This is a genomic window from Nocardia coffeae (genome assembly GCF_019890715.1).
In the GTDB taxonomy this organism is placed as follows: Bacteria; Actinomycetota; Actinomycetes; order Mycobacteriales; family Mycobacteriaceae; genus Nocardia; species Nocardia jiangxiensis.
The window spans coordinates 687,236-740,211 of record NZ_JAINZY010000003.1; the positions used below are offsets into that span (position 1 = coordinate 687,236).

Below are 52,976 nucleotides of genomic sequence, written 5' to 3' on the forward strand. Positions count from 1 at the left end.
CGGGCCGCGCTGAGTCCGGTACGCCCGCAACGAGTTCCGGCCGGACCGCCGGTGCTACAGATTCTCGAAGTATTTGCGCAGATCGGACAGGCGTTGCGCGGCAGCCTGTTTCGCCGCGGGCAGCGCCGCCCGGGACGACACCGGCTCGACGACCTCGAGATAGCACTTGAGCTTGGGCTCGGTGCCCGACGGGCGGACCACGATGCGTTGCGTGGCCGCGTCGAAGATCAGCGCGTCGGTGCGCATCGGGCCGCGCACCTGCGCCATATCGGTGCAGGTGACCGGGGTACCGGCGATGGCGTCCGGCGGATTCTCGCGCAGCCGGTCGAGCACCTGTGCCGCAGCGGCCTGATCGGTCAGTCGCAGCGAGACCTGATCCCCGGCGTGCAGGCCGAATTCGAGGGCGTAATCGTCGAGCAGATCGAGCGGGCTGCGACCGTCGGCACGCAGCCGGGCGACGAGTTCGGCGGCCGCGACCGCGGCGGAGATGCCGTCCTTGTCGCGCACCGCCGCCGGATCCACGCAGTGTCCGATCGCCTCCTCGTACGCGTAGACCAGGCCGTTCCCTGCCCGCGCGAGCCATTTGAAACCGGTGAGCGTCTCGGCGTAGCGCGCGCCGCGGGCCGGGGCCAGCTTGCTCAACAGCCGCGAAGACACGATCGTGGTCGCCACCAGCGCGTCGTCGGGGGCGTCGCGGAGGACGAAATCGCCCAGCAGAACGCCGGTCTCATCACCGCGCAGCATCCGGCGGCCGTCCGGTGCGGGCAGCGCGACGGCGCATCGATCGGCATCGGGATCCAGTGCGATCGCCAGATCGGCATCGATCCGATCGGCCAGCGCGAGCAGTAGATCCGCGGCTCCCGGCTCCTCCGGATTCGGGAAACCGACGGTCGGGAAATCCGGATCCGGCGCGAACTGCTCGACCACCACCTGCACATCGGTGAATCCGGCCGCGTGCAGCGCCGCGACGGCGAGTTCCCCGCCCACACCGTGCATCGGCGTCAGCGCGATCCGGAGTTCGTTGCGCCGCAACGGAATCGGGACGGGTTTCGCGGAGTACGGGGTCGTCCGGCCGGTGTTCGGTGCGTCGGTCGCCGCATCGGATCCGCCGAGCCGGGCGGGCAGGGTGGCGACGCGGTCGAGATAGCGGCGGACGATCTCCTCACCCAGTTCGGCGACCGGGGTGCCGGGCGGGAGGTCCAGCACTTGCGGGTCGGGGGAGGTCGGTTGCGGGTCGGCGCGGGAGATCGGTTCGCGCACGGCTTCGATGTGGCGTTCGATCTCCGTGTCGGCGGGCGGGATGAGCTGGGAGCCGCCGCTGAGATAGACCTTGTAGCCGTTGTCGGTGGCCGGATTGTGCGACGCGGTGATCTGCACTCCGGCCACGGCTCCCAGTTCGCGCACGGCGAAGGCCACGACCGGGGTGGGCAGCGGGCGCGGCAGCGCCAGGACCGAGAATCCGGCCGCGGCGAGGACTTCCGCGGTGGCCGTGGCGAATTCGGCCGATCCGTGCCGGGCGTCGCGCCCGACGATCACCACGCCGCCGCCCAGGCAGCGCTCGCGCAGCCAGTCGGCGAGTCCCGCGGTGGCGCGCTGCACCGTGTCCACGTTCATTCCGTCCGGACCGTCCTGCAGTGGTCCCCGCAGGCCGGCCGTCCCGAATCGCAGCATCAGCACAATCCTTTCCGGCACATCAGGTTTCCGGCATGTCGAATTCCGGTGCGGTCGGACCGCATCGGCGCGGTTCGCGGATTCGCCGACTCAGATGCGCTCGAGCATGCCGCGCAGCAGTTTGCCCAGTCGCGGGGCGGCGGCGCGGCCCTCGGCGAGCACCTCGGCGTGCGAGAGGGGTTCGCCGGTCACCCCGGCGGCCAGATTCGTGACCAGCGAGATGCCCAGCACCCGCGCGCCCAGTGCGCGAGCGGCGATGGCCTCCAGCACCGTGGACATCCCGACCAGATCCGCGCCCAGTGCGCCGAACATGCGGATCTCCGCGGGCGTCTCGTACTGCGGTCCGGTCAGTCCCGCGTAGACGCCCTCGGTCAGGTCCGGATCGACTTCTCTTGCCAGAGCGCGCAATCCGGGATCCCACGCATCGACCAGATCGACGAACGACGCCCCGGTCAGCGGCGTGCGTCCAGTCAGGTTCAGGTGGTCGGAGATCAGCACGGGCTCGCCCACGCGCAGTCCGGGACGGATTCCGCCGGCCGCGTTGGTCAGCAGGATGGTGTCCGCTCCGGACGCGATCGCCGTGCGCACCCCGTGCACCACCTGCGCGGGTTCGTGCCCCTCGTAGAGATGCTGACGGCCCATCATCAGCAGCACCGGCGAATCGTTCACCGTCACCGAATGCACCGTGCCCTGATGGCCCTGGGCGGTGGGCGCGTCGAATCCGGGCAGTTCGGTCATGGGCACCGAGGCCGCCGACGCGCCGATCTCGGCGGCGGCGTCCTGCCAGCCCGACCCGAGTACGACGGCGATGCGGTGGTGCGGAACTCCGGTGCGCTCGGCGATCGCCGCCGCAGCCTGTTCGGCAAGCATGTGCTTCACGATAGTGCGATACGTCACGGCGTGCGGTTTCCGGGTGACCTGCCGTCCCCCTGGGTGCCTGGTAGCGTCGCGCACGCCGGACCCGCGGTGCGCGGGTGGACGTCGTGTCGAAAATGTGGTGGGAACAGAGTTGTGACTGCGCGTGAGCTCGTCGTACTGGGGACGGCCAGCCAGGTGCCGACCCGCCAGCGTAACCACAACGGGTACCTGCTGCGCTGGGACGGCGAGGGGCTGCTGTTCGATCCCGGTGAGGGCACCCAGCGGCAGATGTCGTTCGCGGGCGTGTCGGCCGCCTCGATCACGCGGATCTGCCTGACCCACTTCCACGGCGACCACTGCCTCGGCCTGCCGGGTGTGCTCGCGCGCCTGAACCTGGATCAGGTGACGCATCCGGTCGACATCTGCTTCCCGGCCGCGGGCCGTGAATTCTATTGCCGGTTGCGCGATGTGGTGCCCTATTTCGCGGGTCTGCGCGAACAGCCGGTCGATGCGACGGGCGCGATCCCGTTGCCGGACACGGCGTTCGAATTCGAGGCGATTCGGCTGGACCATCGCGTCGAGACCTTCGGCTACCGGCTGATCGAGCCGGACGGGCGGCGCATCCTGCCCGATCGACTGGCCGAATTCGGAATCTCCGGACCCGATGTCGGCCGTCTGCAGCGCGAGGGTTCGCTGCGGCTGTCCGATGATCGGGTCGTCACCCTGGACGAGGTCTCCACGGTCCGGCGCGGGCAGCGCTTCGCGTTCGTGATGGACACCCGGATGTGTCCCGGCGTGGCGGAATTGGCGCAGGACGCCGACATGCTCGTCATCGAGGCCACCTTCCTGGACACCGATGCGGATCTGGCGCACGAGTACGGTCACCTCACCGCCGCCCAGGCCGCGCAGGTGGCGCAGGCGGCCGGGGTGCGGACCCTGGTGCTGACCCATTTCTCCCAGCGCTACGCCGATCTCGAGGACCATCGGCTCGAGGCGGCGAAGTACTTCGACGGCGAGCTGGTGGTGGCCGAGGATCTGATGCGCGTGCCGGTACCGACTCGCCGGTAACTTGTGCGGCGGCGTCGTTATGCTGCTGCGTATGCCGTATTTGGAACGTGACGGGGACGTGTTCGTGCTCTACCTCGGCAACGAGGGGCAGGCCGACACCGAGAACCGCTTCCATCCCGACTGGATCGACACCTTCCACGGGTTGCTGGACGAGGTCGAGCAGGCCGGGGTCACCACCGAGCAGCCGAACCCGCCGGCCGCGCTGGTCACCGTCTCGACCGGCAAGTTCTACACCAACGGTCTGGACACCGACTGGCTGTTCGGCAACTTCGACCGCAGCGGCTGGTACCTGGACCGGGTGCACAGTCTGTTCAGCCGTCTGCTGACCTTCCCGATGGCCACGGTGGCCGCGGTGAACGGGCACGCCTTCGGCGCGGGCGCGATGCTGGCCACCTCGCACGACTTCCGGGTGATGCGCGCCGATCGCGGATACTGGTGCCTGCCCGAGGTCCATCTGGGCATGCCGTTCACGGTTGCGATGAACGCGCTGGTCACCGAGCGGTTGACCAATCAGGTCGCGGTCGAGGCGATGACCACCGGACGTCGCTACAGCGCGCAGGACGCGATCGCCGCCGGAATCGTCGACGCCGCGGCCGATGCCGACGCGCTGCTGGCGGCCGCCGTGGAACGGGCCGGGGCGCTGGCCGGTAACCGCAAGCCGAATCTGCCGGTCATCAAGCGGGCCCTGCACGGCCGCGCACTGGCCGGGCTCGCCGTGCCGACGACCCAGGAGAACCTGGCTTTCCAGCCCTGATCCGGTTGGTAACGCCCGCGGGTCGCCACCACCGGGCCCGCGGGCTTGTCGGCCAACACTCCGCAACCGCACTGTCGGGTGCGAGACTGAGGCATGGCATATCGCGGCGCCGACCGACAGCCCGAGCCTGCGGATCCGTCGCCCGATCCCGTCCTCGCGGCGGCCGACCCGACGCTCACCGCGTCCGCCGACGCCGGCATCGCCCGTGCCGCCGCGGAGCTGCTCGCGCTGTCCCATTCCATCCACGCCGAACCCGAGCTGGCGTTCGCCGAGTTCCGCAGCGTCGCCAAAACCCTCGAGCCGCTGCGCGAGCGCGGATTCGCCGTCGAGACGGGGGTTGCCGGGCTGGACACCGCGTTCACCGCGACCTACGGCCACGGCCCGCTCGTCGTGGGAATCTGTGCCGAATACGACGCGTTGCCAGAGATGGGCCACGCTTGCGGGCACAACATCATCGCCGCGTCCGCGGTGGGTGCGGCGCTCGGGCTGGCCGAAGTGGCCGATGCGTGCGCGATCACCGTGAAGGTGTTCGGCACACCGGCCGAGGAGAGCGGCGGTGGCAAGGTGCTCATGCTCGAGCGCGGCGTGTTCGACGGCGTGGCGATGGCGATGATGGTCCATCCGGGTCCGTACGACATCGTCGGTGCGCGCTCACTGGCCCTGGCCGATCTGTCCATCACGTACGCCGGCCGGGCCGCACATGCCAGCGCGGCCCCCGAACAGGGCCGCAACGCCGGTGACGCGGTGACCGTCGCGCAGGTTGCGTTGGGGTTGCTGCGTCAACATCTCGCGCCCGGACAGCAACTGCACGGTATAGTCGAATCCGGCGGCGTGGCCCCCAACATCGTGCCCGAGCACGCGGAACTGCTGTACTACCTACGCGCAGCCGACTCCGCATCCCTCGACGATCTGATGCGACGCGCATCGGCTTGTTTCGAGGCGGGAGCGCTGGCTACCGGAACTACCCACGACATCCGGATGCTCGCGCCCACGTACACCGAGCTCACCCCCGATGCGGCAGTACTGTGTGCCTACCGCGAGCAGATCGCCGGTATCGGACGCGTACCGCTGTCGCCGGAACTCGAGGCAGCGCGTCCGCTGGGCAGTACCGACATGGGCAACGTCACCAATGTCATCCCGGGTATCCATCCGGTCATCGGCATCGACGCCGCGGGATCGGTGACGCATCAGCCGGAATTCGCGGCGGCATGCGTCACCGATTCCGCGGATCTGGCGGTGATCGATGGGGCCACGGCGTTGGCGCGTACCGCGATACAGGTCGCGGGCGATCAATTCCATAGGGAACGGTTGTTGGAACACAGCGTTCAGCGACAGGAGGATTTTCGGTGAGCACAGAAGGCCGAGCCGCGGCGGCGGCGGGCCCGGACACGACGGCCTCGGACGAACCCGGTGATCCGGGCGCGGGGCGCGCGATCGTCGACGCGTGGCTCCGCGAGAACGCGGACGACCTCATCGGGTGGCGGCGGCATCTGCACACCAACCCGGAGTTGTCCCGGACCGAATTCGCGACCACCGAATTCGTGGAGTCCTGGCTGGTCAAGTCCGGATTAGAGCCCCGCAAACTGCCCACCGGAACCGGTCTGCTGTGCGATATCGGCCCCGACGGCCCGCGGATCGGCCTGCGCGCGGACATGGACGCGCTGCCGCTGCAGGAGTACACCGGACTGCCCTTCGCCTCGACGGTGCCTGGCGTCTCGCACGCGTGCGGGCACGACGCGCACACCGCGATCCTGCTGGGCGCGGCCTCGGCTCTGGCCGAGGTGCCGGATCTGCCGGTCGGCGTGCGGCTGGTGTTCCAGCACGCCGAGGAGGTCATGCCCGGCGGCGCGATCGATATGGTCGCCGCCGGTGCGATGGAAGGCGTCTCGCGGACGTTCGCGCTGCACTGCGATCCCCGGCTCGAGGCCGGGCGGGTCGGAGTGCGGGTCGGTGCGATCACCTCGGCCGCGGACACCGTGGAACTGGTGTTGGACTCACCCGGCGGGCACACCTCGCGCCCGCATCTGACCAGTGATCTGGTGTACGCGATCGGCACGGTCATCACCGGCCTGCCCGGATTGCTGAGCCGTCGGATCGATCCGCGCACCAGCACCGTGATGGTGTGGGGTGCGGTCTCGGCGGGCAAGGCCCCCAATGCGATTCCGCAGACCGGCATGCTCACCGGAACCGTCCGCACCGGCGATCACGCGACCTGGTCGCTGCTCGAGCCGATGGTGCGGGAGATCGTCGACGGTCTGCTCGCGCCCACGGGTGTGCGGTATCAGCTGAACTACAAGCGCGGCGTCCCGCCGGTGGTCAACGAGGAGCAGGCCACCCGGATGTTCGAGGACGCGATCCGCGCCCTGGGCCCCGACGCGCTGGCCGACACTCCGCAGTCCGGCGGCGGCGAGGATTTCTCCTGGTACCTCGAACAGGTTCCCGGCGCGATGGCCCGCCTGGGCGTGTGGTCCGGCCATGGTGAACAGCTGGACCTGCACCAGCCCACCTTCGACCTGGACGAACGCGCTCTCGCCGTCGGCGTGCGCGTACTCACCAACCTGGTTCTGAACGCGAGTTAGCACGGTTCGCTGCGACGGCCGTATCCCTGGAAAGGGGTGCGGCCGTTCGGCTATCCGGCCCCCGGACCTACGTTTCTGGAGTTGCGGGTGCGCAGGGCGTGCACGTATTCGGCTGGGGCGCCGGCCTTTTCGGCGGCATCGGCGATCACGCCGATGTAGCGGGCCGAGGGCAGGCCGCCCTCGTAGGCGTCCAGGACGTACAGCCAGGCCAGTACGGGTTGCGAGCCGGTGCCCGAACTCGGGGTGACACGCAGCCGGATCTTCTTGTGTATGCCGAAATCCGAACCTTCCCAGCGGTCCAGGCTCGCCTCGTCCTCGTCGGGGACGTCGTACAGCACGACGAACACGCGAGCCCCGGGCTCCTCGACCACCGTCGCCAGCGGTCCCTCCCAACCGATGTCGTCCCCGGCGAAGGTCAGGCGCCAGCCCTCCAACCAGCCGGTTCCGTACACGGGGGAGTGCGGACAGCGCTTGAGCATCTGCTCGGGATCCATATTGGATCCATACGCGGCGTATATCGGCACCAGGCAAGAGTATCGAATGACCGCGCGTACTCGCCCCCATCCCGTCCATCCGATCTCCGGCGCCCGTACCTCCCGCCCCGCGGAAACCGCTCGGACGTGCGGAAAAGCGCTTGTGAGCGAAGCAGTGTGCGATTCGCCGCTTCGCTGGTCGGATGGTTCGGCAATCGCCGGGTGCGCGGTGAACCAGCACGCGGCTCCGGTCGGGTGACGATTGCCCGGCGGGCCGCAAACATGCGGCGGCCGAGCCTGCGTGTCGAGGCACAGATACCCTTTCCACGACCGGAGATCCCGATCGAACAGCACGAAGGCGGAGGTATCCATGACCCGCATTGCAATCATCGGCGGTGGCCCGGCCGGTTACGAGGCCGCGCTGGTGGCCGCCGCGCACGGCGCGGAGGTCACGGTCATCGACTCCGACGGCGTCGGTGGCGCATGCGTGCTGTGGGATTGTGTGCCCTCCAAGACCTTCATCGCCTCCACGGGCGTGCGCACCGATCTGCGCCGCGCGCGGGATCTGGGAATCACCCTGCATCCGGCGCAGGCCCAGGTGCGGCTGTCCGAAGTGAACTCCCGGGTCAAGGCCCTGGCGCAGGCGCAGTCCTCCGATATCCGGACCAAACTGCAGGCCGCCGGGGTGAACATCCTCAACGGCTCCGGTGAGCTGATCGATCAGATTCCGGGCCTGGCCACGCATCTGGTGCGGGCCAGGCTGACCGACGGCGGGGAGCGGGTGCTCGAGGCCGAGGTGGTGCTGATCGCCACCGGCGCCAGCCCGCGCGTACTGCCCGGCGCCGAACCGGACGGTGAGCGGATCCTGAACTGGCGGCAGCTGTACGACCTGCAGGAACTGCCCAAGACCCTGGTGGTCGTCGGATCCGGTGTCACCGGTGCGGAATTCGTGAACGCCTACACCGAGATGGGCGTCAAGGTGAAGCTGGTGTCCAGTCGTGACCGGATGATGCCCGGCGAGGACGCCGACGCCGCACTCGTGCTCGAGGACGCGCTGGCCGAACGCGGTGTGGAACTGGTCAAGCAGGCGCGCGCGGATGCGGTGGAGCGCACCGCCGAGGGAATCGTGGTCAAACTCTCCGACGGCCGCACGGTCACCGGTACGCACGCCCTGATGACGGTCGGTTCGACCCCGAACACCGGCAACCTCGGCCTGGAGCGGATCGGCATCGAACTGGACCGGGGCGGCTATCTGCGGGTGGACCGGGTCTCGCGCACGCCGGTGCCGGGCGTGTACGCCGCGGGCGACTGCACCGGACTGCTCCCGCTGGCGTCGGTGGCGGCCATGCAGGGCCGGATCGCGATGTATCACGCACTCGGTGAGGGAGTGCAGCCGATCCGGCTCAAGACGGTGGCCTCGGCGGTGTTCACCCGTCCCGAGATCGCCACGGTCGGGGTGAGCCAGAACGCGATCGATGACGGTCAGGTTCCGGCGCGCACGGTGATGCTGCCGCTGAACACCAATCCCCGGGCCAAGATGTCCGGGCTGCGACGCGGTTTCGTGAAGATCTTCTGCCGTCCGGCGACCGGTGTGGTGATCGGCGGCGTGGTTGTCGCCCCGATCGCCTCCGAGCTGATCCTGCCGATCGCGATGGCGGTGCAGAACAATCTCACCGTGAACGATCTGGCGCAGACCTTCTCGGTGTACCCGTCGCTGTCGGGTTCGATCACCGAGGCGGCTCGCCAGTTGATGCGTCACGACGACCTCGGATAGCCCCGGCGGCAAGGCTTTCGGCGAGCCCGTCGAGCACACCCGATCAGCCCCCTCGACAATCCGTCGCACGGGAACGAGTGCGTTTGCGGCACTGGGAATTCGGTTCGTGTTGCCGGAAACCTCTTCGTGTGATTCACTTCCCGCAGAGATGTGAGTGGTGGGTCGGTTGGCGGGTTTCGTGTGCGGGGGGATGGTGCCTTTCCCGACCGGAATTCGCGAGCGGCCTCCGGGGTCGCGTCAGCGGTCCGGCATCTGATGAGGGATAACAGGAGTGCGGTGTGCCTTGCGCGACGTGACGGCGGCCGTGCTCGGGAAAGGGACTGCGAGCAGTGAAACATCATCGTAGTAAGCCGAATCGGGTGCAACGCGCGGTGGCAACCTCGTTGCCGTTGGCCACCGCAGCCGCCGTGGCCACCCTTCTGGCCGCACCGGCCGGCGCGGATCCGGTGAGTCCGCCCACGGTTCCGACCACGCCCGCGCAGCCGGGCGACACGCAGGCGGGTAACCCCAGCCCCTCGACGCAGAACCAGGCACCGGCGCAACCGGGGACCAAGCCGGGGCAGCAGTCGAACGACACCAACACTCCGCAGCCCGGAGTGACCAAGCCGCAGCCGGGCGTGACCTCGCCGCAGCCCGGTGTCACCCAGCCCAATTCCGATGGGGGACAACCCGATCAGAGTCTGGCCGGTCCCGTCCAGCCGGGTGTGACCACGCCGCGCGTCGCGCCGCTGCCGGTGCCGGGGCAGAACGCCCAGGAGCAGAACGGTCCGGCGCAGCCGGCCGTGATGCCCGGTCCGAGCGCGACCCAGCCGCAGCCGAACCAGCAGCCGCAGCCCGGCCAGGACACCAACACCATGGATGGGCTGACCGGCAACGGCAACGCCCACCAGGGCACCGTGCAGACCGCGCCGCGCTGGAGTTCGCCGAGCCTGCAGTCCGCCCCGGCCGCACCGGTCGTGCAGATGAACGGTCCGCACACCGAGGTCGGCGCGAATATCGACGGCGGCGGCGTCGCGCCCGGTTACGTGGCCAATACGCACCACTTCAACAACGCCAACGGTTACGTCGGCACGGTCGGCTACCGGACCCCCACGGGGACCGGCGACGCGGGCGTCTCGATCGAGTACGTCGAGGCCAACAAGATCAAGGTCACCACCTACACCCACACCACGGGTATCGATGACCTCAAGGCCCGTACCGGCTTCAACGACGTCAAGAACACGACCTACGTCGACTCCACCCAGGCCAATGCGGCCAAGGCGGCGGTCGAGGGCTGGATCCGGATGCAGCCGGGTGGGGTCGCCGCACTCGACGCGGCCGCGCACGTTGGTAGGCTGCCGGAGGGGAATTACGCCCCGCAGACGGTGAATACCGCCGGTGTCACCACGCAGTGGAGTGGTTCGGTCCAGAACTGATTTTCGGTGCCGGCGGACCGGAGGACGCCGGTGCAGGCTGATTCGACGTGGGGCGGTCGTTGGTAGACCGCCCCACGCGGGTGTCATGGGGAAGGAACGGGTGATGGCCTCCATGGACGATGCGGAACACGACGAATCGGGAGAGTCGGTTCCGCCGGCGCGCGATCGTGGCGAGTCGGGTTTCGGGCCGCCCACGTCCGGATTCGGTCCGCCGGTGGGCGAGTTCGGTCCTCCGGTGGATGCGTTCGGTCCGCCTACCGGTGGCGGGTCGGTGGGATGGCAGCCCGCCGACGGTTCGGATCGTCCGTCCGTGGGGTGGCAGCCCGCCGACGGGTCCGAGCGGCCCAGCCTCGGTTGGCAGCCGGTCGATCAGCCCGCGCCGCCGACGGTGCCCGCGCCGCCGCAGCAGTATCGGGCCCCGGATTCGACCGGTTCTCGAGAGATCGTGCAGCCGCAGCAGTATCGCGCGCCGGATTCGACCGGGTCGCGCGAGATCGTGCAGCCCCAGCAGTATCGTTCGCCCGATTCCACCGGCTCCCAGGAGACGGTGCGGTATTCGGATCAGTCCGGTGGCCGGCAGGGTGGACCGGATACGGGTTCGCGGTGGTCGACCGTGCCGCCCCGGCCCCCCGCCCAGCCCGAGCAGCCGGCCGATCCGCCGAAGTCCCAGTACGGCCAGTCCGGGCAGCCGCGCTCACTGTGGGACGACGACGATCTGGCCAAGAAGCTCGCGGCTCCGCGTGAGCCCAGCGTCGCGGCTCGCGGATCCGGGTCCGGTAAGGGGTCGTCCTCGGGTTCGCTGTGGGACGACGACGATCTGGTTCTGAAGGTGGGCGGTTCCCCGGGCCGCCAGACTTCCGCGCCCACGTCCGACGGGCCGCGCCGCAACCGCGGTGTGCTGATCGGCGGGATCGCCGCGGCGGTCGTCGTGGTGGTGGCGATCGTGGGTGTGATCATCTTCGCGATGCGTGGTCACGGCAGCCCGAATGCCGATCCCACCGCGACGCCGGCCGCGCAGCCCTCGTCCGAGGCAGACGGTGTGGGCTGCCAGGCGTACTCGAACGGGACGACGACCGTCGGTAACGGTCCCGGTGACACCAAGAGCGGGGCCGGGGCGATCCTCGGTTTCGAGCATGCGATCTACACCGATCGCAACGCTCAGAAGGCGTTGAGCTTCGTGATGCCGAACAAGGTCGACGTCGCGCAGCAGGTCATCGATCAGTACCCGGTCGGCACCACGTACTGCCTGCGCATCAACGAGCTGACGACGAACAGCTTCGCCGTGGTGATCACCGAACATCAACCCGGCGGCAAGACGCAGACCTATCAGGAGCTGCTCGATACGCAGAAGGTCGGCGACAAGTTCCTGATCGCCACAGCGCCGCGCTGAGCTGATCTATATCTCACAATCTGAGATATAAATTTCAGATCATGGGTTGTTTGTGCGATGGTGGGTTTATCTTGCCTGCTGTCGGAGGTATTCATGTCGCCTATCACTCCATCGCTGTCGCATCGTCTCGACGGTCTGCAGAGTTCGGCGATTCGTGACCTCTTGAAGCTGACCGAGCGGCCCGACGTCATCGGCCTGGCCGGTGGCCTGCCGGACGAGCAGCTCATGCCGCGCGACCGGATAGCGCTGGCGGCCGAGTCGGCGCTGACCGATCGCTCGCGGTTGCAGTACACCCAGTCGGCGGGCTGGGGACCGCTGCGTGAGGTGCTCGCCGCACGGGAGTCTGCGCGGTTGGGCCGGTCGGTGCCGATCGAGGAGGTGTTCGTCACCCACGGCTCGCAGCAGGCGTTGTCGCTGTTGGGCGAGGTGCTGTTGGATCCCGGTGCGCTGGTCGTTGTCGAGGATCCGGCCTATGTCGGTGCGCTGCAGGTGTTCCGGGCCGCGGGTGCGCGGATCGTGGCGGTTCCGCTGGACCAGGAGGGTATGCGCGTCGACGTGCTGGGCGAACTGCTCGAGCGCGGTGAGCGTCCGGCGGTTGTGCACACGGTCAGCAACTTCCACAATCCGCGCGGGGTGACGATGAGCGTGCGGCGTCGCGCGGAGCTGGCCGCACTCGCCGACCGGTACGGCTTCTGGGTGATCGAGGACGATCCGTACGGTGAGCTGTGGTTCGACGGCCCCTCGCCCGAACCCGTTGCGACCTACTCGCCCAACGTGATTCGCCTGTCCAGTGCGTCGAAGATCCTCGCCCCGTCGCTGCGCGCGGGCTGGATGGTCGCGCCGGACGCGGTCTGTCGTGGTGTGGAGCTGCTCAAGCAGGGGGCGGATCTGTGCGGTTCGGCCCTGACCCAGCAGATCACCGCCGAACTGCTCGCCGACTCGGATTGGCTTGCCGCCCATGTGAACACGGTGCGAAGTAGCTACGGCGAGCGGGCGAAGGCGCTGGTCGGCGCGCTGCGTGAGCGGTTCGGGGATCGTATCGTCAGCACCGACGCGACCGGCGGCATGTTCGTGTGGGCGGCGTTCACGGACGACACCAACACTGCCGAATTGCTCTCGCGCGCAGTCGAACACGGTGTCGCCTACGTCCCGGGATCCGCGTTCGCGGTCGATTCGGACTACCGCGGTGCGATGCGCCTGTGCTTCACCACTTTCGACGCGCCGGTGCTGCGCGAGGCCGTCGACCGGCTCGCGCGAGCTCTCGGCGAGTAGTACGCATCGATCGAATCATTCACTGCTCGAAGAGAATTGGTGTCCGGACCGGACGGCTCGAGCATTGTCGGCCGCTCGGCCGCTCCCATAGTGTCCAATGCGCTCGGGACAGTCGTCGACCGAAGTTCGGGAGGATGTCGAATGATCAGGAAAATGATGGCGGGCGCGGTGCTCGTGGTGGGGCTGGCATCGATGGGGGCGGGCACTGCCTGGGCCGATGATCCGCCGCCGCCCACGACTCCGCTGACCCAGCCCGGAGTTCTTCCGCCGCCGCCGGGCACGCCGCCCGTGCACGGGCCGTGCCAGCCGGGTGTGATCGGCTGCTGAACCCTGTGCCCGGCAGATCCGATCTGCCGGGCACAGTCGTATCTCGATCCGGGATACGAGAACGACCGTCCGCGCTCCGGGTCGTAATGCCCCGTGGTCGGGGCGGTGCACTACTGTGGCCTTCAGCTACCTGCCGGTTACGGGCGGGGTTACGAGCGGTTCGGCATCGGCTGGAGGAGTCGAGGATGACCAAGACATCGCAATCGCAGTCCCTGCCCCCCGGTGACCTGGGGCCCGCTCAGCGCGATGCCGCGTGGGAGCGGTTGGGGCGCGACCATTTCGACGTCGTCGTCATCGGCGGCGGTGTGGTCGGCGCGGGTATCGCGCTGGACGCGGCTACCCGGGGGCTCGAGGTCGCGCTGGTCGAGGCGCGTGATCTGGCTTCGGGGACCTCCAGTCGCTCGTCCAAGATGTTCCACGGCGGGCTGCGGTATCTCGAACAGCTGGACTTCGGTCTGGTGCGCGAGGCGTTGCACGAACGCGAGCTGAGCCTGAAAACCCTTGCGCCGCACCTGGTCAAGCCGCTGCGATTCCTGTATCCGCTGACCCATCGTGTCTGGGAACGGCCGTACGTCGCTTCCGGGCTGGTGCTGTACGACTCCATGGGTGGCGCGAAATCCGTTCCGGGACAACATCATCTGACCCGTTCGGCGGCACTGCGCCTGGCGCCGGGAATTCGGCGGGACGCGCTGATCGGCGGGGTCACCTACTACGACACGGTCGTCGACGACGCCCGGCACACCATGACCGTGGCTCGCACCGCCGCGCACTACGGCGCGGTCATCCGCACCTCCACGCAGGTGGTGGGATTTCTGCGCGAGGCCGATCGGGTGGTCGGGGTGAAGGTGCGCGACAGCGAGGACGGCCGCACCACCCAGGTGCGCGGGCATGTGGTGATCAATGCGACGGGTGTGTGGACCGACGAGATCCAGGCGCTCTCGCGCCAGCGCGGCCGCTTCCATGTGCGCGCCTCGAAGGGGGTGCACATCGTGGTGCCGCGCGATCGGATCACCAGTGACACCGCACTGATTCTGCGGACTCCGACCTCGGTGCTGTTCGTCATCCCGTGGGGTGCGAGCCACTGGATCATCGGCACCACCGACACCGACTGGAATCTCGATCTCGCCCATCCGGCGGCGACCAGGGCCGATATCGCCTATCTGCTCGAGCGGGTGAACGAGGTCCTGGTCACCCCGCTCACCCACGAGGACATCCAGGGCGTCTACGCCGGGCTGCGGCCGCTGCTGGCTGGGGAGAGCGACGAGACCTCCAAGCTCTCGCGCGAACACGCCGTCGCGCGGATCTGTCCGGGGCTGGTGGCCATCGCGGGCGGGAAGTACACCACCTACCGGGTGATGGCGTACGACGCGGTGGAGGCTGCGGCGCAGGACATTCCGCAGCGGGTCTCGCCGTCGATCACCGAGAAGGTGCCGCTGCTGGGTGCGGACGGCTATTTCGCCCTGCTCAACCAGGCCCCGCAGCTGGCGCAGACCTACGATGTGCATCCGTATCGAATCGAGCATCTGCTGAATCGCTACGGCTCGCAGGTCACCGACGTTCTCGATCTCGCCGCCGGCGATCCCGAACTGCTGCAACCGATCACCGAATCTCCGACCTATCTGCGGGTGGAGGCGATCTACGCGGCCACCGCGGAGGGCGCGCTGCACCTGGACGACGTCCTGGCCCGCCGCACCCGGATCTCCATCGAGTACTCCCATCGCGGTGTGGCGTGCGCGCAGGAGGTGGCCGAGTTGGTCGCGCCGGTCCTGGGCTGGAACCCGGAGCGCATCGCGCAGGAGGTCGAGACCTACAACGCCCGGGTGGACGCCGAGATCCGCTCGCAGACCCAGCCCGACGACATCGCGGCCGATGCGTTGCGGGCCGCCGCGCCCGAACCGCGCCCGGAGATCCTCGAGCCGGTCCCGACTGACGGCTGAATTGCCCGCCTGGTGCGGTGTAGGGCCGCGTGATCGGCCGGTATCGATGTGCCGGGGCGGCGGACTTGCCTGCGCGGAATCGGTGGGGAGACGGATCCGAGCGCTCGATGTGGGCGCTGTGGTTCGCTGTCGACGAGCTTCGCGGCAGTCTGCTGAGTCGAGCTGTGCGCTGAGTAGTGTTCGCGCCGAGCGCTATCGGATGTGGTACGGGGAGTGTAGTAACAGGTAGCCCAGAAGCAGCATCACAGCCACCGCGACCAGCGCGTACACCACTTGCAGGGTGACGCGCGCGATGCGCCGGGCGGTTGCTGCGGTCATACGCGACCTGTCTCGTATTTTCCCATCGACTGATGTGTCGTCTGGATCGTACGAGATATTAGCTATTGAGTGGCAAACGCCACTATGTGGTGTACGGGCGCGTCGCGGGGGGAATATCCGAGTCTTCGGCTCACTCCTGGCAGCCGGTGCAGAAGTAGATCCCGCGTTCGCTGTCCGGGCCGTCGCCGATGAGTGTCAGCGTCAGGTCGGTGCCGCAGCGGCGGCACGGTCGGCGATGACGGCGGTAGACGTACGGACGCCAGGGCGGATCGTGTGCGGCGGAGTGCAGGACTCGATGCGCCCGATCGACCAGGGCGGGCAGGTCGGGCACCGAGCCAACCGGGCGTCGTGGGTCGACGCGTTCGATGAAACAGATCTCACTGCGGAAGATATTGCCGATCCCGGCGAGATTGCGCTGGTCGAGCAGGGCCAGGCCGATCGGGCGATCCGGTTCGGCGGCGAGGCGGCGGACCGCCTCGGCCGCATCCCAATTCGGGCCCAGCAGATCCGGGCCCAGCCGGTCCAGGACGGTGTGTTCCTGCTCCCGCCGCAGCGCCTCCACGGTGCCCAGCGCGAAGCCCACGGCTTCGGCCTCGGCGGTGGCGAGGATCAGCCGCGCGGTGAACGCCGGTTTGGTCCAGCGCTGACCCGGTGTGAACACCCGCCACTCACCCTCCATCTTCAGGTGCGTGTGAATGCTGACCGTCGGTGTCCGCACGAACAGATGTTTGCCGTAACTGCCGACCTCCTCGACGGTCTGCCCGGACAGATCCAGCGTCGCATAGCGTGGCACCCGGAAATCGGTGCGCACCAGCATCTTTCCGGCCAACGCCGTACGCAGTCGCGCAGCGGTGCGGAAAACGGTGTCACCCTCGGGCACGATGGCCTCCGGCAGGTGGTCGAGCCGCGCGCAGCGGGACCGGGTGCGTCGGTCCGGGCGGGCTCACGGTCTGCTCCGTAGCCGGAAGCCGCGGGGCGTCGCCGCGAAACCGGCCTCGGTGAGGAAGGTGGCGAAGGTATTGCCGTGCACGGATTCGCCATCCACGCGTTCCACGACCAGTGAGTCGACGTGGCGGTCGCGGACCAGGGCGGCCAGTGCGGCGGCGGCGCGGGTGCGTTGCTGGGGGTCCTCGGTGAAGGTCAGCAGGGTTTTGCCGCCGCGTTCGAGGTAGAGGGTGAGTTCGCCGTCGACGAGGACGACCAGGGCGCCGGCCTTGCGTCCGGGACGATGTCCCGCGCCCTCGGTCGAGCCCTTCGGCCAGGGCAGCGCCGCACCGTAGGGGTTGGCGGGGTCGCAGGCGGCCAGGGCCAGGGCGGTGTCCGAAGTATGGTGCGCGGTTCGGGTTTCGGTGGATCGTTCGGTGTCGAAGGAGCGCAGCCGGTCTACCACGTCGGTCGTGGAGAACTGCGCGCCGCCGAGTGAATCGATGAAATAGCCGCGTCGGCACCGGCCGCGGTCCTCGAATTCGGTGAGTACGCGATACATCAGCGCGAACCCGCCCGGAACCTGTTCGCCCTGAACCGATCCCCGGGTCAGCACCCCGTATCGTTCGAGTAGCAGGTCTGCCGTGGCATGTGCGCGAATCGTATTGTCCGCCAACCGTTCCGGCAGCAACGACCAGCGTCCGGCAACGGTCGGTGGTCCCGTGCGGGACGGCATATTCGCCCGCGGCAGATACGCCCGACCCCGCGGCGTGCGCCGGGGCGCCCGATGCGTGGTGGTGGTGCGCGCGGTCCCCGACAGCAGCGCCCGCACCGGCGCGAACGTGTCACCGGCGACATGCCCGGCCCACACCAGTTCCCACAGCGCTGCCGCAACCGCCGCATCGTCGAGCAGTCCGGTGGCGTCGGAGAGCTGCCGGAAGAAGTACGCCCCGCCGACCGAGGGCAGCACCTGTGCCGGCGTTTCCGGGATGACGGTGGCGCCCAGGGCCATCAGTAGTTGGATCTGGGTTTCGGTGAAGTCGATGTCGTCGGGCGGGGGGAGGGTGAGGGCGGCCTGGTCGGCGGTGTGCAGGGCGATCCAGCCGTCCTTGGCGGTGAGGGAACCGCGGCCGGACCAGATGACCTCGCCGGTGGACATCAGCTCGTCCAACATGGCGGGTGAATAGTCGCGAACCCGGGCGGGGAAGATCAGGGACTCCCAGGCCGAGGCCGGAATCGGTACGCCCGCAAGCTGTTCCACGACCGCGGCCACGCCGTCGACGCCGCGCAGCTGACCGGTGCCCACCTGCTGCCAGGCGGGCAGGAACCGGGCGAACGCGGTGGTCGCGACGGGTTCGATCTCCTTGCGCGCCGCGGCCAGCGAACGCCGCCGCAACCGGCGCAGCACCTGGGTGTCGCACCATTCCGTACCGGCCGAGCCGGGCGTGAATTCACCCTCCACGACCCGCTTTTCGGCGGCGAGCCGATGCAGGGCGGTGGCGGCCACGGCCGGGCCGATGCCGAAGCGGCGAGCCAGCGCCTCGAGCCCGAACGGGCCGTGCGTGCGCGCGTACCGGCCGACCAGATCGCCCAGCGGATCGGCGACCGGTTCGATGAAGGCCGCCGGAACCCCGATCGGCAGTGGCACACCCAGCGCGTCGCGCAGCCGCGCGGCGTCCTCGATCGCCACCCACCACTGCTGCCCGGCAAAGGAAACCGTCAGGGCGCGACGGGCTTCGGCGAGTTCGGCGAACCACGGCTCGGGATCGGCGGTGCACCGCTGCGCCGCCTCGGCCGGGGTGAGCGGGCCCAGCAGACGCAGCAGATCCGCCAGTGCCTCGGCATCGCGGGCGTGCCGCTCGGGGACCAGGCGCTGTAGTTCGCTTTCGGTGAGTTCGAGTATCGCGGCGTCGAGCAACTCGCGCAGTTCCACCCGCCCGAGCAGTTCGGCCAGTAGTCCGGAGTCCAGTGACAGGGCCGCGGCACGCCGTTCGGCCAGCGGGCTGTCGCCCTCGTACATGAACTGGGCGATGTAGTCGAACAGCAGAGCATTCGCGAACGGCGAGGGGGTGGCGGTCTCGACCTCGATCAGTCGCAGCTTGCGGTGGGCGATCCCGGTCTGCAACTCGCGCAGCGAGGTCAGATCGTAGACGTCCTGCAGACATTCGCGCGCGGTCTCCAGCAGCATCGGGAAATCCGGGAACTTGCGCGCCACATCCAGCAGTTGCGCCGCGCGCTGACGTTGCTGCCACAGCGGAGCGCGGCGGCCCGGATCGCGGCGCGGCAGCAGCAGCGCCCGCGCCGCGCACTCCCGGAACCGCGACGCGAACAGTGCCGAGCCGCCGACCTGTTCGGTCACCACGTCATCGATCTCGTCCGGTTCGAAGACGAACAGATCCGCACCCGGCGGGTCGTCGGTGGTGTCGGGCAGGCGCACCACGATCCCGTCGTCCGAGGCCTGCGGTGCGGCGTCCACCCCGAAACGTTCACGCAACCGCGCCCCCACCGCCAGCGCCCACGGCGCGTGCACCGGCAACCCGTATGGCGAATGCAACACCACCCGCCAGTCGCCGAGTTCGTCGCGGAATCGCTCCACCAGCAACGTCCGGTCGGTCGGCAGATGCCCCGTCGCGGATCGCTGATCCCGCAGCAGCGCAACCAGATTGGCAGTCGCGAAATCGTCGAGCCCGGCGGCGTGCACGATGGTTCCGAGGTCGTCGAGATCGGTGACGCCGCTGCTCCTGCGCCGGGACGAGCGGCTTGCCTCGCCGCCTGCCGCCTTGGCGTGCCCGGGATGCGAACCCGCCGATCCGCTGTTGTCCGGTGCTGTCGCGCGCCGCGATGATCGGCCGGACGATATGGATTCGACGGAACCTGTGTTTCCGGACCGGTGCTCAGCGGCAGCGCCATCGGATGGCGACAGCTCCGAGGAACGCGGGTCTGTGGCGGAACCGGACCGTGCGGCAGACCCAGGTGCCTGGGTGGTCGACTCCGGGGACGGGGAATAGATCGGGCCGGGTGATGCCGCCGCGCCGAGTAGTGCGTCGATCCTGGCCGCGGGCGCGCGTTCGATCGCCTGACCGGCCGTGCGCACGAATTCCCCCAGGGCAGTGCCCAGTTCGGCCGGACGACCCAGGGAGTCGCCGTGCCAGAACGGGAGTCGGCCGGGCAGGCCGAAGGCGGGGGTGACCAGGACGCGGTCGTGGGTGATCTCCTCGATGCGCCAGCTGGTCGCGCCGAGGGCGAAGACGTCGCCGACCCGGGACTCGTAGACCATCTCCTCGTCGAGCTCGCCGACCCGAGATGCCTTCTCGCCCACCATGAACACCGGGAACAGGCCGCGGTCCGGAATCGCGCCGCCGGAGGTGACCGCCAGCCGCTGTGCTCCCGGACGTCCGGTCAGCGTGCCCGCATCGCGGTCCCACACCACCCGCGGGCGCAGCTCGGCGAACTCATCGGACGGGTAGCGCCCGGACAGCAGATCCAGCACCGATTCGTAGGCCGAACGTGGCAGTGTCGCATAGCTTCCCGTGCTGCGGACGATGTCGAACCAGGTGTCGGCGTCGATCGGGTCCAGGGCGCAGGCCGCGACGGTCTGCTGGGCCAGAATGTCGAGCGGATGCGCGGGAATCCGCAGGTGTTCGATCTGCCCGGCCGTCATCCGCATCGAGGCGACCGCGCAGTGGATCACGTCGGTGCGATGTTTGGGGAAGATGACGCCGCGGGAGATCTCGCCGACCTGATGTCCGGCGCGCCCGACCCGCTGCAGGCCGCTGGCCACCGAGGGCGGCGCCTCCACCTGCACGACCAGATCGACCGCGCCCATATCGATGCCGAGTTCGAGACTGCTCGTCGCGACCACGCAGCGCAGCCGACCGGTCTTGAGGTCGTCCTCGATGATGGCGCGCTGCTCCTTGCTCACCGACCCGTGATGCGCGCGGGCCAGCAGCGACGCGCTGCCGTGATTGACATCCGAGGTCGCGCCCACCAGGGCGGGAGTGCGCGTGGCGGGCTCCGGTGTTTCGGGTGCGGCCCCGAGGTTCTCGCTATCGGCACCGATTCGTTCGGCATATGTCTCGTTCAACCGGGCGGTGAGTCGTTCGGCCAGCCGTCGCGAATTCGCGAACACGATCGAGGACCGATGTGCCAGAACGAGATCCACGATGGCCGAATCGACGTGCGGCCAGATCGAACCGGCTTGCTCCGAATCGCCGGACGGATCCGGCTCGGTCATATCCGCCACCGGTACCCGCACCGACAGGTCGAAGGTCTTCGGTGCGGGCGGGGCGACGATGGTGATCGGTGCGCGCCCGACCAGGAAACGCCCGATCTCCTCCGGCGGCCGGACGGTGGCGGACAGCCCGATCCGCTGCGCGGGCCGCTCGGTCAGCCCGTCCAGCCGGGCCAGTGAAAGTGCCAGGTGTGCACCGCGTTTGGAGCCCGCGATGGCGTGCACCTCGTCCACGATGACGGTGTGCACCGCACGCAACGTCTCGCGCGCGGCCGAGGTGAGCATCAGGAACAGCGATTCGGGCGTGGTGATCAGAATGTCCGGCGGGGTGCGCTGCAACGATCGCCGCGCGGCCGCGGTGGTGTCGCCCGAGCGAACCCCGACGCTGATCTCCGGCGCGGGCAACCCCAGCCGCTTGGCGGTCTGCGTGACCCCGACCAGCGGTGACCGCAGATTGCGCTCCACGTCCACCGCCAACGCCTTGAGCGGTGAGATGTAGAGCACGCTGGTGCCGCGCGTCTTCTCCGCCTCCGCCGACCGCCCCGCGAGCTGATCGATCGCCCACAGGAATGCCGACAGCGTCTTCCCGGACCCGGTCGGCGCGATGACCAGCGTGTGCTCCCCGGCGGCAATCGCCTGCCACGCACCCAGCTGAGCGGCCGTCGGCGCGGGAAACGCACCGTCGAACCACTCCTGCGTGGGTCGGGAGAACTGGTCCATGCGCATCAGTCTGCACCCCGCCACCGACACGATTCACCGATCGCATGCGGAACGGGTGCGAATGGTTACACCCGGGTTCACCCGAACTCGATGCCCTGCGCCAGGGGTAGTTCGGTGGAGTAGTTGATCGTGTTCGTGGCCCGGCGCATGTACGCCTTCCAGGAGTCCGAGCCCGATTCGCGGCCGCCGCCGGTCTGTTTCTCGCCGCCGAACGCGCCGCCGATCTCCGCGCCGGAGGTGCCGATGTTGACGTTGGCGATGCCGCAGTCGGAGCCGTCGGCGGCGAGGAATCGTTCCGCTTCGCGCTGGTCGCGGGTGAACACCGCGGAGGACAGGCCCTGCGGAACCTGGTTGTGCAGGGCGATCGCGTCGTCGAAATCGTCGTAGGTGAGTACGTACAGGATGGGGGCGAAGGTCTCCTCGCGCACCACCTCGGTCTGTGCGGGCATGCGCACGACGGCGGGGCGCACATAGTAGGACTCCTCGCCGCCGACCATGACACGCTCACCGCCGCACAGCAATTCACCGCCGTCGGCGAGTGCGCGAGCCAGTGCGTCCTGCATCGAGGTATAGGCCCGGCCGTTGATCAGCGGGCCGACCAGCACCCCGTCCTCGAGCGGATCACCCACGCGCAGTTGGTGATACGCGCCGCACAGCCGGTCGGTCAGCGCCTCGGCGACGTCCGCGTGCGCGATCACTCGCCGCAATGTGGTGCACCGTTGTCCCGCAGTGCCCGCTGCGGCGAAAACCACACCGCGCGTCGTCAATTCGAGATCCGCCGAGGGGGTGACGATCGCCGCGTTGTTACCGCCCAGCTCCAGCAGGCAGCGCCCGAACCGGGCCGCCACCCGCGGCCCCACCGTGCGGCCCATCCGCACCGATCCGGTCGCGCTGACCAGTGCGACCCGCTCGTCGTCCACCAGGCGTTCCCCGACATCGGCGGCCCCCTGGATCAGCTGATGGATCTCCGGATCCGCGCCCACGTCGACGGCCGCGCGCCGTACCAGCGCGTGACAGGCCAGTGCCGTCAACGGGGTTGTCTCCGAAGGCTTCCAGACCACGGTGTCACCGCAGACCAGCGCGATCGCGGTGTTCCACGACCAGACCGCCACCGGAAAGTTGAACGCGGACAGCACACCGACCACGCCGAGTGGATGCCAGGTCTCCATGAGCCGGTGGCCGGGACGTTCCGATGACATGGTGCGCCCGTACAGCTGACGCGAGAGTCCGAGCGCGAATTCGCAGACGTCGATCATCTCCTGCACCTCGCCGCGCGCCTCCGCGCCGATCTTGCCCGCCTCCAGGGTGACCAGTTCACCCAGCTCGTGCAGATGCTCGTGCAACAACTCGCCGAGTCGTCGCACCACCGCGGCCCGCTGTGGTGCGGGTACGGTGCGCCAGGTGTGAAATGCGTTGGCGGCCTTCGTAATCGCGGCATCGACCGCCGCATCGTCACTCGGCGCGAGAGTGGTGAGCGTCCCGCCGGTGATCGGGGTGCGCGCCACCAGTGAACCGGGCGCGGGCGGGGTGACGCCCATGCTCAGCAGGAGTCCTTCGGCGCGCGTGGCCGGGTCGCCGACGACGGTTGCGGCACGTGTCATGGGTACCTCCGTAGGGTGCGGGTGTTCCGGCGGCGGCCGCGGTTCCGACCACGAGTCCGAATCACTGCGTTAGCCTTCGCTGATGGCGGATGCACCAGCGAAATCTGTTCTGGACGAGATCGATCGACTATTGATCCGCGAGCTGACCGAGGACGGCCGCGCCACGCTGTCCAACCTTGCGGAGAAGGCGAACCTCTCGGTGTCCGCGGTGCAGTCGAGGGTGCGCCGGCTCGAGGCGCGGGGTGTGATCCAGGGATACACCGCCAAGATCGATCCGGAGGCATTGGGGCAACTGCTGTCGGCATTCGTCGCGATCACTCCTCTCGACCCGTCCCAGCCCGATGACGCCCCGGCCCTGCTGCGGCACGTCCCGGGTATCGAGGCGTGCCATTCGGTGGCGGGCGAGGAGAGCTACGTCCTGCTGGTGCGGGTGGCCTCGCCCCGGCATCTGGAGCAGTTGTTGCAGGAGATCCGCGCGACGGCCAACGTTCGGACACGAAGCACCATCATTCTGCAGACATTCTATGACAGATGATGTCTGATCGTAACTTGTACGGAATTACGTAGAGAAAGCGTAAAAATTTACGTAACCTTGAGGGGTGACCCTAGAAATGGAGCGCCCCGGGGTGGTTGCTGACGCGCCGCTGGTCACCCCCGAAAGGGTGCATGAGATCCTGCGCGCGAACATCCTGGCCGACGGGTTCGACCTGGTCCTGGATCCGGTCCGATCGCACGGCCGTCGACTCGTCGACGCCCGCGACGGCACGTCCTACCTGGACATGTTCGGCTTCTTCGCCTCCTCGGCCCTGGGGATGAACCACCCCGCCCTGGTCGAGGACGAACGTTTCCGGGCCGAACTGCTCACCGCCGCGATGAACAAACCCAGCAACTCCGATATCTACACCGTCGAGATGGCCCGTTTCGTGGACACTTTCGCCCGCGTACTCGGCGATCCCGCACTGCCGCACCTGTTCTTCGTCGACGGCGGTGCGCTCGCGGTGGAGAACGCGCTCAAGGCGGCCTTCGACTGGAAGAGCCGGCACAACGAAATACACGGGCGCGCACCGTATCTCGGTACGCAGGTGCTGCATCTGACCGGAGCGTTCCACGGACGCACGGGCTACACGATGTCGCTGACCAACACCGATCCGATCAAGATCGCCCGCTTCCCGAAATTCGCGTGGCCCCGCATCGACACCCCGTATCTGGCCCACGACGTCGACATCGAGGCCGCCGAGGCGCACGCCCTGGCACAGGCGCGCGCCGCCTTCACCGAGAATCCGCACGACATCGCCTGTTTCCTGGCCGAACCGATCCAGGGCGAGGGTGGCGACCGGCACATGCGGCCCGGGTTCCTACGGGCGATGCAGGCGATGTGCCGCGAATTCGACGCGCTGTTCGTCCTGGACGAGGTGCAGACCGGCGTCGCGGCCACCGGAACCCGTTGGGCGTACGAACAACTCGGCCTGACCCCCGACATCGTCGCCTTCGGTAAGAAGACCCAGGTCTGCGGCATCATGGCGGGCGGTCGCATCGATGAGGTCCCGGACAACGTCTTCGCGCTGAGTTCGCGACTGAACTCCACCTGGGGCGGCAATCTCGCCGACATGGTGCGCGCGCGGCGCATCCTCGAGGTGATCGAGCGCGACGCCCTGGCCGACCGCGCGGCCGGCCTCGGCGCCCATCTGCTCGACCGGCTCGTCGCACTGGCCGAGCGTCATCCGCGAGTGAGCGATCCGCGCGGCCGCGGACTGCTGTGCGCGATCACGCTGACCGCGGCCGATCTGCGCGATGCCGTCGTCACACAACTGCGCGAAGTCGAGCGCGTCCTGCTGCTGGGCACCGGCGAACGCGGCATCCGATTCCGCCCGGCCCTGACCGTCACCGAGGACGAACTGGACAGTGCCGTCGACGCCATCGATCGAGTGCTGAGCTGAATTACGTATGCTGAACGGTTGCCGGACCTACCGACCGTCCGGTGGCGTCCGCGGCGCGGAGATTGTGACTTTTTTCAGTGTTCCCGAGGCGGTTTCTGATCTCTCTCACCGCATTTCATCAGGTGTTTTCAACTGGCGAACAGTCAATAAGGGTACCCATCAGTAGCCCATACTGGAATTCCGTGCGGCACCGGTACTGGCTACACTCCGGGACATGACGAGTGTCCAGCAGCAGCCAACGCCGGGGTCGGCGGGCGCCCCTGATATCCACACCACGGCTGGCAAGCTGGCTGATCTGCGTAATCGACTGGAAGAGGCCAAGCACCCGATGGGTGAGGCCGCCGTGGACAAGGTGCACGCCAAGGGCAAGATGACCGCCCGCGAGCGCATCCTCGCCCTGCTCGACGAGGGCTCGTTCGTCGAGATGGACGCACTGGCCCGGCACCGCAGCGTCAACTTCGGCCTGGAGAACAACCGCCCGCTAGGTGACGGCGTGGTGACCGGCTACGGCACCATCGACGGCCGCGACGTGTGCATCTTCTCCCAGGACGTCACCGTCTTCGGCGGCTCGCTCGGCGAGGTCTACGGCGAGAAGATCGTCAAGGTCATGGACCTGGCGATCAAGACCGGCCGTCCGCTGATCGGCATCAACGACGGCGCGGGCGCGCGCATCCAGGAGGGCGTGGTCTCGCTCGGCCTGTACGGCGAGATCTTCCACCGCAACATCCAGGCGTCGGGCGTCATCCCGCAGATCTCGCTGATCATGGGTGCGGCCGCGGGCGGGCACGTGTACTCCCCGGCCCTGACCGACTTCGTGGTCATGGTCGATCAGACCAGCCAGATGTTCATCACCGGCCCCGACGTGATCAAGACCGTCACCGGTGAAGAGGTCACCATGGAGGAGCTGGGCGGCGCCCACACCCACATGGTGAAGTCGGGTACCGCGCACTACGTCGCCTCGGGCGAGCAGGACGCGCTGGACTACGTCAAGGATCTGCTGAGCTACCTGCCCAGCAACAACCGCGCCGAGGCCCCGCGTTTCGCGGCCACCGACCCGGTCGACGGTGCGATCGAGGATTCGCTGACCGAGGAGGACATCGAGCTCGACACGCTCGTGCCGGACTCCCCGAACCAGCCGTACGACATGCACGAGGTGATCCGTCGCCTGGTCGACGACGACGAATTCCTCGAGGTGCAGGCCGAGCGCGCGCAGAACGTCATCATCGGGTTCGCCCGGATCGACGGCCGCAGCGTCGGTTTCGTGGCGAACCAGCCGACCTTCTTCGCCGGCTGCCTGGACATCGACGCCTCGGAGAAGGCCGCGCGTTTCGTGCGCACCTGCGACGCGTTCAACATTCCGATCATCACCCTGGTCGACGTCCCGGGCTTCCTGCCGGGAACCGATCAGGAGTACAACGGCATCATCCGCCGCGGCGCCAAGCTGCTGTACGCGTACGGCGAGGCCACGGTCGGCAAGATCACCGTCATCACCCGCAAGGCGTACGGCGGCGCGTACGACGTGATGGGCTCCAAGCACATGGGCGCCGACGTCAACCTGGCGTGGCCGACCGCGCAGATCGCGGTCATGGGCGCCTCGGGTGCGGTCGGTTTCGTCTACCGCAAGAAGCTGCAGCAGGCCGCCGCCGAGGGGGCCGATGTGGACGCGCTGCGCCTCGAGCTGCAGAACGAGTACGAGGACACGCTGGTGAACCCGTACGTGGCCGCCGAGCGTGGGTACGTCGACGCGGTCATTCCGCCCTCGCACACCCGCGGTCAAATTGTTTCGGCGCTGCGACTGCTGGAGCGGAAGATGGTTGCTCTGCCGCCGAAAAAGCACGGCAACATTCCGCTCTGATCAGACGATATGTCCAGTGCGGGGCGCACACTTGCTGTGAGACGTCCTACACTCGCCGCGCGAGCGGCTCATCCGAGCAAAGATGGAAGAGAACGGCCCTCACCTAGTCGAGAGCCGCAACGAATACCGTTCGAGGGCTCCGGAGACACTCCGGCCCCCGGACGCCGGGCCTCTCCGGGGCCGGGCAAGGAATACAGGAGGAGCTGGCGCTGTGACGGCTGTGGCTGATGAAGAGGTCCTTCGCGCCGCCGAATTGGCTCTGTCGGTCGACGAGGTCGTCGGCACGGTGGAGCCGGTGGTGGCCGAGTCCGAATCGAATGCGGGACCGGACATCCGGATCCTGAAGGGCTCGCCGACCGACGCGGAGCTGGCTGCTCTGGTGTGCGTATTCGCCGCCGCCGCGGCGAGCGCCGCCTCCGCCGCGCCCGCACAGTCCGGGCCGGTGGACCTGTGGGGCAAGCCGACCATGATGCACCGTGGCGCGATGCCGTTCTCGCCGTACGCCTTCCCCTTCCTGTCGCACCTGCGCGACTGACGTGACGGGATTCGTACTCGGGTCGGCCTCGCCCGCCCGGCTACAGGTGTTGCGCTCGGCGGGCCTGGACCCGATGGTGCGGGTCTCCCACGTCGACGAGGACGCCGTGGCGGCAGCCCTGCCCGCCGGTACCGCCCCCGAGGGCGTGGTCTGCGCTCTCGCGCGGGCCAAGGCCGAGGCGGTGGCTGCCGCGCTGATCGCCGAAGATGCCGATGTCGTCGCCGACTGCGTTGTCGTCGGCTGTGATTCGATGCTGTTGGTCGACGGCGAGTTGCAGGGCAAACCACTGACTCCCGAGGTGGCGCTGCGGCGCTGGGCCGTGATGGCCGGGCGCAGTGCCGATCTGCTGACCGGGCACTGCGTACTGCGGGTGCGCCAGGCGCGGATCGTCGCGGAAGCGGCGGACTGCACCGGCACCACCGTGCATTTCGCCGAGCCGGCGGCCGCCGAACTGGACGCCTACATCGCCACCGGGGAGCCGTTGCAGGTGGCGGGGGCGTTCACCCTGGACGGGCGCGGCGGCTGGTTCGTGCATCGCATCGATGGCGATCCGTCCAGCGTCATCGGAATCGGGCTACCGCTGGTTCGTCGACTGCTGGGTGACGTGGGTGTCGCCGTGACGCAGCTGTGGGTCGACGGGGCGCAGTTGCGGGCCGACGCGGCTCGCTGACTGGACCGCGGTGGCGATCCGCGGCTCGGTCGCACCCGCCGGTGCGTCGGGCATCGCGGCGGGATCGGGCACCAGCGAGTCCTTCACCGCCTCCAGGCGGGCCACACACAGTTCCGGCCCCACGAAGGGGTGCAGTCGCACGTTCACCGTGTCGTGTGCGCCGTTGCGGTCCAGCGCCTCACGCAACAGGCCCATGTGCACTCCGCACACCACCTCCGAATGGGTGCGGGCCAGTTCTCGCAGCGGGCAGCCGGTCATCCGGATCAGCGCCTGCTCGTCGGGTTCGGGACCGGGCTCGCGCTCGGGTGCGAAGCCGAGTTCGGACATCGCGGTGACGATCAGGTTCCGGGCGTCCTCGAGACTCTCGATCGGCTGCTCGAGTGTCTCCAACTTCGCACCCCAGGCGCGTCCGGCGGCCATGGCGGCTTCGGTGCGACGGCGTGGATCACTGCCGAGCTGATCGGCGAGCACCTGGGCGAGATCCTGGTAACCGACCGATCGCTGGACGGCGCTGTACCCGATCCGCGGGCGGCCGCGGCCCCGCGGCGGCTGCTGGAACTGCCGTACCAGCGACTCGCGCGTGAGCACGTCGAGGTGGAATCGGACGGTCGTGACGTGCTGGCCGGTGACTCTGGCCAGTTGCTGGGCATCGAGAGGCTCGCTGGCGCCGCGTAGTATCGCGAGCAGACGCCGTCGCGGCCAAGAATCGGACATAGCTCACCCCTCCTCCCGGGAGACTTTATCGGATGAGGCTGCGACTTATTCGCTCATTCATCCGATTCGCGACTGGGAGACCAGTTGTTGTAAGGCTTCGCGCTTACCATCGGAACGGAACCGCTCGACCACCGTCTATCACGCCTGAAGGACCAACCACCGTGCCCGTCGCCTCGGACCCTCATCCTTCGTTCGGCTCTCACGCACACCCTCGCCGACTGGTAACCACGGAGTGGCTGTCGGCAAACATCGGTGCGCCAGGGCTCAAGATCGTCGAGTCCGACGACGACGTTCTGCTCTACGACATCGGGCACGTGCCAGGTGCCATCAAGATCGACTGGCGCGCCGAGCTTACCGATCCGCTGACCCGAGACGTCGTGGACGGCGTGCGTTTCGCCGAACTGATGCGGGCGAAGGGTATTTTGCGTGAAGATACCGTGGTTGTCTACGGCGACAAGGGCAACGGCACGGCCGCGGCCACGGTGTGGGTCTTCGCCCTGTTCGGCCACGCGGATGTGCGCCTGCTGGACGGCGGGCGCGACGCCTGGATCTCCGAGGCGCGCGACACCACCTTCGAGGTGCCGGTGGCAGGCCTGAACGACTATCCGGTCGTGGAGCGGGACGACAGTCGCGCGCGGGCCTTCCTGGACGATGTGCGCGGACATCTGGGCCGCCCGCTGATCGATGTCCGCACCGCCGAGGAGTACTCCGGCGAACTCGATCGGATTCGCGACCGCCCGGACGAACAGACGCTGCGCGCCGGCCACATCCCCACGGCGGTGAGCATTCCGTGGAACTCGGCCGTCGGCGCGGACGGGCGGTTCCGGTCCCGCGCGGAGCTGGATCAAATCTATGCGGACATCCCGGCCGACGAGGAGACGATCGTCTACTGCCGGATCGGCGAGCGGGCCGCGCACACCTGGTTCGTGCTCACGTTTCTGCTCGGGTCCGCGGATGTGCGAAACTACGACGGCTCGTGGACCGAATGGGGGAATTCCGTCCGCACGCCCATTGTCAAGGGGGCTGCACCGGGGCAGGTCGCATCGGTGCCGGGTACGGCCGTGGCGCCCGGGATCCGATGACCCTCCTACTGTTCGGTAGTACCGCCCGGGTTCGGGTTCTATTGGCAGAGTGCCTACACTCGCCCGAGACGAAAGTATTCAGAGCACAGGAGGCTCAGTGCCCAACCATGCCAACGCGCAGATCACCAAAGTCCTTGTAGCCAACCGGGGCGAGATTGCCGTGCGCGTGATCCGGGCCGCGAAGGATGCCGGTATCGCCAGTGTCGCGGTGTACGCGGAGCCGGATGCGGATGCGCCCTTCGTGAAGCTGGCCGACGAGGCGTTCGCCCTGGGTGGGCAGACTTCGGCCGAGTCGTACCTGGTGTTCGACAAGCTGCTGGACGCGGCGGCCAAGGCCGGCGCCGACGCGGTGCACCCCGGTTACGGATTCCTGTCCGAGAACGCTGATTTCGCGCAGGCGGTGCTGGATGCGGGCCTGATCTGGATCGGTCCGTCGCCGCAGTCGATCCGGGATCTGGGTGACAAGGTCACCGCCCGGCACATCGCCGAGCGGGCGAAGGCGCCGATGGCCGCGGGCACCAAGGACCCGGTCAAGAACGCGAACGAGGTCGTGGAGTTCGCGAAGCAGTACGGCGTTCCGGTCGCGATCAAGGCCGCGTTCGGTGGTGGCGGTCGCGGCATGAAGGTCGCGCACACCATCGAGGAGATTCCGGAGCTGTTCGAGTCCGCGACGCGTGAGGCGACCGCGGCGTTCGGGCGTGGCGAGTGCTTCGTGGAGCAGTACCTGGACAAGGCGCGGCACGTAGAGGCGCAGGTGATCGCCGACAAGCACGGCAACGTCGTGGTCGCCGGCACGCGCGACTGCTCGTTGCAGCGACGGTTCCAGAAGCTGGTCGAGGAGGCCCCCGCGCCGTTCCTGACCGCCGAGGTCCGCGCGAAGATCCACGAGTCCGCCAAGCGGATCTGCAAGGAGGCCGGGTACTACGGCGCCGGCACCGTGGAGTACCTGGTGCAGGGCGAGACGGTGTCCTTCCTCGAGGTGAACACCCGGCTGCAGGTCGAGCACCCGGTGACCGAGGAGACCTCCGGCCTGGATCTGGTGCGTCAGCAGTTCCGGATCGCCGAGGGCTACGAGCTGTCCGTCACCGAGGACCCGACCCCGCGCGGGCACTCGTTCGAGTTCCGGATCAACGGTGAGGACGCGGGCCGCAACTTCCTGCCGGCTCCCGGCCCGGTGACCGTCTACAAGGAGCCCACGGGCCCCGGCGTGCGCGTGGATTCCGGTGTGGTCGAGGGCAGCGTCATCGGTGGTCAGTTCGACTCGATGCTGGCCAAGCTGATCGTGACCGGTGAGAACCGCACCCAGGCTCTGGAGCGGGCGCGGCGGGCGCTGGCCGAGTACGAGATCGAGGGTCTGGCCACGGTCCTGCCGTTCCACCGGCACATCGTGGAGAACCCGGCGTTCATCGGCGACGGCGAGAAGTTCGACGTCTACACCAAGTGGATCGAAACCGATTGGGACAACCCGATCGAGCCCTACACCGGTGGCCAGCCCATCGAGGACGAGGACGAGCCGCGGCAGAAGGTTGTCGTGGAGGTCGGCGGGCGTCGCCTGGAGGTGTCCCTGCCGGGCCAGTTCACCGTCGGTGCGGGTGTCGCAGTCGGTGGTGGCAACGGTGCGGGCCCGGTGCGCAAGAAGCCCAAGCCGCGCAAGCGTGGCGCGGGCGCCGGTGCCGCCGCGTCGGGTGACTCGGTCACCGCGCCGATGCAGGGCACCGTGGTCAAGGTCGCGGTCACCGAGGGGCAGACCGTCGAGGCGGGCGATCTGATCGTGGTGCTCGAGGCCATGAAGATGGAGAACCCGGTCAACGCGCACAAGTCCGGTGTCGTCACCGGCCTGGCGATCGAGGCGGGCGCGGCCATCACCCAGGGCACCATCTTGGCTGAAATCAAGTAGGCCACAGCAGTTTTCATCCGAGGGCCCGTCCGCTCAGTCGAGTGGACGGGCCCTCGTTCTGTGTCGCGGTGCTGGGCGCGCGAATGTGGTGGGGCGGGCGGTTACTGCCCTGCGGGCGGCCACGGCCAGGTCGGGATGACGATGCTGGGGGCCGGGACGATGGTGAAGGTCGGGGCGGGGAGTTTGAAGGTGAAGGTGAAGCCGGGGATCTGCGGGACGGTCGTCGGAACCTGTCCGCCCGGTTCGGAGGTCGGTGCGGGGATCTCGGCGGTGGTCGCGGGGGATCGAGGGGTGGTCGGTCCGGGGTTCACGACGTTCAGGCCGCCGCCGCTCATCAGGGCGGTACAGCCCACGATCACCGCGAGGACGACGATGGCCAGGATCACCAGTGCGACGATGGCGCGGATGACTCTCGGTGTGAACACCGGATGATGCGTCGCGGGCGCTCGGATCAGGTCCGGCTCGGCGCCGGCGGCCTCGTCCGGGTTCACCGCCAGTACGCGGGTCGGACGCGGTCCCGCCTCGACGGGCACGGCGTGAGCGGGAGTTACCCGGGTCGGCTGCGGTCCTCGGCTCGCCGGTGTGCCGGATTCGGTCACGATGCGCGTGGGCTGCAGCGGTTCTCGCCCTTCGAGCGGCGGCAGCGCCCGGGTGCGGCCCGGTGGTTCGAGTTCCGGCGGCGTTCGCGGAATCGGTTGCGCCATAACGATCGCGGCGAGTGCGGCGGCCGCGAACTCACCGGCGGTGCGGTACCGGTCCTGCGGATTCTTGGCCATCCCGCGGGCGATGACCTCGTTGAGTGCATCGGGCACGGATTCGACGCGCGGCGGATCCTCGTGCAGGTGCGCGTGCAACTGCTGCACCGGATCGGTATCGCCGAACGGCCTTCGCGCGGTGAGACATTCGTAGAGCACACAGGTGAGCGAGTAGATGTCCGAACGGGGTTCGGCATCGCCCGCGAACCGCTCCGGGGCCATGTAGGCCAGCGTGCCGATGGTGAAACCCGTTGCGGTGATGGTGGTCTGGTTCGAGATGCGCGCGATGCCGAAATCGATCAGATACGCGAATCCGCTCGCGTGCACGATGATGTTGGCGGGCTTGACATCTCGATGGACCAGCCCGGCCACATGGGCGGCATCGAGCGCCTGGGCGACCTGGGCCACGAGATCCACCGCCTCGGGTGCGCGCATCGGGCCCAGGCGCAGTGTGCGCGCGACGTCGACCCCGGGGATGTGCGCCATGTCCAGGTACAGCCGACCCTGGTGCGCGCCGAAGGTGTGGATCGGCACGACGTGCGGATTGTCCAGGCGCGCACCGATATTCGCCTCGCGCTCGAATCTGCGCCGGTAGTCCGGATCCTCCGCCGCGGCCGGGGACAGGATCTTCAGCGCCACCGCGCGACCGGTCACGGTGTCGTGCGCGAGCCAGACCTCACCGGCCGAACCGCGCCCGATCAGCCGGTCGAGCCGATAGGGGCCGAACTGCCGCCCGGCCATCAGCATCCCCGTGCGCTGGGCGCGACGACGGCTGGCCCCGTACAGCTACGGCGATCCCGGTCCATGATCAGACCCTAATCCGACGGGTGTGCCGGAGCCAATGTGATTCCCGCACTCAGGGCCACCGCCCTCACCCGGTCGCGGCGCTCGGGGGTTTAATCTCGTGCTATGGCCGATTCACCCGACATCCGCATCGGTACCGCGGAACGTGAGACCGCCATGCGGCGACTCTCCGACCATTTCGCCGCCGGGCGACTGTCGGTCGCCGAATTCGACGAGCGCAGCGCGGTGGTCGCGGCCGCGACGACCCGCGGCGATCTGGTCGGGGTATTCGCCGACCTGCCCGAACCGGCCGCGCAGCCGCAACAGTCCGCCCCGCCGCCGCAGCAGCAGCGCCGCGGCCGTACGGAGATACGCGGCGCGGCGATGGGGCTGACCGTCATCGTGGCGCTGGTGCTGTTCTTCGTCTTGCACACCTGGCTGTGGTTCCTGCTGATTCCCGCGGCCGCCATCCTGCTGGGCCCGTCCGGCCGCCGCGATCAGGGGCAGCGGCGGCGCGAGGAGCGCCGGGAGCGTCGCGACCGGCGGCGGGGCCGGTAGATGGAACCCGTGGAGATCAATGCGGGCGCCTGGTATCTGCGCGCCCTGCGTGCGGACGATCGCATCGACGACCGCCCGGCCCTGGCCGACGGCGGCATCACCGATCCGGACCACGTGACGCACCGCACCCGCGAATGGGCCGAGGAGACCGGCTATTCGTGGGCCGTCTGTGAGCCCACCACCGCCGAACTCGTCGCCGAGATCGCGGTGACGCCGAATGCCGATGGTACGGCGACCATTTCGGGCTGGGCCCGCGAAGGTTACTCCGCCGCACTGGAAACCGGCGAGACCGCGGTACGTCGCTTCGTCGCCGGAGCCCTGGGCCTGCAACCCGTATGAGCCCGACCGGGCAGTAGCGATTCCGTCGAAATGATCGGTGCGGCATCGCGGTAACCGTCCGACCAGCCGACCGGAACTCCTGTCGATCCAGGAGGCGCACGACACACGTTGCCGCACAGGGGTTTACGGATGCACGCGGTTGTGTCGCTCCGTGTGCCGTCCGGGATGCCCGGAAAATCACTGTCTTGTGGGGATCGTTCGCGTTACGGTAGAGGTCCTGAATCCGAGCAAGGGGAGGCGCGGTATGTGGGAGTGGAGTAAAACCGTCACCGAGCGGGCCGTGGCGGCGAGCCGGAGCGGTTGGCTGCACCGGGAGTCGCGGCCGACGGTCGTGGACCCGGAGCCGTGGGCCCAGGCGGACGTGCAGCAGGACGAGCGTTCCGGCGATCATCGAGACGACGACATGCTGGCCGGGATCTCCGGCGCGAATGCCTATTGCCTGGCAGGCTGAGCCGAGACCGAGGATGGCGTCGCACCGTGCGGGGTGCGACGCCATCCTCGTGTCCGGGGTGGTTCGAGCGTGCGCGGCGGCGGCCGGTGTAGCCTGCCAGACGTGCACAGGCCCCCCTTGGACATCGCTGAGCTGCAGCGGAGCATCGCCGAATCGCCGGATCTGTCGTTCTTCTCGCGCATCGACGTGGTGGAGTCGACCGGATCCACCAATGCCGATCTGATCGCGCGGGCGAGCGATCCGGCCGCGGACGGGCACGTACTGCTCGCCGAGACGCAGGAGCACGGCCGCGGGCGCCACGATCGGACCTGGTCGAGTCCGCCGCGGGCGCAGCTCGCGCTATCGATGCTGGTGCGTCCGGCCGGTATCGCCCCGGCCGCACTGGGCTGGCTGCCGCTGCTGACCGGCGTGGCCGTCGTCGACGCGGTGCGCGAGACGACCGGACTGAACGCGAATCTCAAGTGGCCCAACGATGTTCTGATCGACGGCCGCAAGCTGTCGGGCATCCTGGCCGAGGTCGCCTCGCCCGGTGACGCACCCGCGGTGGTGATCGGCGTCGGGCTGAATGTCTCTCTGACACAGGACGAATTGCCTGTCCCGCAGGCGACTTCGCTGGCTCTTGCCGGCGCCGCCGAGGTCGATCGCACCGCCCTGACGCTGTCGATCCTGCGCCAGTTCGCCGCGCAGTTCACCCGGTGGCGCGATGCGCACTGGGACGTCGCCGAACTGGCGCAACGGTATCGGGAGCGCTGCAGCACCCTCGGTGCACAGGTCCGGGCCGAATTGCCCGGCGGCGAGGTACTTCTCGGCATCGCCACCGACGTGGACGAGGTCGGCCGACTGCTGATCGGGGATCGCGCCGTCTCGGCGGGGGACGTCACCCACCTGCGCCCGGTCGAATCCTAGTCACTCGAACGAAGCGAACCCTCGCCCGAATCCGGGCGAGAGTTCTGTTGTCCTGCAACGAATTCGCGGCGGCTACACCTTCGCCAGGGCTCGCGCCGCCGCGCGCGGGCGAGCGGCCGGTCGCGCTGCTCCTCGAACTCGAGCACGTCCTTCTCCTGCTTGTCCAGACAGCCCGCGAGTTGCTCGCGCGCCTGCTCGCCGCGGGGCCCGAAATCGTCGCGCTCGAAGATCTGCCACTGTTCGAGCACCGGCACCACCTCCTCGTGATGCCGGCGCAGGTCGTAGATGCCGTGTTCGGCCATCATCGCGCCGTTGCGGCGGAGCCCAGGCCTGTCCGTCCATTGCCGCGAAGTTGCGGCCGGTGATGTGGCTACCGCCGCGGTGCGCTCGGCCGGCGGCAATTCTCGCACGATCGCGCGGTAGGGTCGGGTCATGGGTTATCCGGAGGGCCTGCTTGCGCCGGACGAGCGCTTGCTGCTGCATCGCCACCCGCATTGGAAGATGTTGTTCTGGCCCGCGGTCACATTCATCCTGGCGACTGCGCTGGCCGGATTCGCGGGGGGTCTGGCCTGGCGGCACGTCGGGGACGGCGCGCGCACGGCGGTGCTGATCGCCATCGCGGCGGTCTGGGCGGTGGTCGTGCTGTGGCGCGGTGTGGGTCCGGTGATCCGTTGGGGTTCAACGCATTTCATCATCACCGATCGGCGGGTTCTGGTGCGGGACGGGGTCCTGACCCATACCGGGATCGATATCCCGATGAACCGCATCGCCAGTGTTCAGTTTCGGCACAGGCTTTTCGAGCGTCTGCTCGGCACCGGGACGTTGATCATCGACGCCGCGTCCGGAGATCCGCTGGAATACCACGACATCCCCGAGGTGGAGCACGTGCACGGGCTGCTGTACCACGAGGTCTTCGAGGGCTCCCGCGATCCGCGTTCCGATCGCCACCCCGAGTCGGATTACCAGCGCGGGCAGCGGGACTACCGTTGATCCGTGCATCGCTCGTCGGGGCGGGAACGTAGTCTGGTCACGTGACCGCCGTATTGCTCGCCGAAGACGACGAGGCCATCGCCGCCCCGCTGTCCCGGGCGCTGGGACGCGAGGGTTATTCGGTGACCGTGGAAAGTTTCGGACCTGCCGTTCTCGAGCGCGCGCTACACGGTGAGCACGATCTGCTGATTCTGGATCTGGGCCTGCCCGGGATGGACGGACTCGAGGTCTGCCGCCAGGTCCGCGCCAACGGGGCGGACCTCGCGGTCCTCATGCTCACCGCCCGCACCGACGAGGTCGACTTCGTGGTCGGCCTGGACGCCGGCGCCGACGACTACGTCGGCAAACCGTTCCGCCTGGCCGAACTGCTGGCCCGGGTGCGAGCGTTGTTGCGGCGCAGCGGAATCGGTGACGAGGCCGTCGAGATCGGCGGCATCCGCCTGGAACCGCAGGCCCGGCGGGTCATGGTCCAGGGACACGAGGTGAACCTGGCCAACAAGGAGTACGAACTGCTCAAGGTGCTCATCGACCGGGCCGGTCAGGTGGTGCCGCGCGAGGCGATCCTGCGCGAAGTGTGGGGCGATGCGGATCTTCGCGGCTCCAAGACGCTCGATATGCACATGTCCTGGCTGCGTCGCAAGATCGGCGACGAGGGCCCGGTGGCCGAGCGGCGCATCGTCACCGTCCGGGGCGTCGGCTTCCGGTTCAACACCGACTGACCGCGGATGCGGCGCAGAATTCTGCGGTCCATGCTGGCCGCGCTACTGCTCACCACGGTCGTACTCGGCATCCCGCTGGCGTTCACGGCCTGGCAGTGGGTGGCGGATATCAATCGCAACGACCTGATGGCCCGGCTGGATCGGATGGCGCAGGAGGTGCGCGGGCAGGAGCAGGCGGACGGGCTGGTGCACGGCACCCTCGATCTGCATCTGGTGCAGGCGCTGATTCCGCAGGGCGGCAAGCTGACGATCATCTACCCGACTCCCGAGGACGCCGCGCTGAGCGTCACCGCGGGCGTGCCCGGCGTGCACGATCCGGTGGCGCAGTCGCTGTCCATGGGCACCTCGGGTTCGCTGCGTCTGGAAGTGCCCGCGGACCGGATGCACGCGATGCAGTGGCAGGCCGTCGGCGCGGTGGCTCTGGTCGCGCTGGCCTCGCTGGCAGCGGGCGTCGCGGTGGCGGTGGTGACCGCTCGCCGGGTGGCCGATCCGCTGCGTGATGTCGCCGGCCGGGCCGCGCGCCTGGCGATGGGCGATTTCCGGCTGGAGGGCCGGCGGCACGGCATCACCGAACTCGATCGGGTCTCCGATGTGCTCGATTCGGCCGCGGTGGAGATCGCCGGGCGGCTGCAGCGCGAACACACCCTCGTGGCCGACGTGTCCCATCAGCTGCGCAGCCGCCTGACCGCGGTGCGCCTGCGTCTGGACGAGCTGTCCGCGCACGCCGATCCCGCGGTGGTGCACGAGGCCGAGGAGGCGATGGCCCAGGTCGATCGGCTCACCGCCGCGATCGATGAGCTGGTGCGCGCCTCCCGCGACGAGAACGCCGCCGACCGCGACCCGGTGCCGGTGGTGGAGGAGTTGCGCGGGGTGGTCGCCGAGTGGCGGCATCCGTTCGCCGACGCCGGTCGCCGGTTGATCCTGTCGGGTGATCCCACGCTGCGCGCGCCGGTGACCGGTTCGCGACTGCGCGAGGCGCTCGCGGTGCTGGTGGACAACGCCCTGATGCACGGCGCGGGCGACTGCACGGTGTCGGTGCGCACGGTCTACGGCGGTCCGGATCGCGAGCCGCTGATCGCGGTGGAGGTGGCAGACGAGGGCGACGGCGTCAGCGACGACCTGGCCCCACACATCTTCGATCGCGGTTTCTCCGGCGCCGGATCGACCGGTGTGGGGCTGGCGCTGGCGCGGGCCCTGATCGAGGCCGACGGCGGTCGTCTGGAACTCCAGCGACGACGTCCAGCGCTGTTCGCGGTCTTCCTGGGCAAGCCGACCCGGGTGCGCACCGCCAATGGCGTAGCAGGCGAACCACGCTGAGCTGTATTTTTGGCCTCCGCTTCGCTCCGGCGGGTTTTCGGCGCTGTAAGGCTCGTCGCTGCGCCCTCGAGACTCGGGCTTCGCCCATGCGCTTCGAGGGCTGAACGACGAGCCCGCGCCGAAAACCTTGGAGTTGGCCTTGCTGAGCCTTTCGCTTCGCGGGCGACTACCAGCGGGACGGAGACGCTTCGCCGTTGGGTGCGAGGCGGGTTCCTCGGGGCATTCGCGGTTCGGCTGCGGCGCAGCGGCGAGCCTTCGAGCGCCGAAAGTCGTTGGAACGCAGCGGAGGCCAAAAAATCAGCGGGTTTCGGTATTGCGTTCTTCCTCGTAGAGTTCCTCGAATTCGTCTACGAGGGCGTCGATTTCGTCTGGGAACACCCAGCGCTTCATGGTCCAGTACCGGAAGGCCATCTGCAGCAGGTTGCCGATGATGAAAGCGCTGAAGAAGTCGGCGATGTTCTCGGTGGTGAGGCTCACATGTGGCTGCCGCAGCTCGAACACGTAGCTCGAGATCCACAGCGGAATATTGCTCAGCAGCACACCGATGCCGCTGACCACGAAGAACAGCAGCGCCTCATGGTGACGCTCACGTCCGCCGCGGCCCTTGAACGACCATTCCCGGTTCAGGATGTAGGACGCGATGACCGCGATCACACCGGAGATGATCTTGGCGGTGACCGGTTTGGGCGAAAGCACCGTCAGCTTCAAGGCATAGAAAATGCCGCTGTCGATGATGAAAGTGGTCGCTCCGACAATGGCGAACTTGATCAGTTCGTTATGACGGATTACGAGGTCCTGCACCGTTTTGGGCAGGACGGTGACCGCATTGTCGACGATTGACACGGGACGAGTCTACGTCCGTTCCAGCTCGGGCAACCAACCCGCACGCATTTGCCGGTGTCGGCGCATGACAACATTGTGGCTCGTGACGTCCCGTTCTTTCGACAATTCGGGCATGCCCACCGTGACGATGATCGGTGGCGGCCAGCTTGCCCGCATGACGCATCAGGCCGCCGTGGCGCTCGGGCAGCGCCTGCGCGTGCTGGCCGAGCGTGCCGACGATCCCGCCGCCCAGGTGACGCCCGAGGTGGTGCTGGGTTCGCATACGGATCTGACCGCACTGCGCAAGGCCGCGGTCGGCTCGCACGCGCTGACCTTCGACCACGAACATGTGCCGACCGCCCATCTCGAGGCGCTGGTCGCCGAGGGGGTGAACGTCCAGCCGCCGCCGCAGGCGCTGATCTTCGCCCAGGACAAACTGGCGATGCGGCGTCGGCTGTCCGAATTCGGCGCGCCGGTCCCGGAGTTCACCGCGGTGGAATCGGTGCGGGACGCGGTCGGCTTCGGTGACGAGCACGGCTGGCCGGTGGTGCTCAAGGCGGTGCGCGGCGGATACGACGGTCGCGGGGTGTGGATGGTCGACGACGCGGAGCAGGCCGCCGCGATCGCCGGGGAGCAGCTTGCCCAGGGCGTCCCGCTGCTGGCCGAGCAGAAGGTGAACCTGCGTCGCGAGCTGTCGGCGATGGTCGCGCGCTCGCCGTTCGGTCAGGCCGCGGTGTGGCCGGTGGTGGAGACGGTGCAGCGGGACGGGCAGTGCGCGGTGGTGATCGCGCCCGCGCCGGAGCTGTCCGAGGAACTGACCTCGCAGGCCCAGTCGCTGGCCTTGCGGCTGGCGGTGGAACTGGGCACCACGGGTGTGATGGCGGTGGAGCTGTTCGAGACCCACGACGGCGCGCTGCTGGTGAACGAGCTGGCGATGCGGCCGCACAATTCCGGGCACTGGGGGATGGACGGCGCGGTCACCGGTCAGTTCGAACAGCATCTGCGGGCGGTGCTGGACTATCCGCTCGGCGACACCTCGCCGCTCGCGCCGGTGACGGTCATGGCGAACATCCTGGGCGCGCAGAACGCTCCGGAGATGTCGATGGACGAGCGGCTGCACCACCTGTTCGCCCGGCTGCCCGAGGCGCGAGTTCACCTGTACGGCAAGGGCGAACGCCCGCACCGCAAGATCGGGCACGTCAACATTCTCGGCGAGGACGTGGCGCAGGTGCGGGAGAAGGCGGAGCGTGCGGCGCACTGGATGTCGCATGCGGAATGGACCGACGGATGGGATCCTCACGGTGAGCACTGAGCAGAGCGGAGCGGGCCCGGTCGTCGGCCTGATCATGGGCAGTGATTCGGACTGGCCCACGATGGAGGCCGCGGCGGAGGCGTTGGCGGAGTTCGGGATTCGCTTCGAGGTCGGCGTCGTCTCGGCGCACCGTACTCCGCAGCGCATGGTGGACTACGCCCGCGAGGCGGCCTCGCGCGGCATTCGCGTCATCATCGCGGGTGCGGGCGGTGCGGCTCATCTGCCGGGCATGGTGGCCTCGGCCACCGCGCTGCCGGTGATCGGCGTCCCGGTGCCGCTGAAGTACCTCGACGGCATGGATTCGCTGCTGTCGATCGTGCAGATGCCCGCGGGTGTTCCCGTCGCCACGGTCTCCATCGGCGGCGCCCGCAACGCGGGCCTGCTGGCGGTGCGCATCCTCGCTGCCGCGGACCCCGAATTGCGTTCGCGCATGGAGCGTTTCCAGGCGAGCCTGGAGACGATGGTGCTGGAGAAGGACGCCGCGCTGCGCACGCGCCTGCTGGGCTGAGGCGGTTCGGCGCCTACTCGAGCAGGGTGGTGGGCCGGCAGGTCCGGTCCCCCGTCGGGAAGGCGCCGTCGCGGAAGTAGCGGTTGGTGGTGTCGAGGATGCAGGTGCTCAGACCCGGCCGCAGCACCATGTGAATTCTGGTGTCGGTCAACGTGATCAAGCGTGACCCGGACATCTGATGATGCAGCGCAACGGCTCCCGGATAGGGGGTCCGGTTGTCACCGGTGGCCTGCAGGATCAGTGCGGGCACCGCGTTGTCGACCACGGTGGGCGGTTCGGCGGGCGGCGGCCAGAAGGCGCAGGGCTGAATGTTGTTGGCCAGTGCGGCGAAGATCGGCTGGGTCGGCCGGGCCGCCTGGATCGCATTCCAGTACCAGGCGGGATCGGCGGGCATCGGCGCGTCCGCGCACCAGATCTGCGCCATGACCGAATTCTCGTCGTGCTTGTCGTCCTCGATCAGCGTGTGCAGTTCCGGCGGCACCTGCGGTGCGCGTCCCGCGGCCGCGTCGGCGAGGGCCCGCATCGATGCCGCAAGGGCCGCGTTCAAGCGCGCGTCGCGCAGCATCGTCCACGGTACGGTCGGCAGCAGATGATCGTCGAATCCGAAGCCCTCGACCATGATCGGCGACAGCGCTGCCCGGTCGATCAGGGCTTCGACGCCACGACGCACCTCGCCCGCACTGGCGCCGAGGTGGTACTGCCCGTCCCGCGCGGCGACCCAGCCCGCCCAGTCGTCGAAGGCCGTTTCCACCGCCGGGCCCCAATCCTGTTGCAACCCCAGCCAATAGCGTCGCGGGTCGATGGCGCTGTCCAGCACCATGCGATCGGACCGGCCGGGGAACATCTGGGCGTAGACCGCACCCAGGTACGTGCCATAGGACAAGCCGTAATAGCTGAGCCGGTCCTCGTGCAGCGCGGCCCGGATCACGTCCATGTCGCGGGCGGTGTTGCGAGTGCTGAGCTGCCGCATCCAGTCCCGATCGCCCACCAGGCACTGTGCGGCCAGTTGGCCTTGCAGAGCCGTCTCGGTGACGAATCCGGGTAGCCCGATGCCCGCCGAGCGGATCGGGGTGGCGACCGGCCAGCCGCAGCGCTGGTGCCGCCCGGACCGGGCCACTCCGCGCGGGTCGAAGCCGATCAGGTCGTAGCGGCTCAGCACGTCCGGGCGCAGCACGTCACCGACCAGGTCGAACGCATCGAGGCCCGGCGTGCCCGGTCCGCCCGAGTTGGTCAGCAGCACACCGCGACGGTGTGCGGTGTCGCGCGCCCGGATTCGCGAGATCGCGATCGTGATGTCCGGCCCGTCCGGCCTGCTGTAGTCGAGTGGCACCGCGATACCCGCACAGTCCGCGCGCTCCGCCACCAGAGCCGGATCGTCGCACGGATGCCAGTCGACGCGTTGCCGCCCGAAGCGTGCCAGGGGGTCCGCCGGTTGGGCGACCGCCACACCGGCGGCCATCGTGGCCACCAGAACGGCGACGATCACCGCAGTGACGACACCCCCGAACCGATCTTCACCATCCACCAGAAACTGCCCCTTTCAGCACGTCGATACCGAATCACACAGGGAGCCACCGCAGACCGAGCGGAAATCAGTGAGAGTCAACCGCACCTGCGCGCGATTTCCCGGAATCTCCCCGGCGTTTTGCGGCCCGGCCGAGGTGCGCACGCCCTTCTGGGATAATTGGGCTATGCCGACCGGCCGACAGATTTCGCGAGCACATGGGTAATTCGCCTGGCACGTCCACGGGCCGACCGGACAGCGAACCGCCGGCCCGAGCATCCGACGACTCGCAGAATTCCCGGGGTGGCGACGCGGCGTTCCGCTTGACGGTGGTCGATCACGCGTTGCGATTGTTCGCGGACAAGGGATACGAGGCGACGGCGGTCGACGAGATCGCCGAGGCGGCAGGCATCTCGCGACGTACCTTCTTCCGGCAGTTCCGGTCCAAGGAGGACGTCGTATTCGCCGACCACGAGGCGCAATTGGCGCAGGCGCGGGCGTATCTGGATGCGGCGCAGGGCGACCCGTGGGATGCGGTGTGCGAGGCCGTGGTGGGAGTGTTCGAAGGATTCACTCGCACAAGGGATTTGGCAGCCCGGCGGTATCGGGTGGTGCGTCAGGTTCCGGCGCTGCGTGATCGGGAGATCGTGACCGTGTTCCGGTACGAGCGGTTGTTCACCGACTATCTGCGCACCGCGCTGCCGCAGACGCCGGATCTGACGCTGATCCAGTTCACCGCGGCGGTGACGGCCACGCACAACTATCTGTTGCGGCGGATGGTGCGCAGTGAGTCCGACGGCGGGGTGGCGGATCTGCGCGCCGCGCTGGCGGGCATCGGCCGCGGGCGCGAGGGGGCAGGGGAGATGGTCGTCGCGGTCTTCCCGCGCGACATGCCTCCCGCGCAGGTGACAGAATTCCTCGGTCGACGTCTCGGTAATCTGTGATAACCATCACTTTCAGTCATTGACACTCAGTGTCAGGGTGGATGAGAGGTATCACGCGATATGAGCGTGAAATGGCCACGTATACTCGTCCACAACTGGCACTGAGTGCCGACATGCTGAAAGTTCGCGGACCCAGGTGATCCGACCCCGACGACCAGGAGAGACCCATGGCGGGCAATCCCGATTTCGACCTGTTCAAGCTCGACGATGTCCACAACGAGCTGCGCGAGGCCATCCGCGGCCTGGCGGAGAAGGAGATCGCCCCCTACGCCAAGGACGTCGACGAGCACTCCCGCTTCCCGCAGGAGGCGCTGGACGCGCTGAACGCCGCCGGGTTCAACGCTGTGCACGTGCCGGACGCCTTCGGCGGCCAGGGTGCGGATTCGGTCGCGACCTGCATCGTGATCGAGGAGGTCGCCCGGGTCTGCGGTTCGTCCTCGCTGATCCCCGCGGTCAACAAGCTGGGCACCATGGGCCTGATCCTGAAGGGCTCCGACGAGCTCAAGGGCAAGGTCCTGCCCGATATCGTCAACGGCGCGATGGCCTCCTACGCGCTGTCCGAGCGCGAGGCCGGATCCGACGCGGCCGGTATGCGCACCCGCGCCAAGCGTGACGGCGACGACTGGGTGATCAACGGCTCCAAGTGCTGGATCACCAACGGCGGCAAGTCCAGCTGGTACACCGTGATGGCGGTGACCGATCCGGACAAGGGCGCCAACGGAATCTCCGCGTTCATGGTGCACATCGATGACGAGGGCTTCGTCGTCGGACCGCTCGAGCACAAGCTGGGCATCAAGGGTTCGCCGACCGCCGAGCTGTACTTCGAGAACTGCCGCGTCTCCGGTGACCGGATGATCGGCGCGGAGGGCACCGGTTTCAAGACCGCGCTCGAGACCCTGGACCACACCCGCCCCACCATCGGCGCGCAGGCGGTCGGTCTGGCGCAGGGCGCCCTGGACGCCGCGATCGCATACACCAAGGACCGCAAGCAGTTCGGCAAGGCCATCGCGGACTTCCAGAACACCCAGTTCATGCTCGCGGATATGGCGATGAAGGTCGAAGCGGCCCGCCTGATGGTCTACACCTCGGCTGCCCGCGCCGAGCGCGGCGAGAAGAACCTCGGCTTCATCTCCGCTGCCGCAAAGTGTTTCGCCTCGGACGTCGCGATGGAGGTCACCACCAACGCCGTGCAGCTGTTCGGCGGTGCGGGTTACACCACCGACTTCCCGGTGGAGCGGATGATGCGCGATGCCAAGATCACCCAGATCTACGAGGGCACCAACCAGATCCAGCGCCTGGTGATGTCCCGCGCTCTGCTGCGGTAATTTTGGCTGTGTCCTTGGCCTCCGCTTCGCTCCGGCTGTTCGCGGCCCCTGGGGTCTCGCCGTTCGGCCCCGTGTCGGGTACTCGTTCCTCGCACCCGCCACGCGTCCGACCGGCGAGACGGGCCGCGAACAGGTGGGCGTTGTCCGGGGTTGGCGGAACGAGGTGTGTTTGGTGGGCCTCGGCTCGCACTTCGCTGCGGCTGTCCGTGGTTGGCGGAGTTCGGTTGCCGTTGCTTCGCTCTGTGGGCAAACATGCTCCGCCCGGTCTGTCGAGGCCGGCCAGATCTGTTCTTGCAGACGTAAATACAGTCGCAATCGGGCGAATTCGGGTCTATCGAATGTGGCTCGCACGGAGCACTATTGAGGCATGGCCGGAGTCGAGATCAACGACAAATTCGTCCGGCGCACGTTGGACAACGGACGGATCGAAGAGGTGCTGTGGCGGGACCTCTCGGAGGTTCGGGTCATCACCACGGCGGACGGACCGTTCGCCGAGGCGATGTTCTTCGTGCTGATCGGGACGAAGGGAAATGGATGTGTGGTACCCCATTCGGCAGCCGACACGGCGTTTCTGGTGCGGCTCCGATCGTTACCGGGTTTCGACAACCGACGGGTGAACCAGGCCATCGGCACCGCGCTGGACCGCCAGTTCTCGGTCTGGCGGCGTAATTAGCTGCCGACCATGTCGGCGTATTCGCGGTGTTCGGCGATGAACTTCTCGACGTACCAGCAGGTGGGGATCACCGAGAACCCCGCCTCCCGGGCATCGCGCAGCGCGAACTCGACCACCTGGGCGGCCACGCCGCGGCCGCGGAATTCCGGAAACGTCAGGGTGTGCTGGAAATCGCGCGTCCTGCGGTCGCCGTCGGCGCGCTCGCTGTAGTCGGCGTATCCGGCGAGGGTGTCGTCGAAGTAGATCTCGTAGCGGGTGTCGGCGACATTGTGCTCGAACCTGGTGGTCATATGCGGTGAAACTCCTCGGGAAGGTGAGTTTGTTCCAGCAGTACCCCGATTGGCCGCGTTTACATCACCGCGCCGGGATTGAGAATGCCGTGCGGGTCCAGCGCGTCCTTGATGCGCCGGGTCAGGTCCATCACGTCGGGGCCGACCTGATCGGGCAGCCACGCCTTCTTCAGACGTCCGACGCCGTGCTCGCCGGTGATCGTGCCACCCAGCGCGATCGCCAGCTCCATGATCTCGCCGAAGGCCTGATGCGCCCGGGCGGTCTCGTCGGCATCGCGCGGATCGTGCACGATCAGCGGATGCGTGTTGCCGTCCCCGGCGTGCGCGATGACCGACACCAGAACCGCACGGCGTGTGGCGATCTCGGCGATGCCGGTGACCAGCTCGCCCAGCCGCGGCACCGGCACTCCGACGTCCTCGAGCAGCAGGGTGCCCTTGCGTTCGACGGCCGGGATGGCGAAACGTCGCGCGGCGGTGAACGCCTCGCCCTCCTCCGGATCCTCGGTGCTGAATACCTCGGTGGCCCCGGCTTTCTCGCAGGTTTCCACGATGATCGAGGCCTCGGCGGCGGCATGCTCGCCGGGGGCGTCGGAGCGGGCCAGCAGCATGCCCGCCGCGGTGCGGTCCAGGCCCATGCGCAGTTCGTCCTCGACGGCGTTGATCGCCACCGAGTCCATGAACTCCAGCATCGAGGGGCGCAGCCGCGCGGTGACCGCCAGGATCGCCGCGGTCGCCGTCTCGATCGTGGAAAACGTTGCCACCACGGTGCTTTGAGGTGTCTGCGCGGGCAGCAGACGCAACGTCACCTCGGTGATGATGCCGAGGGTGCCCTCGCTGCCGACGAACAGTTTGGTTAGCGACAGCCCGGCCGAATCCTTCAGTCGCGGCCCGCCCAACCGGACCACGGCGCCGTCGGCCAGCACCACCTCCATACCGAGGACGTAATCTGTTGTGACGCCGTACTTCACACAACACAGGCCGCCCGCGTTGGTGGCCGCGTTACCGCCGATCGAGCAGATCTCGAACGAGGACGGGTCCGGCGGATACCACAGCCCGTGCTCGGCGACCGCCCGTTTGACCTCCGCGTTCAACAGTCCCGGCTGCGCGACCGCGGTCCGCGTGACCGGATCCACGGTGATCTCCCGCATCCGCTCGGTACTCAGCAGCAGCGCCCCGTCCTGCGCCGTGGCCCCGCCGGACAGTCCGGTCCCCGCACCCCGCGGCACCACCGGCACCCGATGCCGGTGCGCCCACCGCAGCACGGTCGAGACCTGCTCGGTGGTGGTCGGCCGGACCAGCGCCAGTGGCGTCCCGGCATCGGGATCCAGTGCCCGGTCCTGGCGATATCCGGCCAGAATGTCCGGATCGGTCACGACGGTCCCGGCAGGCAGGTGCTCGGCGAGCGATTTCACGTGCTTGCCCGCCTCTGCGTGACTCGGCGTTCCCGGTGAGTTACCCATGTGATTACCAGATCAGTTGTTGCGTGCCTCCGCAACCAAAACGGTGAGGTGAATCGGGTAGTCGACGCGCGTGGTGGCGGTGTCGTCGTCTTTCCATACAATCGTCCAATGCCCGATCCGAAGCTCGAGATTCAGATGTTGCACGACAGGGTCATCGTGCGGGAGACGCCGGAGGCCGGGGAGCGGCGCAGCAGCGGGGGAATTCTCATTCCGGCGACCGCGCAGGTGGCCAAGCGTCTCATCTGGGGCGAGGTGTGCGGTGTCGGCTCACATGTGCGCAGCGTCGAGGTCGGGGACCGGGTGCTGTACAGCGCCGACGATCAGTTCGAGGTCGAGATCCAAGGGCAGGCGTACATGGTCATGCGGGAGCGCGACCTGCACGCGGTCGCCAACGAGCGCACCGAGCACGGCACCGGCCTGTACCTGTGAACCCGCCCGTCCGGTGTGCGCCGGACGGACGGGAACAGCGGCGGTCGGGACCGGCTCGCGCGCAATGGTCTTCGCCGTGAAACGAATTCAGTGCTGCGTATGCCTGGGCAGGGCGAGGGCGGCGGCCAGCGCGATCGCCAGGACCGCGAGGCCGACCAGGGCGGCGGCCCGCATCGCGTTCACGTAATCGCCGGTGCCGGTGGCGGATCCCAGTACGGCGAAGAAGGTGGTGCCGAGAATCGTTGCGCCGATGGCATTTCCGAACTGCTGTGAGGTGGTCAGGGCCCCGGCTGCCATCCCGGCCTGCTGCGGCGGGATGCCCGAGGACAGCACCGCGCCGATCACCGAGGGCAGGGTCAGGCCGTTGCCGACGCCGACGATCATCATGCCCGGAATCAGGGCCCACACGCTGACCTCGCGGCCGAACCAGGTCAGTACGACCAGCACGATCAGGGCGCCGAGCAGTCCCGCGCCGACGCCGGCCACCATGACCCGGTTGCCGATCCGATCGGCGACCCGGCGGGCGAGGAAGAACGAACTGCCCGCGAAACACAGGCCCAGCGGCGCGAATGCCAGTCCCGCGCGCAGGGGCGAGAGGCCGAGTCCGTCCTGGAGCAGCAGCGTCAGGCAGAGCATGAATCCGGCGAAGAAGGTCAAATAGCCGCCGCCGATCAACATGCCCGCGCTGAACACCCGGCGGCGCACCATGCCCACGTCCAGGACCGGCGCGCCGCCTCGGCGGGCGAGCCTGGACTCGTAGCCCACGGTGAGCAGCGCGACCGGGACCGACGCGGCCATCGAGATCCACGTCCACAGCGGCCAGCCCTCGGGCCGTCCCACCGTCACCGGTACCAGCAGCAGCGCGAGTGCACCCGAGATGCCGAGTGCGCCAAGGGGATCCAGCGTCGTGCGGTGACGTGTTTCGGCGCGTGGCAGCCAGCGGGCGGCCAGCGCGGCCGCGGCCAGGCCGATCGGCACGTTGATGTAGAACACGGTCCGCCAGCCCCAGCCGAACAGATTCGCCTCGAGCAGCAGTCCGCCGAGTACCTGTCCGGCGACCGCGCCCAGACCGATGGTCGCACCGTAGGCGGCCATCGCGCGGGGCCGCTCGGCGATCGGGAACAGGGTGTTGATCAGGGCGAGCAGTTGCGGCACCATCAGCGCCGCGGTGCCGCCCTGCAGAATGCGGAAGGCGACCAGCGTCCACGAGTTCGGTGCGAGCCCGCACAGCAGCGATGCCGCGCCGAAGGCGAGCATGCCCAGGATGAACATCCGCCGGTGACCGTACAGATCGCCGAGGCGTCCGCCGGTGATCAGGGCCGAGGCGAAGGCGAATCCGTAGCCGCCGACGATCAGTTCCAGTGCGGACTGCCCGGTGTGCAGATCGTGCTGCAGCGACGAGGCCGCGACGTTGACCACGAACCAGTCGAACATCGCCATGAACATGGCGCTGAGCACCACGGGCAGCACCCGCCAGCGCGCGGCGAAGGGGGCGGCGGGTTCGGGCTCCGGTGGGATGGGCGTGCCCCGGCGTTCGGTTCCGCCGGATTTCCCGGGCTCATCTGCTGCGAGAAGCGTTGGGGCAGGGTTGGTTTCGAGAGTGGACATGACGATCTCCCGGAATCGGTGTGCGGATGCGGAGCGCCGCGTTGCGCCCGTGTCGGGTCGAGGAGGTATCTCGAATCCCTGTAACTAACCGGTTGGTTGTGAATATTCCAGTCGGCCGCGAGCCTTGTCAACTGTTCGGTTGGTTAGACTCGGCCCATGGCTCCGAGAGATCCCGAGGCGACGAAGGCGCGCATCTTCTCCGCGGCCATCGACGAGTTCGCCGCGTACGGGATCGCCGGGGCCCGGGTCGATCGCATCGCCCGCAACGCCAACGCCAACAAACAGCTGATCTACGCCTATTTCGGCGATAAACAGCAGCTGTTCCGGCAGGTGTTGGAGAAGGTCATGCTTGATGTGGCCGAGGCGGTCCCCATCGACCTGGACGATCTGGACGCCTGGGTCGACGCCCACCTGGACTATCACCGCGCTCATCCGGAATTCCTGCGTCTGCAGATGTGGGAGGCGCTGGAGATGGGACCGGACCGGATCACCGCGGGCGAGGCCCGCGCCCGCCGCTATCAGCACAAGGTCGACCGGGTGGACGACGCGCAGCAGCGTGGCCTGGTCCGCGACGACATGCCGCCGGGTTATCTCCTGACGCTGCTCACCGGCCTGATCAACTACCGCGAGGCGCTACCCCAGTCCGCCCGGTTCGTCCTGGGCGAGGACTCGGACCCTGATGTGTGGCGGCAGTGGGTGAAAAGCGCCGTCCGCAGCGTCGCGCTCTCGAATCGGGATCTTCCGAGGGCACAGTGAGGATCCGGCCGTTACTCGTTGCGTGAGTCGATTCGGATAGTCCGCACGAGAGGGTGGGTGCGGTGCCGCCGTTCGGGAGCATGGCTTGTCGAGCTGCACGAATGGGTGAGAAATGTTGTGGTCGAACGGCTGTCAGCGGCGGCCGACCAGCGCTTCGACGCGGTCTCCGTCGACCACCACCGCGTCGTCGTCGGTCAGCGCCCAATGCGGAATTCCTTCGGCGCGGAACTGTGCGGCCGCGGCGGTGCAGACCCCGTCGGGGTCGGTTGCCGGTGAGTCGACGTGCGGGACGATACGTCGGTCCACCAACCCCAGTCCGTCCCACAGAGGTTCGATTCCGCAGGCAGGTAGGACCTCGGCCGGATCATCGGCCGTCTCCAGGCCGTGTAGATCGGGAGTGAGCAGGCACGCTCCCGCGCTGTAGCCCGCATAGGCCAGGATGTCCTCGCCCAGGAGTTCCCGCAGGACGAGATCGGCTCCGCTGCGGGCGAACTGGGCGCGCAGGACGAAGGTGTTGCCGCCGCGAACCCACATCAATGGATACCGCCGCAGGGTCTTCTCCAATTCGCCGGTGCGGCCGATGTAGTCGCGCAGATCCACCAGATCGGGGCGAAATCCTGCGCGGTGCAACGGGGTTCGATCGCTGGCGACCGCACCGGCCCAGGCGGCGGGCCAGGCGTCGCAGGCGTTCGGGATGATCGCCACCGGCCCCGGTTCGCCCACGAGAGCGGTGAATCGGTCGTAATGCGCCCCGAATCGATAGCTGGACAGAAACAGTCGCATCGGCGCTCAGATGGTGAAGCGGAGGGTGTCAGCCACGCGACGGCCCAATTCCGCATCGCCGGTGATGGTGATCTCATCCGAATGTTCTGCGGCCGTTGTTCTTCCGGCGCGCAGGCGAGCGAACAGGCCGGAGGGCAGTTCGACGCGCACGGTGGCGGGGCCGTCGAGTTCGTCGACCTGATTCGCCCGGCCGTCGACCACCAGATGCAACTCCCGAGTGACGGGCCCGGTCAGGGCGAAGGTGATCCGCGATCCGTCGGGTGCGTGCGCGCCCTTGACCACCGCGCGCCCGAGGGTCCCGGTGAGTTCGGCGAAGGCGATCTCGGCGCGCGGCCCGCCCTCCTCGACCGTCGCGCCCAGCGCATCGGCGATATCGAGCTCGTGCATCCAGCAATCGAACAGCCGGACCTGCATGAACCGGCCGTACGGCACCACACCCACCGGCGACTGCGACGGGTTGTTCCACTGCTCGTCGGTCAGCTCGGCCAGCGCCTTGCGACGGCGATCGGTGACCTCGGTGAATTTCGCCAGCAGCTGTTCGCCGCTGAGCGGACGCAGCGAATCGATCCAGGCTTCGTTGAGCGCGCCGATCTCGTTGTGCACGTGCGCCGCGTCGGTGATCGTCGCGTCGGCCGCCGGATTGGGCTCACCGAGCAGGATGGATTCGATGCCGACCAGATGGGCCAGCACGTCGAAGACGGTCCATCCGGGCAGCGGAGACGGTGTGCGCCACTGATTTTCGTCCAGGCCGGTGACCAGCTGGGTCAGCGAATCCCACTCCTGCGACAGGGCGGTGGTGAGGGTGTCGCGGTCGGTCATGCCTGTTGCTCCTTGTCCTTGGCGCCGGATTCCTCGAGGTCCAGCCGGTCCAATCCGGTGCGGATGGCCGCGGCGGTGGTCGCGGGATCGGGCTGGCTGCCGACTCGCCCGCGGAACAGCATTCCGGTGGCGAAGGATCGGATATCGCCGGTGTGTCGCGGCACCACGTGCAGATGTACGTGATGCACGGTTTGGAAGGCCGATTTTCCGTCGTTCAGGATGAGATTCGCGCCGTCGGCCCCGAGCGTGCTGCGCCGCAACGCCTTTGCCATCCGATGGCCGAGGGAGAACAGCCGGGCACCCAGTGTGGCGTCGAGATCGTCCAGGTTGGTCGCGTGGAGTTTGGGGATCACCAACATGTGGCCCCGGGTGATGGGCCGGATGTCGAGGAACGCGCACAACGTGTCGTCCTCGTGGACTTTCGTCGCCGGTGCCGTGCCCGCGACGATTCCGCAAAATATGCAGGCGCTCACAGTCGAGACATTACGGCGTACGAAGCCTGTGGGACACCCCTGTCACATTTGTCGTGGTCAGAGCCGCTTTCGGTGGGTCCAGCACGCTCGGGACCAGCGCGCTCAAAGATCTGGAAGAACCACAAAGGCATGTGAGATTGATCTCGGTTACGCTCACCGCCGAGTCGGTACAGTTGTGCGACCTGAGACCCACCTGTGGGTTTTCAGGGCCGAAGAAACGGCTCGAGGCCCCGCACGAACCGTGGGGCCGGCCACCGTCACAAGTAAGGATGTTGACCAGTGGAGACAACGCAGAGCGGAGTCGACGCAGCGCCACCCGGTGATGATGGGGGCACCTCACAGCGTACGCGCGTCGGTGTCGTTCGTGAGACCGATTCGGGTGAGCGTCGGGTGGCGTTGGTGCCGAAGATTGTTGCGGGCCTGGTGAAGCAGGGTGTGCGGGTGGTCGTT

General features: G+C 68.3%; 50 protein-coding genes and 1 pseudogene (1 of these 51 cut by a window edge). 33 read left to right on the plus strand and 18 right to left on the minus strand.

The window, feature by feature from the left end; all coding sequences use genetic code 11:
* A protein-coding gene (upp, locus tag K7711_RS16570; RefSeq protein ID WP_222970282.1) for a uracil phosphoribosyltransferase crosses the window boundary here: on the plus strand, positions 1 to 13 show its end. 611 nt of this gene lie to the left of the window's left edge; 13 of the gene's 624 nt are visible here — the last part of the coding sequence; its start codon lies beyond the left edge, outside the window; its stop codon occupies positions 11 to 13.
* Positions 14 to 54: 41 nt separating this feature from the next.
* On the opposite strand, the gene K7711_RS16575 is transcribed toward upp, so the two are convergent.
* Complete coding sequence (locus K7711_RS16575; protein ID WP_222970283.1) at positions 55 to 1,671, minus strand: phospho-sugar mutase; 1,617 nt, start codon at positions 1,669 to 1,671, stop codon at positions 55 to 57.
* A 90-nt stretch (positions 1,672 to 1,761) separates the two neighbouring features.
* Positions 1,762 to 2,541, minus strand: a complete 780-nt coding sequence (locus K7711_RS16580; RefSeq protein WP_222970284.1) for a purine-nucleoside phosphorylase — start codon at positions 2,539 to 2,541, stop codon at positions 1,762 to 1,764.
* 141 nt (positions 2,542 to 2,682) lie between these two features.
* On the opposite strand from K7711_RS16580, the gene K7711_RS16585 reads away from it, so the two are divergent.
* The 4 genes from K7711_RS16585 to K7711_RS16600 all read left to right on the plus strand — a co-directional run bounded on the left by K7711_RS16585 (position 2,683) and on the right by K7711_RS16600 (position 6,930).
* A complete protein-coding gene (locus K7711_RS16585; RefSeq protein WP_222970285.1) occupies positions 2,683 to 3,597 on the plus strand; it encodes a ribonuclease Z in 915 nt (304 codons plus the stop codon).
* A gap of 31 nt (positions 3,598 to 3,628) precedes the next feature.
* Positions 3,629 to 4,351: an enoyl-CoA hydratase-related protein gene (locus K7711_RS16590; protein ID WP_222970286.1), complete on the plus strand. Its 723-nt coding sequence runs from the start codon at positions 3,629 to 3,631 to the stop codon at positions 4,349 to 4,351.
* Positions 4,352 to 4,444: 93 nt separating this feature from the next.
* Positions 4,445 to 5,701 carry a M20 family metallopeptidase gene (locus K7711_RS16595; protein WP_222970287.1) on the plus strand — a complete coding sequence of 419 codons (1,257 nt, stop codon included), beginning with the start codon at positions 4,445 to 4,447 and terminating at the stop codon, positions 5,699 to 5,701.
* 83 nt (positions 5,702 to 5,784) lie between these two features.
* Positions 5,785 to 6,930, plus strand: coding sequence for a M20 family metallopeptidase (locus K7711_RS16600; RefSeq protein ID WP_222970388.1), 1,146 nt, complete (start codon positions 5,785 to 5,787; stop codon positions 6,928 to 6,930).
* Between the two features lie 50 nt (positions 6,931 to 6,980).
* Here K7711_RS16600 and K7711_RS16605 read toward each other — a convergent pair whose 3' ends face one another.
* Entirely contained in the window at positions 6,981 to 7,454 is a 474-nt protein-coding gene (locus K7711_RS16605) for a gamma-glutamylcyclotransferase family protein (RefSeq protein WP_040819344.1), read from the minus strand.
* A 319-nt stretch (positions 7,455 to 7,773) separates the two neighbouring features.
* Between K7711_RS16605 and K7711_RS16610 the strand changes: the two genes are divergently transcribed.
* From K7711_RS16610 to glpD, 6 genes are all read left to right on the plus strand, one after another.
* Entirely contained in the window at positions 7,774 to 9,177 is a 1,404-nt protein-coding gene (locus K7711_RS16610; RefSeq protein ID WP_040819347.1) for an NAD(P)H-quinone dehydrogenase, read from the plus strand.
* 371 nt (positions 9,178 to 9,548) lie between these two features.
* Positions 9,549 to 10,592 (plus strand): hypothetical protein, encoded by a 1,044-nt coding sequence (locus tag K7711_RS16615; protein WP_308014776.1) that lies wholly within the window; start codon positions 9,549 to 9,551, stop codon positions 10,590 to 10,592.
* Positions 10,593 to 10,695: 103 nt separating this feature from the next.
* The gene (locus K7711_RS16620; RefSeq protein WP_222970288.1) at positions 10,696 to 11,982 is read left to right on the plus strand and encodes a DUF8176 domain-containing protein; all 1,287 of its coding nucleotides are present in this window, start codon (positions 10,696 to 10,698) and stop codon (positions 11,980 to 11,982) included.
* 93 nt (positions 11,983 to 12,075) lie between these two features.
* A complete protein-coding gene (locus K7711_RS16625; RefSeq protein WP_222970289.1) occupies positions 12,076 to 13,254 on the plus strand; it encodes an aminotransferase-like domain-containing protein in 1,179 nt (392 codons plus the stop codon).
* Between the two features lie 141 nt (positions 13,255 to 13,395).
* Positions 13,396 to 13,581: a hypothetical protein gene (locus K7711_RS16630; RefSeq protein WP_222970290.1), complete on the plus strand. Its 186-nt coding sequence runs from the start codon at positions 13,396 to 13,398 to the stop codon at positions 13,579 to 13,581.
* Between the two features lie 185 nt (positions 13,582 to 13,766).
* A complete protein-coding gene (gene glpD, locus K7711_RS16635; protein WP_222970291.1) occupies positions 13,767 to 15,518 on the plus strand; it encodes a glycerol-3-phosphate dehydrogenase in 1,752 nt (583 codons plus the stop codon).
* Between the two features lie 192 nt (positions 15,519 to 15,710).
* Here the strand turns inward: glpD and K7711_RS48430 are convergent, their stop codons facing one another.
* The 4 genes from K7711_RS48430 to amaB form a co-directional block, all read right to left on the minus strand.
* The gene (locus tag K7711_RS48430; RefSeq protein WP_268929298.1) at positions 15,711 to 15,836 is read right to left on the minus strand and encodes a hypothetical protein; all 126 of its coding nucleotides are present in this window, start codon (positions 15,834 to 15,836) and stop codon (positions 15,711 to 15,713) included.
* A gap of 130 nt (positions 15,837 to 15,966) precedes the next feature.
* Positions 15,967 to 16,716 (minus strand): DNA-formamidopyrimidine glycosylase family protein, encoded by a 750-nt coding sequence (locus tag K7711_RS16640; RefSeq protein WP_222970292.1) that lies wholly within the window; start codon positions 16,714 to 16,716, stop codon positions 15,967 to 15,969.
* Between the two features lie 63 nt (positions 16,717 to 16,779).
* A complete protein-coding gene (locus K7711_RS47620; RefSeq protein ID WP_235747226.1) occupies positions 16,780 to 21,711 on the minus strand; it encodes an Lhr family ATP-dependent helicase in 4,932 nt (1,643 codons plus the stop codon).
* Between the two features lie 77 nt (positions 21,712 to 21,788).
* Entirely contained in the window at positions 21,789 to 23,312 is a 1,524-nt protein-coding gene (amaB, locus tag K7711_RS16655) for an L-piperidine-6-carboxylate dehydrogenase (RefSeq protein ID WP_222970293.1), read from the minus strand.
* Between the two features lie 82 nt (positions 23,313 to 23,394).
* Between amaB and K7711_RS16660 the strand changes: the two genes are divergently transcribed.
* From K7711_RS16660 to K7711_RS16680, 5 genes are all read left to right on the plus strand, one after another.
* Positions 23,395 to 23,847 carry an Lrp/AsnC family transcriptional regulator gene (locus K7711_RS16660; RefSeq protein WP_222970294.1) on the plus strand — a complete coding sequence of 151 codons (453 nt, stop codon included), beginning with the start codon at positions 23,395 to 23,397 and terminating at the stop codon, positions 23,845 to 23,847.
* Positions 23,848 to 23,923: 76 nt separating this feature from the next.
* Complete coding sequence (gene lat / locus K7711_RS16665) at positions 23,924 to 25,249, plus strand: L-lysine 6-transaminase (protein WP_222970390.1); 1,326 nt, start codon at positions 23,924 to 23,926, stop codon at positions 25,247 to 25,249.
* A gap of 214 nt (positions 25,250 to 25,463) precedes the next feature.
* Positions 25,464 to 27,104, plus strand: coding sequence for an acyl-CoA carboxylase subunit beta (locus tag K7711_RS16670; RefSeq protein WP_222970295.1), 1,641 nt, complete (start codon positions 25,464 to 25,466; stop codon positions 27,102 to 27,104).
* Positions 27,105 to 27,315: 211 nt separating this feature from the next.
* Positions 27,316 to 27,639 (plus strand): acyl-CoA carboxylase subunit epsilon, encoded by a 324-nt coding sequence (locus K7711_RS16675; protein ID WP_222970296.1) that lies wholly within the window; start codon positions 27,316 to 27,318, stop codon positions 27,637 to 27,639.
* A 1-nt stretch (position 27,640) separates the two neighbouring features.
* Entirely contained in the window at positions 27,641 to 28,309 is a 669-nt protein-coding gene (locus tag K7711_RS16680) for a Maf family nucleotide pyrophosphatase (RefSeq protein ID WP_222970297.1), read from the plus strand.
* Here K7711_RS16680 and K7711_RS16685 read toward each other — a convergent pair.
* The gene (locus K7711_RS16685) at positions 28,214 to 29,023 is read right to left on the minus strand and encodes a helix-turn-helix transcriptional regulator (RefSeq protein WP_222970298.1); all 810 of its coding nucleotides are present in this window, start codon (positions 29,021 to 29,023) and stop codon (positions 28,214 to 28,216) included. The two genes, K7711_RS16680 and K7711_RS16685, sit on opposite strands and share 96 nt — an antisense overlap.
* Before the next feature lie 161 nt (positions 29,024 to 29,184).
* Here K7711_RS16685 and K7711_RS16690 point away from each other — a divergent pair, with 161 nt between their 5' ends.
* Complete coding sequence (locus K7711_RS16690; protein ID WP_222970299.1) at positions 29,185 to 30,105, plus strand: sulfurtransferase; 921 nt, start codon at positions 29,185 to 29,187, stop codon at positions 30,103 to 30,105.
* Between the two features lie 97 nt (positions 30,106 to 30,202).
* Positions 30,203 to 32,002, plus strand: coding sequence for an acetyl-CoA carboxylase biotin carboxylase subunit (locus K7711_RS16695; RefSeq protein ID WP_222970300.1), 1,800 nt, complete (start codon positions 30,203 to 30,205; stop codon positions 32,000 to 32,002).
* Between the two features lie 101 nt (positions 32,003 to 32,103).
* Here K7711_RS16695 and K7711_RS16700 read toward each other — a convergent pair whose 3' ends face one another.
* Positions 32,104 to 33,498, minus strand: coding sequence for a serine/threonine-protein kinase (locus K7711_RS16700; protein ID WP_222970301.1), 1,395 nt, complete (start codon positions 33,496 to 33,498; stop codon positions 32,104 to 32,106).
* Between the two features lie 168 nt (positions 33,499 to 33,666).
* On the opposite strand from K7711_RS16700, the gene K7711_RS16705 reads away from it, so the two are divergent.
* From K7711_RS16705 to K7711_RS16720, 4 genes are all read left to right on the plus strand, one after another.
* Positions 33,667 to 34,098, plus strand: coding sequence for a DUF1707 SHOCT-like domain-containing protein (locus K7711_RS16705; RefSeq protein ID WP_222970302.1), 432 nt, complete (start codon positions 33,667 to 33,669; stop codon positions 34,096 to 34,098).
* On the plus strand, positions 34,099 to 34,437 hold the full coding sequence (locus K7711_RS16710; RefSeq protein WP_222970303.1) for a hypothetical protein: 339 nt from the start codon (positions 34,099 to 34,101) through the stop codon (positions 34,435 to 34,437).
* Positions 34,438 to 34,681: 244 nt separating this feature from the next.
* Positions 34,682 to 34,888 carry a hypothetical protein gene (locus K7711_RS16715; protein ID WP_222970304.1) on the plus strand — a complete coding sequence of 69 codons (207 nt, stop codon included), beginning with the start codon at positions 34,682 to 34,684 and terminating at the stop codon, positions 34,886 to 34,888.
* A gap of 102 nt (positions 34,889 to 34,990) precedes the next feature.
* Complete coding sequence (locus K7711_RS16720; protein WP_308014782.1) at positions 34,991 to 35,794, plus strand: biotin--[acetyl-CoA-carboxylase] ligase; 804 nt, start codon at positions 34,991 to 34,993, stop codon at positions 35,792 to 35,794.
* On the opposite strand, the gene K7711_RS16725 is transcribed toward K7711_RS16720, so the two are convergent.
* Entirely contained in the window at positions 35,791 to 36,228 is a 438-nt protein-coding gene (locus K7711_RS16725) for a ferritin family protein (protein ID WP_222970305.1), read from the minus strand. The genes K7711_RS16720 and K7711_RS16725 overlap by 4 nt on opposite strands.
* On the opposite strand from K7711_RS16725, the gene K7711_RS16730 reads away from it, so the two are divergent.
* The 3 genes from K7711_RS16730 to K7711_RS16740 are packed head-to-tail and all read left to right on the plus strand — an operon-like array spanning position 36,227 to position 38,820.
* Positions 36,227 to 36,784 (plus strand): PH domain-containing protein, encoded by a 558-nt coding sequence (locus K7711_RS16730; RefSeq protein ID WP_222970306.1) that lies wholly within the window; start codon positions 36,227 to 36,229, stop codon positions 36,782 to 36,784. The genes K7711_RS16725 and K7711_RS16730 overlap by 2 nt on opposite strands.
* 41 nt (positions 36,785 to 36,825) lie before the next feature.
* Positions 36,826 to 37,503: a response regulator transcription factor gene (locus tag K7711_RS16735; protein ID WP_040819389.1), complete on the plus strand. Its 678-nt coding sequence runs from the start codon at positions 36,826 to 36,828 to the stop codon at positions 37,501 to 37,503.
* A gap of 6 nt (positions 37,504 to 37,509) precedes the next feature.
* Positions 37,510 to 38,820, plus strand: a complete 1,311-nt coding sequence (locus K7711_RS16740) for a sensor histidine kinase (RefSeq protein WP_222970307.1) — start codon at positions 37,510 to 37,512, stop codon at positions 38,818 to 38,820.
* A 297-nt stretch (positions 38,821 to 39,117) separates the two neighbouring features.
* On the opposite strand, the gene K7711_RS16745 is transcribed toward K7711_RS16740, so the two are convergent.
* Positions 39,118 to 39,663: a GtrA family protein gene (locus K7711_RS16745; RefSeq protein ID WP_222970308.1), complete on the minus strand. Its 546-nt coding sequence runs from the start codon at positions 39,661 to 39,663 to the stop codon at positions 39,118 to 39,120.
* A gap of 64 nt (positions 39,664 to 39,727) precedes the next feature.
* On the opposite strand from K7711_RS16745, the gene K7711_RS16750 reads away from it, so the two are divergent.
* Both K7711_RS16750 and purE read left to right on the plus strand, forming a co-directional pair.
* Positions 39,728 to 40,954 carry a 5-(carboxyamino)imidazole ribonucleotide synthase gene (locus tag K7711_RS16750; RefSeq protein WP_222970309.1) on the plus strand — a complete coding sequence of 409 codons (1,227 nt, stop codon included), beginning with the start codon at positions 39,728 to 39,730 and terminating at the stop codon, positions 40,952 to 40,954.
* A 34-nt stretch (positions 40,955 to 40,988) separates the two neighbouring features.
* A complete protein-coding gene (gene purE, locus K7711_RS16755; protein WP_222970392.1) occupies positions 40,989 to 41,462 on the plus strand; it encodes a 5-(carboxyamino)imidazole ribonucleotide mutase in 474 nt (157 codons plus the stop codon).
* A 13-nt stretch (positions 41,463 to 41,475) separates the two neighbouring features.
* Here purE and K7711_RS16760 read toward each other — a convergent pair whose 3' ends face one another.
* On the minus strand, positions 41,476 to 42,987 hold the full coding sequence (locus tag K7711_RS16760; protein WP_222970310.1) for an alpha/beta fold hydrolase: 1,512 nt from the start codon (positions 42,985 to 42,987) through the stop codon (positions 41,476 to 41,478).
* A 197-nt stretch (positions 42,988 to 43,184) separates the two neighbouring features.
* On the opposite strand from K7711_RS16760, the gene K7711_RS16765 reads away from it, so the two are divergent.
* The 3 genes from K7711_RS16765 (at position 43,185) to K7711_RS16775 (ending at position 45,908) form a co-directional block, all read left to right on the plus strand.
* Complete coding sequence (locus K7711_RS16765) at positions 43,185 to 43,910, plus strand: TetR family transcriptional regulator (RefSeq protein WP_222970311.1); 726 nt, start codon at positions 43,185 to 43,187, stop codon at positions 43,908 to 43,910.
* 167 nt (positions 43,911 to 44,077) lie between these two features.
* On the plus strand, positions 44,078 to 45,235 hold the full coding sequence (locus tag K7711_RS16770) for an acyl-CoA dehydrogenase (RefSeq protein ID WP_222970312.1): 1,158 nt from the start codon (positions 44,078 to 44,080) through the stop codon (positions 45,233 to 45,235).
* A gap of 367 nt (positions 45,236 to 45,602) precedes the next feature.
* Positions 45,603 to 45,908 carry a hypothetical protein gene (locus K7711_RS16775; RefSeq protein ID WP_040819652.1) on the plus strand — a complete coding sequence of 102 codons (306 nt, stop codon included), beginning with the start codon at positions 45,603 to 45,605 and terminating at the stop codon, positions 45,906 to 45,908.
* Here the strand turns inward: K7711_RS16775 and K7711_RS16780 are convergent.
* Complete coding sequence (locus K7711_RS16780) at positions 45,905 to 46,198, minus strand: GNAT family N-acetyltransferase (RefSeq protein WP_222970313.1); 294 nt, start codon at positions 46,196 to 46,198, stop codon at positions 45,905 to 45,907. The genes K7711_RS16775 and K7711_RS16780 overlap by 4 nt on opposite strands.
* A 59-nt stretch (positions 46,199 to 46,257) precedes the next feature.
* Positions 46,258 to 47,658, minus strand: coding sequence for an FAD-binding oxidoreductase (locus K7711_RS16785; RefSeq protein ID WP_222970314.1), 1,401 nt, complete (start codon positions 47,656 to 47,658; stop codon positions 46,258 to 46,260).
* A gap of 108 nt (positions 47,659 to 47,766) precedes the next feature.
* Between K7711_RS16785 and K7711_RS16790 the strand changes: the two genes are divergently transcribed.
* Positions 47,767 to 48,087 carry a GroES family chaperonin gene (locus K7711_RS16790; RefSeq protein ID WP_040819659.1) on the plus strand — a complete coding sequence of 107 codons (321 nt, stop codon included), beginning with the start codon at positions 47,767 to 47,769 and terminating at the stop codon, positions 48,085 to 48,087.
* An 87-nt stretch (positions 48,088 to 48,174) separates the two neighbouring features.
* Here K7711_RS16790 and K7711_RS16795 read toward each other — a convergent pair whose 3' ends face one another.
* The gene (locus K7711_RS16795) at positions 48,175 to 49,695 is read right to left on the minus strand and encodes an MFS transporter (protein ID WP_222970315.1); all 1,521 of its coding nucleotides are present in this window, start codon (positions 49,693 to 49,695) and stop codon (positions 48,175 to 48,177) included.
* A 156-nt stretch (positions 49,696 to 49,851) separates the two neighbouring features.
* Between K7711_RS16795 and K7711_RS16800 the strand changes: the two genes are divergently transcribed.
* The gene (locus K7711_RS16800; protein WP_222970316.1) at positions 49,852 to 50,451 is read left to right on the plus strand and encodes a TetR/AcrR family transcriptional regulator; all 600 of its coding nucleotides are present in this window, start codon (positions 49,852 to 49,854) and stop codon (positions 50,449 to 50,451) included.
* Positions 50,452 to 50,583: 132 nt separating this feature from the next.
* Here the strand turns inward: K7711_RS16800 and K7711_RS16805 are convergent, their stop codons facing one another.
* The 3 genes from K7711_RS16805 to K7711_RS16815 are packed head-to-tail and all read right to left on the minus strand — an operon-like array spanning position 50,584 to position 52,526.
* Positions 50,584 to 51,234 carry a Type 1 glutamine amidotransferase-like domain-containing protein gene (locus K7711_RS16805; protein WP_222970317.1) on the minus strand — a complete coding sequence of 217 codons (651 nt, stop codon included), beginning with the start codon at positions 51,232 to 51,234 and terminating at the stop codon, positions 50,584 to 50,586.
* Between the two features lie 6 nt (positions 51,235 to 51,240).
* Positions 51,241 to 52,053: a maleylpyruvate isomerase family mycothiol-dependent enzyme gene (locus K7711_RS16810; protein WP_222970318.1), complete on the minus strand. Its 813-nt coding sequence runs from the start codon at positions 52,051 to 52,053 to the stop codon at positions 51,241 to 51,243.
* Entirely contained in the window at positions 52,050 to 52,526 is a 477-nt protein-coding gene (locus tag K7711_RS16815; protein WP_222970319.1) for an HIT domain-containing protein, read from the minus strand. The genes K7711_RS16810 and K7711_RS16815 overlap by 4 nt, the downstream gene beginning before the upstream one ends.
* A 279-nt stretch (positions 52,527 to 52,805) precedes the next feature.
* Here K7711_RS16815 and K7711_RS48925 point away from each other — a divergent pair.
* Positions 52,806 to 52,976, plus strand: a pseudogene (locus K7711_RS48925) (hypothetical protein); the annotation flags it as partial.

Excerpts from the sequence above, each read along its gene's own strand:
- K7711_RS16575 (WP_222970283.1), bottom strand. The coding sequence starts at position 1,671 with ATGCTGCGATTCGGGACGGCCGGCCTGCGGGGACCACTGCAGGACGGT.
- K7711_RS16580 (WP_222970284.1), bottom strand. The coding sequence starts at position 2,541 with ATGCTTGCCGAACAGGCTGCGGCGGCGATCGCCGAGCGCACCGGAGTT.
- K7711_RS16590 (WP_222970286.1), top strand. The coding sequence starts at position 3,629 with ATGCCGTATTTGGAACGTGACGGGGACGTGTTCGTGCTCTACCTCGGC.
- K7711_RS16595 (WP_222970287.1), top strand. The coding sequence starts at position 4,445 with ATGGCATATCGCGGCGCCGACCGACAGCCCGAGCCTGCGGATCCGTCG.
- K7711_RS16610 (WP_040819347.1), top strand. The coding sequence starts at position 7,774 with ATGACCCGCATTGCAATCATCGGCGGTGGCCCGGCCGGTTACGAGGCC.
- K7711_RS16620 (WP_222970288.1), top strand. The coding sequence starts at position 10,696 with ATGGCCTCCATGGACGATGCGGAACACGACGAATCGGGAGAGTCGGTT.
- K7711_RS16625 (WP_222970289.1), top strand. The coding sequence starts at position 12,076 with ATGTCGCCTATCACTCCATCGCTGTCGCATCGTCTCGACGGTCTGCAG.
- K7711_RS16630 (WP_222970290.1), top strand. The coding sequence starts at position 13,396 with ATGATCAGGAAAATGATGGCGGGCGCGGTGCTCGTGGTGGGGCTGGCA.
- glpD (WP_222970291.1), top strand. The coding sequence starts at position 13,767 with ATGACCAAGACATCGCAATCGCAGTCCCTGCCCCCCGGTGACCTGGGG.
- K7711_RS48430 (WP_268929298.1), bottom strand. The coding sequence starts at position 15,836 with ATGACCGCAGCAACCGCCCGGCGCATCGCGCGCGTCACCCTGCAAGTG.
- K7711_RS47620 (WP_235747226.1), bottom strand. The coding sequence starts at position 21,711 with ATGGACCAGTTCTCCCGACCCACGCAGGAGTGGTTCGACGGTGCGTTT.
- amaB (WP_222970293.1), bottom strand. The coding sequence starts at position 23,312 with ATGACACGTGCCGCAACCGTCGTCGGCGACCCGGCCACGCGCGCCGAA.
- K7711_RS16660 (WP_222970294.1), top strand. The coding sequence starts at position 23,395 with ATGGCGGATGCACCAGCGAAATCTGTTCTGGACGAGATCGATCGACTA.
- lat (WP_222970390.1), top strand. The coding sequence starts at position 23,924 with ATGGAGCGCCCCGGGGTGGTTGCTGACGCGCCGCTGGTCACCCCCGAA.
- K7711_RS16670 (WP_222970295.1), top strand. The coding sequence starts at position 25,464 with ATGACGAGTGTCCAGCAGCAGCCAACGCCGGGGTCGGCGGGCGCCCCT.
- K7711_RS16685 (WP_222970298.1), bottom strand. The coding sequence starts at position 29,023 with ATGTCCGATTCTTGGCCGCGACGGCGTCTGCTCGCGATACTACGCGGC.
- K7711_RS16700 (WP_222970301.1), bottom strand. The coding sequence starts at position 33,498 with ATGGCCGGGCGGCAGTTCGGCCCCTATCGGCTCGACCGGCTGATCGGG.
- K7711_RS16705 (WP_222970302.1), top strand. The coding sequence starts at position 33,667 with ATGGCCGATTCACCCGACATCCGCATCGGTACCGCGGAACGTGAGACC.
- K7711_RS16710 (WP_222970303.1), top strand. The coding sequence starts at position 34,099 with ATGGAACCCGTGGAGATCAATGCGGGCGCCTGGTATCTGCGCGCCCTG.
- K7711_RS16715 (WP_222970304.1), top strand. The coding sequence starts at position 34,682 with ATGTGGGAGTGGAGTAAAACCGTCACCGAGCGGGCCGTGGCGGCGAGC.
- K7711_RS16730 (WP_222970306.1), top strand. The coding sequence starts at position 36,227 with ATGGGTTATCCGGAGGGCCTGCTTGCGCCGGACGAGCGCTTGCTGCTG.
- K7711_RS16725 (WP_222970305.1), bottom strand. The coding sequence starts at position 36,228 with ATGACCCGACCCTACCGCGCGATCGTGCGAGAATTGCCGCCGGCCGAG.
- K7711_RS16740 (WP_222970307.1), top strand. The coding sequence starts at position 37,510 with ATGCGGCGCAGAATTCTGCGGTCCATGCTGGCCGCGCTACTGCTCACC.
- K7711_RS16750 (WP_222970309.1), top strand. The coding sequence starts at position 39,728 with ATGACAACATTGTGGCTCGTGACGTCCCGTTCTTTCGACAATTCGGGC.
- purE (WP_222970392.1), top strand. The coding sequence starts at position 40,989 with ATGGGCAGTGATTCGGACTGGCCCACGATGGAGGCCGCGGCGGAGGCG.
- K7711_RS16765 (WP_222970311.1), top strand. The coding sequence starts at position 43,185 with ATGGGTAATTCGCCTGGCACGTCCACGGGCCGACCGGACAGCGAACCG.
- K7711_RS16770 (WP_222970312.1), top strand. The coding sequence starts at position 44,078 with ATGGCGGGCAATCCCGATTTCGACCTGTTCAAGCTCGACGATGTCCAC.
- K7711_RS16775 (WP_040819652.1), top strand. The coding sequence starts at position 45,603 with ATGGCCGGAGTCGAGATCAACGACAAATTCGTCCGGCGCACGTTGGAC.
- K7711_RS16780 (WP_222970313.1), bottom strand. The coding sequence starts at position 46,198 with ATGACCACCAGGTTCGAGCACAATGTCGCCGACACCCGCTACGAGATC.
- K7711_RS16785 (WP_222970314.1), bottom strand. The coding sequence starts at position 47,658 with ATGGGTAACTCACCGGGAACGCCGAGTCACGCAGAGGCGGGCAAGCAC.
- K7711_RS16790 (WP_040819659.1), top strand. The coding sequence starts at position 47,767 with ATGCCCGATCCGAAGCTCGAGATTCAGATGTTGCACGACAGGGTCATC.
- K7711_RS16795 (WP_222970315.1), bottom strand. The coding sequence starts at position 49,695 with ATGTCCACTCTCGAAACCAACCCTGCCCCAACGCTTCTCGCAGCAGAT.
- K7711_RS16800 (WP_222970316.1), top strand. The coding sequence starts at position 49,852 with ATGGCTCCGAGAGATCCCGAGGCGACGAAGGCGCGCATCTTCTCCGCG.
- K7711_RS16805 (WP_222970317.1), bottom strand. The coding sequence starts at position 51,234 with ATGCGACTGTTTCTGTCCAGCTATCGATTCGGGGCGCATTACGACCGA.
- K7711_RS16810 (WP_222970318.1), bottom strand. The coding sequence starts at position 52,053 with ATGACCGACCGCGACACCCTCACCACCGCCCTGTCGCAGGAGTGGGAT.